Below are 57671 nucleotides of genomic sequence, written 5' to 3'. Positions count from 1 at the left end.
GGTGCAGGAGAAATGAGTGGCATGGGTGGATTCTAAGTAGAATGAAACCGTGGAGCAATTGCTCCACGGTAGTTCCAAAAAATCTCACATTTTACTATTCGTTAAAGGTAATACGTTTGGTGCAGAAATGCACTACTGTTTGCATCCGTTTCACTCCTTTATATTGTGGTTGTCTAATAACAAAAAGGCAGCATAAGAAAACTATAACCCCTAGTATATTTATACTATAGCTGACCCAAGCAACACGTCATACCGCGATTCATTCCACAACTGTACGAACATTACAATATGGCACATAGTAAACGATGTCATGAAAGTAGCTGACACTGGGATGACACCCTTTTGGATGGAAACCAGTGTCACGCACTGGCATGACACCCATTTGTTCCTATAGTTGTCTTTTCTCGTCTACCTTATTTTGCCACTCTGCTGAACAGACAATGGCGTCAACTTAAGAACTTTCATTAGCAAACTCTCCTAAAGACATGATGGCGTTTGGGCTTATCTACCTTATCGCGGCTATACAATCGTCCCGGTCGGATTTTAACTCTTACTATTACCCACAAATAAAAACATAGTATTGTATTTACTCAAATAATTTAATTTTATTAACCTGAAAGCTTATTAGATTAAAATTATTAAACTAAGAGTTATAATTTTAGCAACTAAAAGCTGTAAATTGCACCATATAAACAGTTATTTCAAGCAAAAGTTATGCCATTAAGAGCTATGCAACAAACATTTATATTTGTGGGTAATAGTAAGATTTTAACTTTAGCGCGTATACTTGCTCTATCAAAAAGGGCTTGAAAGTTTTTTGGCGCAATAAGTACCTGATAGAGTTTCTGCCTCATTACACCAAATAAAACCGAAAAATTTAAACGATACTCAGCAATTTGATCTGGATTCCAAGGCCCTTGTGCATCACACATATGAAGCGACAATATATTACACATGACTAAGTTTGCCCAAAATTCTTGTAATACAGCCTCTAAATTTACGCCAGAAAAATTCTCTAACTCTGCACCTATTTTGAGTCGTTTATAGCACTCCTCTATATGCCACCTTAATACATAAGCTTTGCTGATATCTTCCAAAGTAAATTTTTCTCGATCAAAAAGTGAAGTAACCAATACCTCTGTTTCTCCGTTGGCTAATGTCAGCACTATTACTCTTACTTTTTGGCTTTTCGTTTTATTTTCTAGCACAAAATCAAAATCTAATTCACCAGATGAAATTCGTTCCCATAGCTTGCTATAATTTCTTTTTTGCAAGCGAAAAATAAAGTCTACTTTCAATTCATAATGCTGCTGAATGAATTTTAATGAAGACGGTCGTAGATAAATAATAATCTATCTTGATTTAATGAACGCATTTGAGTAACGACTTCAGGTAATTGTTCTTCTGCTAACGTTTGCTCACCCACATTCCAAGCTTACTTTATGCTGCTGAATGAATTTTAATGAAGACGGTCGTAGATAAATAATAATCTATCTTGATTTAATGAACGCATTTGAGTAACGACTTCAGGTAATTGTTCTTCTGCTAACGTTTGCTCACCCACATTCCAAGCTTACTTTTACCCACAAATGTAAAAAGTGAGTAAGCTAAATAATTTAGGATCAAAATGATAGAAACAAGTACAAGCGTGCAATATACAGATGGCTTAGGGGATAAATGGCATAAGTGTTGAAAGTATCAAAAATAACGTGATATGAGATGATCAACGGCATGTAAATTACCTCCCGACAGTAAAACAATCGAACGTCATTTAGATCCAATGTGAATTGCAGTAATGCTATTTTGAACCCATGTAGATTATTTTTGATTTTATAAACAAGAAATAACAAAGCCGTAATAATAATCATGTAAATATACACCTTCATGCCATTCATAGTATGGCTTAAAAAGTGCTTATATCCAAGATTTTGCTTTATAAATTTAAAGAACATTTCTATATCCCATCTGCGCCTATATAGCTCTGTTACTTCATAAGCTGGCATTTCAAACAAGTTTGTCAAAAACCATATTTCATCTCCAATTTTATTTCTGATTTTTATTAGCCGTAGATCATGCTTTTCTGCCACTTTACCTCGTGCACGATAAAGATTAACTATTATATCTTCTAAAATCTCTGATCCATCCGATTTTTGTTCTCTTATAACTTTGTTCCTGCTTATAACATCATGTTTTCTTCCTACTTTAACTCTTGTGATAAATTTGTACTCCTCTTCATCAAATTCGGCAAAAGTTCCAACTTTTCTGATTCCTCTATCAAATAATAAAATATCCTCTTTTTCAACTTTAGCTTCATTAATTGCTCTCACTAATGCTATATCTTCACTACTTTCTTCTTGTCCTTTACAAAATCTTATACTTGTCGGCAATTGATCCTTTAATCCTACACTCACTTTAACTTGACTGTCGTTACTTTTACCGCCTATTTTTAGCCCATCTTTTATGAGATATCCCGATAAATTTATGATCGTCGAATCAAACTTATGTAAGTTATTTGATGTTTTTTGGGGTAATAGCTTTTTAATCTTGCTCATCAAATCAATATATACTCCCTTAAAATATTCTGGATTTATAACTTTTAACCTTTTTGACAAACCACTGTATGTTACTGTACTTTTATCGCTATTCTTATCCATTATACACCTGTTTATTACCATTTCTAGCGCTCTTAGGCTTGTTTTTTGCCCCATTAATATTAACTTCATTAGACCTTTAAATATAATCTTGCCCAACAATTTAGTATTACATTTATCTACTTCACTTAATTTTCCTAGCCTTTCTAAATCCTCATCTTTTATTAAATTTAGTACTCTTTCTATTTGATCCATTATTGCCTCCATTTTCTTGCAATAATAGTTCTTTATGTCTTTTTTGTGTTACTTTCAACACTTATGGGATAAATGGCTGGAAAGAGAGTTAAAACACATTAATTTGGGAGATAAAAGGCTTAATAAAAGGCTTATAAAAACAAGTTATTGCATAGAGGGTAAGGCATCTGGTTCAATTAATCAAAGCTGTAGTGGGTGGAAAGAAGCTAAGGGTGCATATAGATTATTTAGCAATGAAAAGCTTGAAGATAAGGAAATTTATTCTTCCCATTATAAAGAAACTAAGGAAAGAATAAAAGGAAACCAGTTGGTCTTTTCAGTTCAAGATACAAGTTATTTGGATTTTGACTCTCATATAAAGACCAAGAGACTAGGCAGTATTTCTAAAGCTTATACAAAGCATAAAATGGGTTTACTGTTGCATAGTGCCTTAATAGTCAGCAGAGACGGATTACCTTTAGGTCTATCTTCCCAACAATGTTGGGCGCGTTCTATTAGGGAAGAAGAAACGGCACAAGAAAAAGCAAACAGAAAATACCGTACCTCCATAGAAGAAAAAGAAAGTTATAAGTGGATAACAGCTCTTAAAGAAACTATAAACAACCTTCCTCCAAATGTACAACTTGTTACCCTTGGTGATAGGGAAGCAGACATCTTCAAATTTTTATGGGTGGCTGAGACGTTAGGTAGTTTTTATGTAATCCGCAATCGAGCTAATAGAAGATTTATCTGTACTGAAGTCGGAAAAACAGATTTGCAAACACGCATCACTCAACTGCCAGTAAAAAAGAAAATTTCTCTAGAAGTTACTAAAGGTGGAAACCAGAGATCAAGGAAAGCTAATATTGAAGTTAAGTATATGAAAGGCTATATACCTATCAGATCTTCTTCCATTTATGGGTCAAAAGATACAATACATAAAATAAGTGATAAAATCCCTGTATATGTGGTAAGTGCAAAAGAAACAAATCCTCCTGATGGATTGGAAGCTATCGACTGGACTCTACTAACTAATGTACCGATTAATAATACTTTAGATGCCATAGAAAAGATAAATTGGTATAAGCTAAGGTGGAAAATTGAAGAGTATTTTAGGATTTTAAAATCAGGATGTAAGATAGAAAGCTCCCGCTTAGCTACAAAAGAAAGATTACAGAAGTTAATTGCTATAAAAAGTATAATCGCGTTTAAAATTTTATATTTGACAAAAGTGGCTTTATCAAATCCCATGGAAATTTGTACTAAAATTTTAAGCAACGAAGAGTGGAAGGTCCTTTACATGCGTGAGTATCGGGTAGCAACATTACCCGAAGAACCTCCAAACATAAAACAAGCTATTATTTGGTTAGGAAAATTGGGTGATTTATGAATAGAAAAAGTGATAATTTACCAGGGTCTATGACTCTATGGCCTTACTATTACCCACAAATATAAATGTTTGTTGCATAGCTCTTAATGGCATAACTTTTGCTTGAAATAACTGTTTATATGGTGCAATTTACAGCTTTTAGTTGCTAAAATTATAACTCTTAGTTTAATAATTTTAATCTAATAAGCTTTCAGGTTAATAAAATTAAATTATTTGAGTAAATACAATACTATGTTTTTATTTGTGGGTAATAGTAAGCTCTATGGCGGGGCTATGAAAACCTTAAGGAGAGCATTGTTATGCTTCACATCATAACCTCTCAAAATTGTGGGTAAAAGTAAGGTCTTTATATGAGAGTCAAAATCCAAATAACTTGTATCTTGAACTGAAAAGACCAACTGGTTTCCTTTTATTCTTTCCTTAGTTTCTTTATAATGGGAAGAATAAATTTCCTTATCTTCAAGCTTTTCATTGCTAAATAATCTATATGCACCCTTAGCTTCTTTCCACCCACTACAGCTTTGATTAATTGAACCAGATGCCTTACCCTCTATGCAATAACTTGTTTTTATAAGCCTTTTATTAAGCCTTTTATCTCCCAAATTAATGTGTTTTAACTCTCTTTCCAGCCATTTATCCCATAAGCCATCTGTATATTGCACGCTTGTACTTGTTTCTATCATTTTGATCCTAAATTATTTAGCTTACTCACTTTTTACATTTGTGGGTAAAAGTAAGGGTTTGACCTTTAAAAAGACAACAAACTTCTTTTTCTGTTACCTTTGTTACAATTTGAGGAGCACCAAAAAACACAGCAACAAACATACCCAGTGCGAAAAGTGCAGGCCAAGGCATTCTGCCAAATATTGCAAGTAAGCTTGAACCAATTATTACCACTGTAATCATTGGTCTACCTATTCCATGAACGTAACCTATTACATTACACATTACATCTGTTGCTCCATCAGCGTGTGCATCAAATGCATAGAAAACTATAAATAGAATTACAAGAAAATTTCTCATTGTTCTTTCAATAATCATGCCTGATTGTTTCTTATTTTAATAAAATTTCAGTAAATAGCTTTTTTCAAAAATTATGCTTAACCCAATCAATATTTATTTATTACTGCCTTTTTAATACTATAATTAACTCAGTTGATTTTTATCAAAATGCGAAACCATGGAACAATTCGAGAACTTTTACATCACCACGCCAGTATATTACGTAAACGATAAGCCGCATATTGGTCATGCATACACTTCTCTCTTGTGTGACGTGGTGGCAAGGTTCATGAAACTAGCTGGGAAAAATGTCAAATTTACCACCGGTACAGATGAACATGGACAAAAAATAGAAAAAGCAGCTAAAGCAAAGGAAATGCAGCCAAAAGAATTTACAGATGATGTGAGCGTTTCATTTAAAGAATTGGCTAAGTTCATGAATTTTGAGTATGACGATTTTATTCGCACTACGGAGGAACGTCACAAAAAAGCAGTTATAGCTTTATGGAATAGACTTGAAGAGAGAGGGCAAATATATTTGGATTCCTATTCGGGTTGGTATTCAGTTCGTGATGAAGCATTTTATCAGGAATCAGAGCTGATAGATGGCAAAGCACCAACAGGCGCAGAAGTTCAGTGGATAAAAGAAGAGAGCTACTTTTTTCGCTTGTCAAACTGGCAAGACAAATTACTGGAACTCTATAAAAATCAGCCAAGTTTTATCTTTCCTGAGAGCAGAAGAAATGAAGTGATATCGTTTGTAAGATCAGGGCTCATTGACCTCTCAATCTCTCGCACTAGTTTTAACTGGGGAATAAAAGTACCAGGTAATGACAAACACGTAATCTATGTCTGGATAGATGCATTAACCAATTATCTTACATCAATAGGTTTCCCTAGTACTGAAGGTGAGGAATATAAGAGGTTTTGGGCAGAACCAGAAACACAGATTCCAGTGTCAAGCACTGGAATGACACCAAACCAAGGGAAAACGCAGATTCCAGTGTCAAGCGCTGCAAACCTAGCTGACAACTCTTTCAACGTTCATGTAATCGGTAAAGACATATTGCGCTTTCATGCTGTATATTGGCCAGCGATTCTCCTTGCAGCAGACCTGCCACTGCCAAAACAAATTGCAGTTCATGGTTGGTGGTTGAACGAGGGAGAGAAAATATCCAAGTCCCTTGGTAATGTCATAGATCCAATTGGCCTCGCTCAAGAGTTTGGTGTTGATCAGCTACGCTATTTTCTCCTCAGGGAAGCAAGCTTCGGCCAAGATGGCAACTTTAGTAAGAAAAATATGATCAGCCGGATAAATTCAGAACTGGCAAACAACATAGGCAATTTAGTGCAAAGAACAATTTCATTTTTACACAAGCAATGTTCTGGAATTGTACCAACAATCGATCAAAGCCTACTTAAAGGTGAAGAAAGTCTTCCAGGTTGCAAAGCTATACTCGATCAAGTGATGAATCACCTATCAAAGTATGAATTTAACCATATCATACTTCTAATCATCAACATCTCTTCTGAAGCAAATGCCTACATAGACAAAAGTGCACCCTGGACACTAAGCAAAACTGACAGAGAGCGCATGAATTTAGTAATTTACAAGTTACTGGAATATATCAGGATAATAGGCATTTTATTGCAGCCAATCGTTCCCAAGTCAGCAGAGATGATACTAAATCAACTGCAAATTCCGAAAGAACAACGAGATTTAAAATCTCTGTGCAACGCATGCGTAAGCTTAGGCATTACGCTGCCTAAACCTACGCCGGTTTTTTTGAGGGTTGATGCTAAAGAGGAGAAATAGTGTAAAAACTATTTCTCCTGGATGGGATTATCTTTAGTTAACGACGGTGCACACCGCTGTCTACATATTCAAGTTAGGTGGCAAGTGCCTTAGTTACTTTAGCACAATATGGTTTAGTAACATCAGCACCTATCACTACTACTTCAGTCATTGCCGACTTAACCTTTCCTAGGCTCCATGCAAACCAGCCTTGACCATTTTCTTCTTTAGTTGGCTGACTTTCTGGGCTAGAAATCTCAGTACCTTGTTCATCACCAGATTCTGCATCATAAAATACATCCTGATCCTCAGAAAGACTCATTAAATAACTTTTAGCAGCATCAACATTTAAATGATCAGGTTGCTTAGGAACGTTATCAATATTTAAATAATCCAAACTATTAGCTCGTTGCTTTTGCTCACTGGAAAGAACCTCAAGATTTAAATAATCCAAACGAGTTAGTTCTTGCATGCTAGGTTTAGATCCATCTTCACGCTTAAACTGCTCTTCCGGACTAGAAACCTTAGTACCATAAATCCTACTGTACAAGCTGCTTCCAACGCTGTTAAGTGCTCCTTTTGTATACTCAACTAATGTACCATAAACATTTTTTAATTTATTTCCAGCACTATTAAATTTCCCTTTTACATACTCAACTGATGTGCCATAAGCATTTTTCGCACTACCTACGACATTTGTTAAGTCATTTGCAACATCACTACGGCGCTGCTTAATAGTACTATGAACGCGCCCACTACTGTAGGCTTCTGCTACATATGCAAATGCTTCTTGAGATGCTTCTTTGATATTCTTTATTGCTTGCGGAACAAAAGTTTTCTTGTGTTTAAATTTTTCTATTTCTTCTTTTGGATTATTAATCTCCTCATTTTTTTTATTAATTTCAATTTTCTGCTTAGAAATTTCTTCCTCTTTAGCTTTTACTTCCACTTCTTTTTTAGTCAGCTGGTCATTTTGCCCAGAAATTGTTTGTTCTTGAGCTTGTATCTTAGCTTCTAACTCAGAAATGGTTTGCTTTTGATCCTGTACTACCAATGGCGTCAACTTAAGGAAAAATATCAGCGATAGTGTATAAAATTTCTCTCTAAAACTTTTACCATTAAATTATCCAGAAGCCGCAGGAAACAGCACTTTTGTTTCTATTTTATTTCAACAAAGAAGTTTAAAATGTGTCCTTTTTAGGTGAAACATGCGTGCGCCAAGCAAAGTGCGTAAAGTCCAGTTGGTGAAAATCCAACCCAGGCAAAGCCTAGCCAGCAGGCTGGAACAAACCACTATGCTGCGTAAGGTAACGAGCGTAGTAAAGCTAGTGGAATGGACAACACAGGGTACAACGAAAGTGAAGGTATTGAGTCCCGAAATTCTCGATGTCATAGAGGTCGACACGTTGCATATAGTGGAAGACAGCAAGAAGGGTAACAATAGGGCAAGTTATCACTCACTCTATCGGGATCTGAGGCCGTATCACGTGTTGAGATGGAGTTTACGTAAACTTGGGAGATCCTTTGTATTCCTATTAAGGTACGTTGGAACAAGTCAACAAAGGCGAGTACTGACGGAAGATATAAAGGAAGTCGGACTGATTGATAGTACTCAGAGTGTGGGAAAGCCACATACAAGGGGAAGCGGTCAGCAATATAGTGACTGGTTTAGGAATTGCTATGCCAATACAACGGAGGTTGGAATAACGTGCAAAGAAAACTAAATCAGATAGCAGTAAGAGCCAGGCAAGATAAACGATTGAAATTTAATCGTTAATTCATCTGATAAACGCAGAGAATCTTGCTGAATGTTATAAAGAGCTAAAGCATAACAAAGCATGCGGTATAGACCAGGTGACAGTAGAAGCTTATGGAGAAAATCTTGAAGAGAAGCTCAACACTCTGGTGGATAGTATGAAAAGAAAGCGATATCAACCGCAACCAGTGAAAAGAGTATATATACCAAAAGCTGGAAGCAAAGAGAAACGCGGGCTTGGAGTACCGTCTACAGAAGATAAGTTAGTCCAGATAATGCTGAAGAAGATATTAGAAAATATTTATGAAGCTAACTTTCTGGATAACTCATATGGTTTTCGTCCTGGTAGAAGCTGTCATCAAGCGGTAAATGCACTAAATAAAGCAGTTATGTACAGACCAACTAACTATGTAGTAGAAGTTGATATCAAGAAATTCTTTGATAATGTCCAGCACAAATGGCTAATGAGATGCTTGAGAGAACGGATAACAGACCCAAACATACTGTGGTTAGTAAAACGATTTCTTAAGGCAGGAGTAGTCGAAGCAGGACATTATGAAGCAACTGAACTAGGCACACCTCAGGGGGGAATAGTAAGTCCTATACTAGCTAATATATAGTTGCATTATGTGCTGGATTTGTGGTTTGAAAAGAAATTCAAGCTAAGATCTAAAGGTTATATGGAGCTAGTTAGGTATGCAGACGATCACCTGATTTGCTGCGAAAGAGAAAAAGATGCTAGAGAACTCTTAGAGTCACTGAAACAAAGGCTAGGAAAATTTGGACTGGAAATATCTGAAGACAAAACAAGAATAGTAAAGTTTGGCAAAAAGGAGTGGCAACAAGGAATAAGGGAGAAACGAAAAACGGAAAGTTTCAACTTTCTAGGATTCACCCATTATGGTACAAGGAGTCGTAAAGGTAGAGTAATGGTAGGTCATAAAACCTCGAAAGAAAATCTATCTAGAAAACTTAAAGAAATCAAAGAATGGGTGAAAAAGATTCGAAATAAAGTTCACCTTAAAGATTGGTGGTCAATACTTAAAGCAAAACTAACAGGACACTATAACTACTTCGGAGTTAGCGGAAATTACCGGTGGTTGAATAAATTCTTCTGGCGGGTAATCAAGCTAGCGTATAAATGGATAAACCGACGTAGTCAGAAGAAGAGTATGAATTCAAAGCAATTTATACACTATCTACAAGTTAATCCATTACCAAAACCAAGAATATGCTACTCATTATATACAAAATAGGAAATGCTGTGAATACTACATTGTGGAGCCGTGTGCGGGAAAGCTGCAAGCACGGTTCTGGTGGGGGAGTCATAGCGATAAAACTTAATCAGGAGGATTTAAAACTATGACTTCTACCAAACAAAAAGGAAAAAATTTTATTCTACAAATTAAAAATATAATATACTCGAAAGCTTTTCAGAGAATCCATTGTGTTGAGTTTTACACGAACAAGAAAACTTCCTTTTTCGACAGTATTTTCTATGATTTTAAAGTTAGTTAAAAAAAGTTTGGGAATAGAATGTGAACTTATGGAGCCATTGACATGTACCCTCAAAGCAAGCTTTTTCTAAAGCAAGATATAAGATTTGTCATACAGGTTTTAAAGAATTTAAGCATCCAAACAGCCTATCAAGATGAGCCTGAGTTGGAGAGGCTATAGGCTTATTGCAGCAGATGGTTCTGGTATTCGATTACCGAGCTCTGAAGAAATTGTATCCGAGTTTGGCCGTTTTAAACCAAATGGAACAACAGGTATAATGCCACCATTGGCAATTTGTTTGTTGATTTGTGTACTTCGCTGATTTGTAGTGCTCGTCTTGCGGCTTGGAATATAGGTGAACAAACGTTGGCGGAAGAGCAATTACCCGAAGTTATCACTCAAATGCGTTCATTAAATCAAAAGAAATTATTATTTATCTATGATCGTCTTCAGTAAAATTCATTCAGCAGCATTATGATTTGGAAGTAGATTTTATTTTTCGCTTGCAAAAAAGAAATTATAGCAAGCTATGGGAACGAATTGCATCTGGAGAATTAGATTTCGATTTTATATTAGAAAATGAAAAGCTAAAAAATAAAATGAAAGGACAGAAAGTAAGAGTAATAGTGCTGACATTAGCCAACGGAGAAACAGAGGTATTGGTTACTTCACTTTTTGATCGAGAAAAATTTACTTTGGAAGATATCAGCAAAGCTTATGTATTAAGGTGGCATATAGAGGAGTGCTATAAACGACTCAAAATAGGTGCAGAGTTAGAGAATTTTTCTGGCGTAAATTTAGAGGCTGTATTACAAGAATTTTGGGCAAACTTAGTCATGTGTAATATATTGTCGCTTCATATGTGTGATGCACAAGGGCCTTGGAATCCAGATCAAATTGCTGAGTATCGTTTAAATTTTTCGGTTTTATTTGGTGTAATGAGGCAGAAACTCTATCAGGTACTTATTGCGCCAAAAAACTTTCAAGCCCTTTTTGATAGAGCAAGTATACGCGCTAAAGTTAAAATCCGACCGGGACGATTGTATAGCCGCGATAAGGTAGATAAGCCCAAACGCCATCATGTCTTTAGGAGAGTTTGCTAATGAAAGTTCTTAAGTTGACGCCATTGCCTGAACTTATTGGAGTATATATTGGTCATGGTGCACATGCTGTACGCGAGCTTTTTAAAATAGCAAAAAAATATTCTCCTTGTATAGTCTTTATAGATGAAATAGATGCAGTTGCTCAAAAAAGAAGTACCGCTAATAACTCAGCTTACCATTGTCGAGAGAGTTTAACACAGTTGTTAACTGAAATAGATGGATTTAAGAGCAGAAAAGATATAATAGTAATTGGTGCAACTAACCTTATCGGTGGTATAGATCCAGCACTTATTAGACCTGGACGTTTAGGTCAGAGGGTTTATATCCCTAATCCAAGCGTAGAAGCGAGACAAAAAATATTAGAACTTTATATGCGAGGTACAGAAGCCGATAATGAGTTAAACCTTAAAAACATTGCGGAAAGGACTAAAGGCTATTCTGGGGCTGAGTTAGAGCAATTAGTGAATGAAGCAAAAATTAGCGCTGGTGCGCAAAGACGGCTTATAGTGAGTGAGGAAGATTTCAGTTACGCGCTTCACAGGTTAAGTCCAGAACAAGAAAGAGATAGAATAAGGTTAGTTTCAAACGTGGAGACACAGACAGAAGTATCTTATTCTATTTAGAGTATAAAACTATCATAAATTTTTCTGTTATTTCCAAATAAATTGCTATTAATTTAACAACATACATTACTAAAAGCTTAAATAATCCAGCCATTTCCAGCAACCAAAACCAGCAAGCGTGAGAAGATTTTTTTTTGGAATGAGTTGGTCATGATGTTTGTAAAACTTAATTTGTACACTTTACTTATCCCCAGTAATTCTGATATAGTTACTTTAGTTAAAGTCTATAAAAGTTTATAAATGGCAACCTTAAGTGTAAGAGAAGCTTTATGCACAGCAATTAGAGAAGAAATGCAAAACGACTCTGATGTGCTTATCATGGGTGAAGAAGTTGCAGAGTATGATGGTGCTTATAAAGTAACGAAAGGATTACTGAAAGAGTTTGGAGAAAACAGAGTAGTTGATACGCCTATTACCGAACATGGATTTGCTGGCCTTGCTGTTGGAGCGGCATTTGCTGGATTAAAGCCAATAGTCGAGTTTATGACTTTTAATTTTTCTATGCAAGCTATTGACCAAATTGTGAATTCCGCAGCAAAAACAAATTATATGTCAGGCGGACAACTTGGATGCCCTATAGTATTTCGTGGACCAAATGGCGCTGCAGCAAGAGTTGCTGCACAACATTCTCAATGCTTTGCAGCTTGGTATTCGCATATACCGGGGTTAAAAGTAATAGCACCCTATTTTGCCTCCGATTGCAGAGGTCTGCTTAAAGCTGCAATTCGTGACCCTAATCCGGTAATATTTCTAGAAAACGAAATAGCTTATGGACATGAGCATGAAGTTTCTGACTCTGAGCTATCAAACAAAGATTATCTACTTGAGATAGGCAAAGCTGCTGTTATACGGGAAGGAAAGGATGTAACTATCACTGCTTTTTCATTAAAATTAATGGATGCCTTAAATGCAGCAGATTTACTTTCGAGTGAAGGTATAGAAGCTGAAGTTATTGACCTCAGAACCTTAAGACCACTTGACACTCAAACTGTTATTAACTCTATTCAGAAGACTAATAGGTTAGTTAGTGTAGAAGAAGGATGGCCATTTGCAGGAATAGGAGCAGAGCTGTCAGCCGTTGTTATGGAACAAGGATTTGACTACCTTGATGCTCCAGTTGTACGTGTAACTGGCAAGGACATCCCCTTACCTTACGCTGCAAATCTAGAAAAAAAAGCATTACCGCAAGTGGAAGATATAGTTGAAGCCGTGCATCAGGTCTGTTTTAGAAAAAAATAGTTCTTTTTTGTGTCTCCTGTTCCGCATTGGTCCATCAAAGAAGTATTTCCAGTGCCGCCTATACCACCCATTACTTTTATGACGATAGTTTTAGCACCGAAAAATACAGCACAAAATATACCGAGTGCAAAAAGAGCTGGCCATGGCATTCTACCAAATATCGCAAGCAAAGCTGCACCTATTATCACTACGGTCATAAGTGGTCCGCCTATTCCCCAAATGTAGCCAATAATGTTACATATTACTTGAGCAGTTGTATCAGTATTAGTGTCAGCGGCAGCACTCCCAACATGAGAAAAAGAAATAAATAATACTATAAAAAGAATATTAAAAACTTTCCTAGGGTTCATCTCTATACCTTAAATTTAGATATTGCAATTATACCTAAAATACTATAATTTTTAGTAAAACTAGCATAAAGATTGAATAACAAACGGTGCCACAAAAGTAGTTGATACACAACTGCACAAATATTGTAATATAGACATAGTAAACGATATTATTCCAGTGCTTGACGCTGGAATCCAGACTTTAATTGTTATATTTGTAAATAAGTCTGGTAAGAATAAACGTTCATCTCAAATGCAGTATTTTTGTTGAAATAGCTCAACTGGATCCCAGTGGGCTTTGTTGCATCGCTACTTATGAAAGGCTAACTATAGTTAGGATTATAAGCAACCTATTGAAAATCTTGTTTTTTTGCAATCAATCTGATCAAATTTAAGAATAGTAATTTATTATTTATATTAATAAATTTAATTCTATTGAAAATAGCTAAAGCATTGAAATTCTTGAATTTTAGCCGGATTAGTGAGTGGTAGTGAAATTTCTTTTACTCAAATTTAGGTATTCACTGACCGTTCTTGTTATAAATACCAGAATAATAAGCTACTGATATTCTCTACCTTTTTTATCTTTATCCATCATAGCTAGCGATGCAACAAAGCCATCCCAGTGTCAAGCACTGGGATGACAGCAGTCCTACGTCATACCGCCGCGGTATCTCAGCCGCTAACAAGTAGCGGGATGACGGTTGTCGTTTAGCCATAAACATTAAGAAATTTACCAAATGAAAAAAAGGCAAAAGAAGCCCCGTGGTGGTTGGCTATTTACTATGTACTAAAATATCGGCGTTTTTTTATTCTAAAACGCTTGATTAAGAGCGATTTAGCTGCTTTTAACTTGCAACTAACCTACACCGCAAGTGTTTAAGAAATTTACTAAGCAGGAAAAAAGGCAAAGAAACCCCGTAGTAGCTAGCATTCAAATTCTCCCTTGTCAATTTGACGTTTTTTGCTGTCTTAAACGCTTTGTAAGCGCGTTTCGGCTTATATAGGTAAAAACCTAAAAATTTTTAAAGACATGCGATGCACGTAGTGCGAAAAATTAAACATAAGACGCCAAATACCCTAAGTTTTTTGTCATCAACCTGCACAGATTGCGAAGATAAATAAATAGCTTCAGTTTCATGATAAGGGGGTTGGCGGAGTTTGTCAAGTAAGTTTTTTCGTTTCTAACGGTTGTTGCCAAAAACTATACAAGAAGTCTTTTAAGATCAATCACTTATCTTCAAGGCTTGAATAAAAGCATTCTGTGGAATATTTACGTTCCCTATAGAATGTAACCTTTTTTTACCCTTCTTTTGCTTTTCAAGTAGTTTCATTCTTCGCGTTACATCTCCACCATAGAGTTTAGCTGTTACATCTTTTCTGTATGGGTTAATCGTTTCTCTGGCAATAATTTTCCCGCCCACTGCTGCTTGAATCGCGATTTTGTATTGCTGACGTGGTATTAGATCCTTCAAGCGTGCACATATTTCACGCCCTCTTTTTTCTGCCCTACTTTTGTGAACGATACAAGCCAGTGCATCTACGGGCTCTCCATTAATTAAAAAGCTTAATTTATCTATTTGGCTTACCAGATAGCTGGAAATTTCCCAATCCAAACTTGCATATCCTTTGGAAATTGATTTTAATCGATCATAAAAGTCAAAAACAACTTCAGACAGTGGTAATTTATATCTTAACAATGCTGTTGTTGTGTTACCAATGTAAGATAAATCCTCCTGTTCTCCCCTCCTTTCTTCACATAGAGATAGAATCTCTCCCAAGTATTGATCAGGAACCATTATGGTTGCGGTAATCCATGGTTCTTCCACAATTTCAATTTTCGTTGGATCTGGCATATCACTTGGGTTATGAATATTCAAAATTTCACCACTTCGTGTTGTAACCCTATATATAACACTCGGTGCAGTTGCTGTTAGGTCTAAATCAAATTCTCTCTCGAGCCTTTCTTGAATAACTTCAAGATGCAACATTCCCAAAAAACCACAACGAAATCCATAGCCTAGTGCATTTGAAGTTTCAGCTTCGAAGGTAAAACTTGCATCATTTAAATGTAACTTCTCTAGAGCTTCCCTTAGATATTTAAAATCATCCGTTTTGTGAGGGAAAATGCTACAAAATACCACAGGATGCACTTCTTTAAATCCAGGAAGTGCTTCACTACAAGGTCTCTTTTCCTCAGTGATAGTGTCCCCTACCTTGCAGTCTGCTACTTCCTTCATTGAAGCAGTTATAAAACCAACTTCACCCGCTGAAAGCTCACTCGTCATAACTTTTTTAGGGGTGAAAATACCGATATTATCTATCTGATATGTAGCATTATTAGACATCATAACAATTTTCATGCCTTTTTTTAGCACTCCATTTTTAACTCGCACTAAAATTACTACTCCTAAGTAAGTGTCATACCAACTATCAACCAAAATTGCTTGCAATGGAGCATTGACATCACCTTGAGGAGCTGGAAGTTTTGCTACTATTGCTTCCAGTACATCTTTTATTCCAAGTCCAGTTTTTGCTGATATTAAAACTGACTCACTTGCGTCAATACCAATTATTTCCTCAACCTGGAGTTTTACTCCTTCTGGATCTGCAGCAGGAAGATCAACTTTATTGAGCACAACTATTATTTCATGGTTGTTGTCAATAGCTTTATATACATTTGCAAGGGTTTGTGCTTCAACGCCTTGACTGCTATCTACTATTAAAAGTGAACCTTCGCACGCTGCTAAGCTTCGACTTACCTCGTAAGAAAAGTCAACGTGACCTGGGGTGTCCATGAGATTTAGGCAATATTGATTACCGTCGTTTGCCGTATAATTGAGTTTTACGGTCTGTGCTTTAATTGTAATGCCACGTTCACGCTCTATATCCATTGAATCGAGTATTTGATTGGTCATTTCTCTTGCTTCAAGGCCGTTACATTCCTCTATTAAACGGTCAGCAAGCGTTGACTTACCGTGGTCTATATGCGCTATTATTGCAAAATTTCTTATGTTGTTCATTTATGGCTATTTTACTTAAGTAGAACCATTTTACATTTTAAGTGTTGTGAGGGCAATCCTTTATTAAGAGACTATTTACTCCTTCAACATAGACGACACTTTTTTCGAGCAGGAAATCACTTTATTAACCATATAGTTTTCATGATTATTATCTATTTTAGGCAACTCATACAGATAATTTACCATCATTCCAGCCGACTGACTAATACCTTTTTCAGAAGTATCCGCCATCCAGTTTAATTGTTTTATTGATGCGCCATTGCTTAAATGAAAATGCGCCACCGGGTCATAAGCATTTCCATTGCTATTATTCACTTTTAGTAAATAATATGCACATAGTTTAAGCATGCATTGTTTAGTTTCATTTATACATTCAACATTAGTTTTTAATTGCTCTGCACTTTCTAAAATTTCTGCACTAGATTGTTTTATATTTAGTTTGCCCAATAAAGTGACATCTTGGTTTAGATTGTTTTTTAGCCATTTCGTAAAGCCAGGTATTGGAGAAAGAGTTGCGTATGTTTTTATACTTTTAAACTCCTGTGATAGCTTTTCTACAACCCTTTTGATCAAAAAATTACCAAGGCTGATTCCAGATAACCCTGCTTGAGTGTTTGATATTGAATAGAATATAGCAGTGCTTGCATTACTCGGATCATTTGAAGGTACTGACTCATCTAAAAGGTGTTGAATGCTATCTGCAATCTTATCCACCAATGCAACCTCTACAAAAATTAGAGGTTCGTTTGGTATCTTGTAATGAAAAAAAGCAAAACAGAGACCCAGCCTGTTTTTTAAGTCATCCCAAGAGGAAATTTTATGCACAGCCTCATATTTTATAAGTTTTTCTAACAATGATGCAGGTGAATCCCAAGTGATTTGACGAAGATCGAGTAGATCAACATCAACCCAAGTATAGAGTATATTTTTTAATTCGTTCTCTAGTGGATTCAAGCTTCTATATTGGTTCTTTAGCTTAAGCACGTCAGAACGCATATCAACAATAAACTTAAGGCCTTCTGGTAAAGAAATAAATTGCTTCAATATTTTAGAACGCGGTGATTCAAGAATTTTTATTAAATCCTGTTCAAATTTATAGTTTAACTCGGGATCTTGGTTTTTCTTATACTCTCTAATTTTCTCATCTATTTCCGCTTTATTCGGATTAAATTTTTCTGCCAGGGTTTGTAGAAATTTTATTTTACCTTTCTCTGATAAGCTTAAGTACAAGTTACCAAGAGATACAGCGTTTTTACGTGCTGAAACCTCCCCTCCCTTTGGATTTAAGCACTCGTTCATCTTCAAGACTAAACCATCGATATCGCGACTGTTGCTTAAATCAGGACTGATGTTACCAATCCACGATCTTACAGCATCTGCCACTCCACCTAGTATTTTAAAAAAGCTTCTTACCGCCTTTTTGTCTTCAACTTTCACTATATCAGTTTTTACCAATGATTCTTTTGTCATAGATTCCCTTTATTATACATAGCTAATGCAAGTCAGGGTCATACCGCCGCGATATCTCTAGATCCCGCTAACAAGCAGCGGGATGACGGTTGTCGGTAAACCCAAGTTATTTTAGCTACATATAGCTTAAGTTAAAGGAAAATTTTAGCTACATAGCAGGCACTATTACTGAATTATTAATAATTCAGTAATACAATAGACTTCTTGCACTACCTCCCAAGCCACAACTGTCATTCAGTAGAAACAAAAACTTCCTTGACAAACTCCGCCAGTCCCCCTATCATGAAACTGAAGCTATTGTATTTGCTTTCGCCAATCTGCAGATTAAAAGGTAAGGATTACTTAATGTATCGGCGTCTTATGTTCAATTTTTTGCAGTATATAGATACTGTATGTCTTTACAAAACTTCATCTACATCTAGATTTTTATCTAAATAAGCTGAACGCGCTTATAAAGCGTTACAAGACATCAAAAAATGCCAATACTCGACAGAGATAGTAAAAGACTAGCTAACTCGGGGATTCTTTGTCTTTTTTTCTGCTTAGTAAATTTCTTAAACATTTGCAGCGTAGGTTAGTTGCAATTAAAAGCGGCTGAATCTCGCTTGTCAAGCGTTTAAAACATAAAAAACGCCAATATTTTAAAGCGGATAATAACCTCAGGGCTTCTTTTGCCTTTTTTTTCATTTAGTAAATTTCTTAACGTTTGTAGCTAAAAGAGCCCAAGAGAGGTCAGTGCTCCTTTTTTTGTCATCCAAGTAGCTGACACTGGGATGGCTTTGTTGCATCACACTTTATGAGATGGTGATTTATGGTAAATTCATGTAACTATCTCAAATTTAGCCATACCAATATCAGTGAATTTATTAAGCAAATAGCATTTGATTAGCAGTTCTTTTTCTCGATTTATCTCAGATTTATTCCTAAAACTAAATCCGAATATTTGCTTTAATCTTGAGAAAAACCCTTCAATATAAGATCTTTTCCCATAATTTACTTCTTTTTTCCATTCTTTCATGCCATCTTCACCGTATAATTTTATTAACCTAATAGCAGCATTCCTGTCAGACATATAATCTATTTCTGGATGTTCTGCCGCATTGTTTATTGGTGGAATTTTTGTCTTTATATCGTATTTGTTACACAACTTATAAAACTTGTGCCTATCACATGCTCTATCTGCATATAGTGCTTTTATGGCATGCTGAAAATCAACTTCTTTTAGCAAATCACAAGCTCCATAGTGATCAGAGTAGACACCGTTACTGTATTTTACAGCTATGGCTTTTTTGTTGTTTATATTCAACATTACGTGCAATTTTCTCGTTTGCTCATAGCCACGATATTTTCTGTCAGTGCTATTTTCCTTGCTGTGACCAGGAGTGTTGTTGTATATACTAATTCCTGTACTGTCTATAGCAATTTCGATATCTTCCATATTATTTTTATCAATTCTGCAATCATTTATCTTAATATTAAGTTTCTTAAACCTTCTTGATGCTTGTGAATAGCTGATAACTGCCAAATCTCTTCCTATTTGTTGCAAATACCCTTTTATAAACCCGACTGTTTGTCTTAAACCAATTCTAAAGAAACTGACGATTATATGCACCAAAATCACAACTTTATCACTATAAATATAGTTGCCGCCCTGCATTTTTGGACAATTCTCGTACCAATTTTCTATGGCGTCATTGATATAACAAAAAATGCTTCCTCTTTCTTGGAGAAATTTGTTATATTCATGGCAGTTACTGACTCTCATTTTTTGTGGCATATTTTTTCTTTCAAGGTTAAATGGCTATTTTATAATGAATTTTGTCAGTAGCCACCAGATTTTTTCAGTTGCTATGCAACAAAGCCCACTGGGATCCAGCCTTTCACGCAATCCCATCAAGAACGTTGTATTTTACATAACACTTTTATGCTTACCAACTTAATAAAATTCCTGGATCCCAGTGTCTGGGCACTGGGATGACAGGCTAGCCTGACAACCGTCATCCCTGTAAAGATCAAGTATCCCACTACGTGTTAGCAGCTAAGAGATACCGCGAATGAATCGCGGTATGACGGTTAAGCAATTCGTCATCCCGCTGCTTGTTAGCGGCTAAGAGATACCGCGGCGGTATGACGTAGGACTGCTGTCATTCAAGTAGCTGAAACTGGAATGACACGTCATAAAGGAACCAGTGTCAGCTACTTGGATGATACCTTTTTTCTACTTAGTTTGGGTTATGCAAGAAGTCTATTTACTTCTTAACTTGACGCACATGATGTCTTGCAGCATCATCTACTGTCTCTAAATAAATCATTGCTAGACATATACCACTGTGTACTTCTACGGATACCTTATTGCCTAAACTTCGATTAAAGCAAGAATTTTTTCCCGGAAAAGCAAGATTACTAAGGTGCAGTTCCCATTTTAATCCTTTAGTTGATATTTGAGCTCTCGGTATACCAAGTAAAGATATTTTAGTATTTTTTGGCAAAGAAAAAAAATGGGTAATACCTTTTTGTAAAGTGTAACCTACCATGGGAGGTGAAGGTGTGTAAAAGATACTGCCCGTACTTAGAAAAATGTTAATATTCTGTAGTATGTGATCAATTGCTCCTCCAGTAATACCCGTTACTATTGATGGCAATAACTTGTATCTTGAAAAAAGCATCTAATGCTTTAAGCTTAAGTATTAGATGGAGAAGGGAAAAACTCTGGGCAATACCTTAGATATAAAATCTGTGGGAAAGAAAAGAATTCCCTTCTCAAAAGTAGAGGCTGGACGGTATCGTAGAAAAACCTAAATGGTTCTAATTCTGTATTCACAAGGTAAGCCTTACTTTTCATTTTTAATAGTAGTATATGGAGTTATATATGATCAACAACTTTTTAGGTATAGATGTTTCAAAAGAACGTTTTGATGTTTCTCTCTCATTCATAAGTAAAAAAGGAAAGCGTGAAACTAGGAAAAGGAAATTTAAAAATGATGATACTGGGTTTCAAGGTCTGCTGAACTTTCTACAAAAACATAACATAGAAGAAGTAAAAGCTTGCATGGAATCCACTGGTTGTTATAGCGAAGCTTTGGCTGAGTTCCTCCACAACGCTGGATATTTCGTTAGTGTTGTAAACCCAGCTTGCATAAGGTTTTATGCAAAAAGTAAGCTTACACGACAAAAGAATGACCAGACTGATGCAGAGATTATTGCAGATTATTGTCAAAGACAGAAACCTTCTCGTTGGACACTACCTTCTCTTGAAAAGAAAAAATTAAAACATCTTTATCGTTGCTCAAATGCGTTAAAGGATGAGTTAACATTAGCAAATAATCATTTAGAAAAAAAAGAGAGGCTGCCTAAAGAAGTTGCAAATGCTTGGGAAGACCTTGCAATGAACATAGAGCAAAAAATAGAAACAATAAAAAACTCCATACGCGAACTATTAAAACAACACAAAGAATTGTTGGAAGATTTTCAACTCCTATTAACTATTCCAGGAATAGGAGAGGAAACAGCAATAGCTATTTTAGCTGAAATTCCTGGTATAAAAGCCTTTATAAATGCTAGGCAATTGGCAGCATATGCTGGAATTATACCACAAAATATAACATCAGGCTCATCCGTACATGCCAAGCCCAGATTAAGTAAAACCGGTTCACGAACATTACGTAAGGCAATGTACTTTCCTGCTATAGCAGCTAAAAAGCACAATCCTATCATTATGGCTTCTTGCGAAAGATTAAAAGAGAAAGGCAAGCATGCTATGGCCATAGTTGGTGCTGCAATGCGTAAGTTACTTCATATAGTTTTTGGTGTTTTAAGTTCAAAAAAGGCCTTTGATCCAGATCATATCAAGAACTATAGGGCTAAAAGGTTAACTGAAGGTTTAGTACTTTAAAATCAAAAAATGCTTCTAATTCATCTTATGTAAAATGGCATCTTACACAAATTTATTGAATGTTGTTGGTTAGTGGATATGTTGATAAGTAAATTTCTGCTGTTTTATATGTAACTAATTTACTTATCAACATATCCACTAACTATAATCTGTGTACCGCTACACAGGATATGAATAAGAAGTATTTTTTGATTTTATGATGTAACTTGAGCAATTTTTATAATTTTTTTGTTGACTGGTGAGACGGTATCTTGTTTTATCAGTGCTTCTGCACATTTTTCCCCTTCAACTAGAATAACTTTGTCAGATTTTAAAATGCCTGGAATATTGTACAAAGGTCTGATTTCTGGTGCAGTAAAAGTAGATTTTTTCACATCAAAAGGAAGATATCGCTTTCCGCTATCATCATCATAACGATAGACTCTAACAATAGCTTGGCCGTTTTCATCATAATAATCCCAATATGCAGTTGGATTACCTGAAGTTTTGAGCTTTTTAAAATGACCAAGCCACTCAGCTATAGAAGCCATTACTTCAGGAAACTCTATTCTCGTACTTTTTCTATGTACTGCTGCCCAAAGATCGATGATATCACCACCTTCTTTTGTTGCAAAATCGTGCCATAGGCCAGCTTCACTGCCACTTAATTCTACTACTAGACTCTTTCCTTTATCACCTTGTACATTGCCTATATAAAACTTATCACCACGAAAAGTTCCCCTTGGGAATAAATAAGAAAGGCATGATCTTATGTTTAATAATAGTTGTCTTTTTATTTCTTCTACATCAAATTGCTCTAATGGTTCTACAGTATTGTTAAAATCATAATATTCATCATTTAAAGTATTTTTTTGTTTGACATCAGTTAAAAAATCTTGTACCATAAATTGAAACTCCTTTTAAGATTAAGCGTTTGAAAGGTTTTTGAGTAAGGCTGTTTTGATTGGGGTCTTACTCTCTTCTTATGAAGTAAAAGCTGCAATAGGAGGTTCTCTTGGCAAGGCTATATTAAGAAATAAAGGAAGTCAGTTTAGGTTTATAGTGAAAAGTGAAATTTAAGGCTTTAGTATCTTCTTTCTTTTAAGAAAAAGTACTCTACTACATTTTACTCACTATGTCAACCTCTTAGTTTTTATTTTGTTGATATATTGCATACTACTAATATGTAAGGAATTTTGATTAAACCTTCCCATATACGCAGGCATAGTTTAATTTAAGGTGGAATTATAAGCGAATAGAAAACCCTCTACTATATATATACCCTTACTATTACCCACAAATAAAAACATAGTATTGTATTTACTCAAATAATTTAATTTTATTAACCTGAAAGCTTATTAGATTAAAATTATTAAACTAAGAGTTATAATTTTAGCAACTAAAAGCTGTAAATTGCACCATATAAACAGTTATTTCAAGCAAAAGTTATGCCATTAAGAGCTATGCAACAAACATTTATATTTGTGGGTAATAGTAAGTATATATACCGGGTTTCTTATGACTTTTTCTGAAAAAATTAAAAACTTTTTTCTTTGGGGGAGTTTGGCCTACCTATTAATGATAATCTTTTCAAGCCATCTGTAAAAATGAAAAGTTTCTGAAAACGGCAATTACTTTTTGGTTCATGAATAGAATTATTGTATCCGTTCAGGCAATGGCGTCAACTTAAGGAAAAATATCAGCGATAGTGTATAAAATTTCTCTCTAAAACTTTTACCATTAAATTATCCAGAAGCCGCAGGAAACAGCACTTTTGTTTCTATTTTATTTCAACAAAGAAGTTTAAAATGTGTCCTTTTTAGGTGAAACATGCAAAAAGGAAAAAATTTTATTCTACAAATTAAAAATATAATATACTCGAAAGCTTTTCAGAGAATCCATTGTGTTGAGTTTTACACGAACAAGAAAACTTCCTTTTTCGGCAGTATTTTCTATGATTTTAAAGTTAGTTAAAAAAAGTTTGGGAATAGAATGTGAACTTATGGAGCCATTGACATGTACCCTCAAAGCAAGCTTTTTCTAAAGCAAGATATAAGATTTGTCATACAGGTTTTAAAGAATTATTAGGGCTAAGCATCCAAACAGCCTATCAAGATGAGCCTGAGTTGGAGAGGCTATAGGCTTATTGCAGCAGATGGTTCTGGTATTCGATTACCGAGCTCTGAAGAAATTGTATCCGAGTTTGGCCGTTTTAAACCAAATGGAACAACAGGTATAATGCCACCATTAGCAAGGGTTTCTTTGTTTGTTGATTTATGTACTTCGCTGATTTGCAGTGCTCGCCTTGCGGCTTGGAATGCTTACTTTTACCCACAATTTTGAGAGGTTATGATGTGAAGCATAACAATGCTCTCCTTAAGGTTTTCATAGCCCCGCCATAGAGTCATAGACCCTGGTAAATTATCACTTTTTCTATTCATAAATCACCCAATTTTCCTAACCAAATAATAGCTTGTTTTATGTTTGGAGGTTCTTCGGGTAATGTTGCTACCCGATACTCACGCATGTAAAGGACCTTCCACTCTTCGTTGCTTAAAATTTTAGTACAAATTTCCATGGGATTTGATAAAGCCACTTTTGTCAAATATAAAATTTTAAACGCGATTATACTTTTTATAGCAATTAACTTCTGTAATCTTTCTTTTGTAGCTAAGCGGGAGCTTTCTATCTTACATCCTGATTTTAAAATCCTAAAATACTCTTCAATTTTCCACCTTAGCTTATACCAATTTATCTTTTCTATGGCATCTAAAGTATTATTAATCGGTACATTAGTTAGTAGAGTCCAGTCGATAGCTTCCAATCCATCAGGAGGATTTGTTTCTTTTGCACTTACCACATATACAGGGATTTTATCACTTATTTTATGTATTGTATCTTTTGACCCATAAATGGAAGAAGATCTGATAGGTATATAGCCTTTCATATACTTAACTTCAATATTAGCTTTCCTTGATCTCTGGTTTCCACCTTTAGTAACTTCTAGAGAAATTTTCTTTTTTACTGGCAGTTGAGTGATGCGTGTTTGCAAATCTGTTTTTCCGACTTCAGTACAGATAAATCTTCTATTAGCTCGATTGCGGATTACATAAAAACTACCTAACGTCTCAGCCACCCATAAAAATTTGAAGATGTCTGCTTCCCTATCACCAAGGGTAACAAGTTGTACATTTGGAGGAAGGTTGTTTATAGTTTCTTTAAGAGCTGTTATCCACTTATAACTTTCTTTTTCTTCTATGGAGGTACGGTATTTTCTGTTTGCTTTTTCTTGTGCCGTTTCTTCTTCCCTAATAGAACGCGCCCAACATTGTTGGGAAGATAGACCTAAAGGTAATCCGTCTCTGCTGACTATTAAGGCACTATGCAACAGTAAACCCATTTTATGCTTTGTATAAGCTTTAGAAATACTGCCTAGTCTCTTGGTCTTTATACTTACTTTTACCCACAAATATAAATGTTTGTTGCATAGCTCTTAATGGCATAACTTTTGCTTGAAATAACTGTTTATATGGTGCAATTTACAGCTTTTAGTTGCTAAAATTATAACTCTTAGTTTAATAATTTTAATCTAATAAGCTTTCAGGTTAATAAAATTAAATTATTTGAGTAAATACAATACTATGTTTTTATTTGTGGGTAAAAGTAAGTATAAAGACCAAGAGACTAGGCAGTATTTCTAAAGCTTATACAAAGCATAAAATGGGTTTACTGTTGCATAGTGCCTTAATAGTCAGCAGAGACGGATTACCTTTAGGTCTATCTTCCCAACAATGTTGGGCGCGTTCTATTAGGGAAGAAGAAACGGCACAAGAAAAAGCAAACAGAAAATACCGTACCTCCATAGAAGAAAAAGAAAGTTATAAGTGGATAACAGCTCTTAAAGAAACTATAAACAACCTTCCTCCAAATGTACAACTTGTTACCCTTGGTGATAGGGAAGCAGACATCTTCAAATTTTTATGGGTGGCTGAGACGTTAGGTAGTTTTTATGTAATCCGCAATCGAGCTAATAGAAGATTTATCTGTACTGAAGTCGGAAAAACAGATTTGCAAACACGCATCACTCAACTGCCAGTAAAAAAGAAAATTTCTCTAGAAGTTACTAAAGGTGGAAACCAGAGATCAAGGAAAGCTAATATTGAAGTTAAGTATATGAAAGGCTATATACCTATCAGATCTTCTTCCATTTATGGGTCAAAAGATACAATACATAAAATAAGTGATAAAATCCCTGTATATGTGGTAAGTGCAAAAGAAACAAATCCTCCTGATGGATTGGAAGCTATCGACTGGACTCTACTAACTAATGTACCGATTAATTGTATTAAACAAGACTTGATCTGACACTTTAAAAAAGTAAGTTATAAAATAATAAAAGAAAGGAGTGTTAGAAATGAGTACAATACAAACAAAAATACTAAAACCAAAGCTAGGGTTATTAGAACTAGCAAAACAACTAGGAAATGTATCTCAAGCATGCAAAGTGATGGGATACTCAAGAGATACATTTTATCGATTCAAAGAGTTGTACGAAAATGGAGGAGAAGAAGCATTACATGAGATAAGTAAGAAAAAACCTCTATTAGCGAATAGAGTTTCCGACGATATAGAAAGAGCAGCGATTGGTATAGCAACAGAATTTCCAGCATATGGGCAAGAAAGAGCTGCAAATGAACTGAGAAAAAGAGGTATAATAATTTCTCAGGGAGGAGTGAGATCTATATGGCTGAGAAATGATCTTGAAACTTTCAAGAAAAGACTTAAAGCACTGGAAGCAAAAGTAGCTCAAGATGGAATTATATTAACCGAAGAGCAACTTGCAGCTTTAGAAAAAGTTAAAGAACAAAGAGAAGCACATGGTGAAATTGACACCGAACATTCAGGTTATTTGGGTTCTCAAGATACCTATTATGTAGGTAATATAAAAGGTATAGGAAGAATCTACCAGCAGACCTTCATTGATACTTATTCTCGAGTAGCATTTGCCAAGCTTTATACAGACAAAACGGCTATTACTGCTGCTGACTTGCTGAATGATAGAGTGATACCATTTTTTGATGAGCAAAATGTGCCATTATTGCGTATCCTTACAGACCGAGGAACAGAGTATTGTGGTAAGCCTGAAAATCACGCTTATCAGCTTTATTTGGGAATCGAAAATATCGATCATTCTAGGACCAAAGCCAATTCTCCACAGACTAATGGCATATGTGAAAGGTTTCATAGAACTATGCAAGATGAGTGTTACAATATTATCTTCAGAAAGAAAATCTACAATTCTTTGGAAGGTCTACAGATTGATGTTGATTATTGGTTGCGTTCTTACAATGAAACAAGACCGCATTCAGGTAAATATTGCTATGGTAAGACGCCTATGCAGACTTTTCTTGATAGCAAACATGTTGCTTTTCAGAAAAATATTAGTAGCATTACACAAGAGACTGATATTAGTTTTGACTACCTCAATTCTTCTGTCAGTTAATTCTTGTCTGTCAGATTAAGTCTTGTCTTTTACACCTCTCAAAATTCTTACTATTACCCACAAATAAAAACATAGTATTGTATTTACTCAAATAATTTAATTTTATTAACCTGAAAGCTTATTAGATTAAAATTATTAAACTAAGAGTTATAATTTTAGCAACTAAAAGCTGTAAATTGCACCATATAAACAGTTATTTCAAGCAAAAGTTATGCCATTAAGAGCTATGCAACAAACATTTATATTTGTGGGTAATAGTAAGACCTTAATATAGGGGAATTAGATTTAAATAAACTTGTTTCTGACCATAACTACTGCTTTGATGTGCTTACAAAAGCATTAGAGATTGAGGACAGATGCGAAAAGGAAGAGGTTATAGATTGGTTGCTAAAAAATGGTGCTAACATTAATGTTAATAAAGGTGATCAAGCCCTACTGAGTGTTGCAGCTGAAAAAGGTGATGTTGAAAATGCTGTGCTATTGCTTGAAAGGGGAGCACATGAAGGAGTAAATTCTCAAGATGCTGAAGGAAGAACGTTATTACTAAATGCAATTATTCAAGATAAGTTGGGCCATGCAAAATATCTCATAAAACAAAGAGTTAACGTTAATATACCAGATAATAATGGAAATAGCTCACTACACTACGCTGTTGTCAATTTTATTAAGCAGCGCTTAATTGAATGTGATGAAACCTATACAGCTAACGCTACTTTTTATGATTTTCTTAAGAATGGTGCAGATCTCTATATCAAAAATCATGATAACCTTACAGCATTTGAATATGCTTTTCACGCAAGAATAGCTCCTAGGGAAGCTGTTTATTTATTCAAGCTATATATAGAAAGAGGTGATCAGAGTGAAAACATGCAGTTAGTAAAAAATTTCAAATTGCCTTCTGGTGAAACACTTAGGGAAGCTGTTTATTTATTCAAGTTATATATAGAAAGAGGTGATCAGAGTGAAAACATGCAGTTAGTAAAAAATTTCAAATTGCCTTCTGGTGAAACACTATTGGAGTATTTTTTCAACAATAAATTATTTGATAGTGCTCAATCTTGTATAGATCTAGGAGCAAATGTTTCGCATAATGGGTCATCTTTACTGATACAAGCTCTTCAGAATCGAGATATAGAAGGTATCGGGTTTCTTTTACGAAACAGAGCAGACATTCCAAATAACGCAAACATTTCAAATAATAAGAAAAACTGTAAGTTGTATTTCCAAGTAGCGGTTGGATGTGTAGCGATGTTTTCGCTTGGTATGGGAGCTGCAGCCACGTTTACTCTAATTAAAATGTCTCCGCTAGTGTTAGTAATAGTAGCTGTGACCTTCTTTTTGACTGCAATAGCATCTATGTCTCTGTTTGTATTATATAAAAAAGTAAAAGGGGAACGCAAACACGAGGTAATTGTTAATAATGCTGTATTTAACATAAGTCTAGAAGAAGCAGCTAATGATTTGTTTAGCGGGTTATCAACTATAGCAGAAAGAGGAGCAGAAGCAGGTGCACTATACCTGGAAGTAAAGGAAAAGACTGAAAGTGTAGCTAAAAAAATGACATCCAAAAAGGAATTAATTGAAGCAAGATTTCAAAATATACAAGAAAATTTCATTAATAAGTTAAGTAATTTTGAAGAACTTCAAGGTGCTAGAGATTCTAGTACTTTAAAGAAATTCTATGCTGCTGTTAAAGATGTTCTAAAGATACGCTCCAGCATTCCTATTTCCAATTTACATCTATTATCGCTTGTTTACCATTTATCATTGGAAGTATCATATGCTATTTTTCAGGCAATAACTGATCCAACTCTTGGAAGTACAATTTTAACTGCCATAAGTGAAAGAAAATTGCCTGAAGATAAGCAGTGGGCTAAGGTATTAAAAAATACAGTACCAAACTTAATAAGAAATCAAGAAGTTGTGCGGAATGTTATAGTACCAACTCTTACTGATATTTTAAAGAGCCTATCAGAATCAAGAGAAGAAAGAAAATTTATAATCTATACTCTGGTCTGCCTGAAAGAAGTGATTGATGAAGTTTATACGACATCGGTACAAGAGTCATTGTATAGGATATTAGGAGTAGAACTTGCAAATAGTCTAAATGGTATGGTACAGGCAATAAGTAACCTATTAGGCTGCTATGGACACGAAGAAGTAGAACGTGCAAGAACCGCAAATGAGTTAGATTACAGAGTAGGTAAACTTACACCTGAAGAAACGCAGCAATTCGTTATAAACTTAGGAGAGAGAGTAGGATCTCTCAGGGAGTTTGAGGGTCGAGTTACAAATAAACAGTCAATTAGTAAATTGATAGATTATTGTTTGGACCCAAAACTGAATGATAGGGAAGCAGCCGCAACACTATTAAATTATATACTCACATGTACTGAAGATGGTCGTTATTTGGCCGCTGAAGCTGGTACTAATAATAATTTATCTAGCAACTCTAATGTTGTACTTATTACGCACGTGGCAGCAAATCGATCTGCACAGTTAGACTAGAGGCGGCTATATGGAAAAAAGTGAAGATAGTTTCAGAGATAAGCAAGCAAATGACAATTGATAGACTTAAACTATGTTCTCAATTTCTCAAAAAAATCCTTTAACAAAAAAGAGCATTCTGTTTCTAATATCCCACCATAAACTTCAGGTATATGGCTGCAAAATTGAAATATCTTAGCACCATTTTCAATTCCTCCACCTTTTGGATTATAAGCTCCAAAGTACAATCGTTTAATTCTGGCAAAGGAAATGGCTTGAGCACACATCGGACATGGTTCTAATGTTACGTACATATCAGCATCACAAAGCGTGGGAGTTGAAAATGCTTGTCTGATCGCTAACATCTCTGCATGTGCAGTTGGATCGCTGGATATATTGTGTGCAGAAGAAATGATATTGTCTCCACTCACTATTACAGCACCTATGGGCACCTCATCATTTTTTTGAGCGAGTTTGGCTTGCTCTATGGCAAGCTCCATATATTGATACTTAAACACTAGGCACTTATTTCTTATCAATTGCTGCTTTAACGAACGACACGAAAAGAGGATGAGGAGAAAACGGCTTTGATTGAAATTCTGGATGAAACTGCACACCAATAAACCACGGATGACTCTCTAACTCCACTGCCTCTATGCACGTTCCATCTTCTGATATGCCACTGCATAGCAGCCCATTTTTTTCCAAATCATCTTTATAATCTGAATTGATTATGTATCTATGCCTGTGTCTTTCTGAAATAGTAGTGTTACTATATGCATCCATCATTTTAGAGTTTGCATTTATATTACATTTGTATGCCCCAAGTCTCATGGTTCCACCAAGATCGTCATCTTGATCGCCAGCTAACTTAACGATTGGATGTTTACAGTTACGAAATTCTTCAGAGTGTACATCTTCAAGCTTAACAACATTACGAGCAAATTCAATAATTGCAAGCTGCATACCAAGGCAAATTCCGAAAAATGGGATATTATTTGTACGGGCATAATTTATTGCTAATATTTTACCCTCTACTCCGTCATCACCAAACCCCCCTGGAACAAGGATTGCATGAGAATTCTGTAATTTCTCTCCTATAAGTTTTTCATTTATAGGTTTTTCTTCCTTCTCTCTTGAGTTAACCCAATTTATCCTTACTTTGACTTTATTACTAATCGCACCATGATTTAATGCTTCAACTAGTGATTTATACGCATCAGGGAATTCGGTGTATTTTCCCACTATAGATACAGTAACTTCCTGTGTTGGGTGCCTTATGGAATGCACTATTTGATCCCATTCAGTCAAGCTTGGTTTTGGCTTACTTAAATGAAAGTGCTCCAAAATTTGCGTATCAAGCCCACATTGGCTATACAACACCGGTAACTCATATATATGACTCACATCAGGGGCAGGTATCACATTGGATAAAGAAACATTGCAAAGCTTAGCTATTTTCTCTCTTTGATTATCGAAAATTTCTTTCTCACTGCGGCATAATATAATATCTGGCTGTAACCCCGCGGAATTTAACTCTCGAACTGAATGCTGCGTTGGTTTTGTCTTTAATTCTTGCGCTGCGGTAAGATATGGTATTAAAGTTAAGTGAATAAGGATAACTCTTTGTTTTCCTAATGTGTAGTTAACTTGGCGTATAGCCTCCAAAAATGGTTGGCTTTCAATGTCACCTACAGTTCCGCCTATTTCACATATTACAAAATCTAAACCTTCCGTACCATTAAAAATGAACGATTTGATCAAATCTGTTACATGAGGAATGACTTGCACAGTTTTGCCCAGATAATCACCACGCCTCTCTTTCTTCAATAACTCATGATATATCTTACCAGTTGTTATATTATCATCTTTTGTTGCTTTAATTCCAGTAAAACGCTCATAATGCCCAAGATCCAAATCAGTTTCAGCACCATCCTCGGTCACAAATACCTCTCCGTGCTGAGTTGGGTTCATTGTCCCAGGATCAATGTTGAGATACGGGTCAAGTTTTCTGATACGGATCTTAAAACCGTGAGCTTGAAGAAGCGCACCAACACTCGAAGCAACTAAGCCTTTACCAAGCGATGACACAACTCCACCTGTGACAAAGATAAATTTAGCTTCCTTCATTAATTTTCAAATGGAACAGAAGTAGATTCACTTTCTTGCTTTTTTTCTAATATAATTTTTTCTGCGATCGATTTTTTATGTACGTCTTTTGAACATAATCCTGACAATAGCAATGTGTTTATAATAAACAATCCAGCAACAATAGCCGTTATTCTGCTGAGCGGGTTTTCAGAAGATTTCACCGGAATCATCGAATTGACCCCCTGTTGTGTATTACTAAAACCACTTAACGAACTACTTCCAGGCGGCTGCAAGAGCACTAAAATTACTAACACAACAACCAATATTATTTGAAATATACTTAATACCGCTACTGACATTATAGATAGGGCTGAAAATAAAAATCTTAGCAGTACAAAGCACGTAAGTCAAGAACATCTGTCACCCAAGTAGTTTGAAATCTAAGTATGTATTTACTGCTTACCTTATTTTGATTAACATATGCATAAGACTTTGGGCTTAATATGTATCACATTTTAAAATACAAAGATTATGAACCAAAAATAGACGAAAGTGCTTTCATCGCAGGTGGTTCGCATATCATAGGCAAGGTTGAAATAGGAAGAAATGCGAGCATCTGGTTTAATTGTGTGGTCAGAGGGGACGTTGGATCAATAAAAATAGGTGATGGAACAAATATTCAAGATGGAACGGTAATTCATGTGGATAGAAACCCAGGTGGTGACACAATTATTGGCAGCATGGTAACAGTGGGACATTTTTGTATGTTGCATGCATGCACGGTGCATGATAAAGCGTTTATTGGTATGGGCTCTACCGTGATGGACCATGCAGTTGTGGAGTCTGAAGCTATGGTAGCTGCTGGCTCGCTAGTGACACATGGAAAAGTAATAAAAAGTGGGGAAATATGGGCTGGCAGGCCAGCAAAGTTCTTCAAAAAGATGTCGAATGAAGAAATTAAACATATTACACAATCAGCACAAAATTATATTATGCTAATGAAGGAATATAAAAACTGAAGTTCGCGTCAAGTGTTTTACTTGACACGTACATTTCGGCTTAACCCTTGTTACTTCTTTTTCCCATCTCATTTACTTCTTGTGCTTTTGCCCCATCTACTTGAGTACTAGGTAATACTGTATATGTAATACCACCGGCTACGAGTGCAGATGCTACTGCTATACCAATCATTACTAACATCTCTAACTTAACTGTACGTTCAAGTGCAGTAAATGCTATCAGTCCAGCAGCAAGACCCATACCAACAGTAGCGGTGTACCGTGCTCCATTGCCTTGTTTTGGTTGCTCAGTTGTTTTGTTTTTAGCTTCTAGTTCTTTATTTTCCTTCTCTAACTGATGAACTCGATCATTTTTATCTTTTAAGTCTTTCTTTAGGCTTTCAACTTCAGCATTTGGTTGGTTTATTTTAGCTTCTAATTCTTTTATCTTATCCTCTTTATCCTTTAACTGAGCAGCATCTGGTCGGTCAATGGCGTCAACTTAAGAACTTTCATTAGCAAACTCTCCTAAAGACATGATGGCGTTTGGGCTTATCTACCTTATCGCGGCTATACAATCGTCCCGGTCGGATTTTAACTTTAGCGCGTATACTTGCTCTATCAAAAAGGGCTTGAAAGTTTTTTGGCGCAATAAGTACCTGATAGAGTTTCTGCCTCATTACACCAAATAAAACCGAAAAATTTAAACGATACTCAGCAATTTGATCTGGATTCCAAGGCCCTTGTGCATTACACATATGAAGCGACAATATATTACACATGACTAAGTTTGCCCAAAATTCTTGTAATACAGCCTCTAAATTTACGCCAGAAAAATTCTCTAATTCTGCACCTATTTTGAGTCGTTTATAGCACTCCTCTATATGCCACCTTAACACATAAGCTTTGCTGATATCTTCCAAAGTAAATTTTACTCGGTCAAAAAGTGAAGTAATCAATACCTCTGTTTCTCCGTTGGCTAATGTCAGCACTATTACTCTTACTTTCTGTCCTTTCATTTTATTTTTTAGCTTTTCATTTTCTAATATAAAATCGAAATCTAATTCTCCAGATGCAATTCGTTCCCATAGCTTGCTATAATTTCTTTTTTGCAAGCGAAAAATAAAATCTACTTCCAAATCATAATGCTGCTGAATGAATTTTACTGAAGACGATCATAGATAAATAATAATTTCTTTTGATTTAATGAACGCATTTGAGTGATAACTTCGGGTAATTGCTCTTCCGCCAACGTTTGTTCACCTATATTCCAAGCCGCAAGACGAGCACTACAAATCAGCGAAGTACACAAATCAACAAACAAATTGCCAATGGTGGCATTATACCTGTTGTTCCATTTGGTTTAAAACGGCCAAACTCGGATACAATTTCTTCAGAGCTCGGTAATCGAATACCAGAACCATCTGCTGCAATAAGCCTATAGCCTCTCCAACTCAGGCTCATCTTGATAGGCTGTTTGGATGCTTAAATTCTTTAAAACCTGTATGACAAATCTTATATCTTGCTTTAGAAAAAGCTTGCTTTGAGGGTACATGTCAATGGCTCCATAAGTTCACATTCTATTCCCAAACTTTTTTTAACTAACTTTAAAATCATAGAAAATACTGTCGAAAAAGGAAGTTTTCTTGTTCGTGTAAAACTCAACACAATGGATTCTCTGAAAAGCTTTCGAGTATATTATATTTTTAATTTGTAGAATAAGATTTTTTCCTTTTTGTTTGGTAGAAGTCATAGTTTTAAATCCTCCTGATTAAGTTTTATCGCTATGACTCCCCCACCAGAACCGTGCTTGCAGCTTTCCCGCACACGGCTCCACAATGTAGTATTCACAGCATTTCCTATTTTGTATATAATGAGTAGCATATTCTTGGTTTTGGTAATGGATTAACTTGTAGATAGTGTATAAATTGCTTTGAATTCATACTCTTCTTCTGACTACGTCGGTTTATCCATTTATACGCTAGCTTGATTACCCGCCAGAAGAATTTATTCAACCACCGGTAATTTCCGCTAACTCCGAAGTAGTTATAGTGTCCTGTTAGTTTTGCTTTAAGTATTGACCACCAATCTTTAAGGTGAACTTTATTTCGGATCTTTTTCACCCATTCTTTGATTTCTTTAAGTTTTCTAGATAGATTTTCTTTCGAGGTTTTATGACCTACCATTACTCTACCTTTACGACTCCTTGTACCATAATGGGTGAATCCTAGAAAGTTGAAACTTTCCGTTTTTCGTTTCTCCCTTATTCCTTGTTGCCACTCCTTTTTGCCAAACTTTACTATTCTTGTTTTGTCTTCAGATATTTCCAGTCCAAATTTTCCTAGCCTTTGTTTCAGTGACTCTAAGAGTTCTCTAGCATCTTTTTCTCTTTCGCAGCAAATCAGGTGATCGTCTGCATACCTAACTAGCTCCATATAACCTTTAGATCTTAGCTTGAATTTCTTTTCAAACCACAAATCCAGCACATAATGCAACTATATATTAGCTAGTATAGGACTTACTATTCCCCCCTGAGGTGTGCCTAGTTCAGTTGCTTCATAATGTCCTGCTTCGACTACTCCTGCCTTAAGAAATCGTTTTACTAACCACAGTATGTTTGGGTCTGTTATCCGTTCTCTCAAGCATCTCATTAGCCATTTGTGCTGGACATTATCAAAGAATTTCTTGATATCAACTTCTACTACATAGTTAGTTGGTCTGTACATAACTGCTTTATTTAGTGCATTTACCGCTTGATGACAGCTTCTACCAGGACGAAAACCATATGAGTTATCCAGAAAGTTAGCTTCATAAATATTTTCTAATATCTTCTTCAGCATTATCTGGACTAACTTATCTTCTGTAGACGGTACTCCAAGCCCGCGTTTCTCTTTGCTTCCAGCTTTTGGTATATATACTCTTTTCACTGGTTGCGGTTGATATCGCTTTCTTTTCATACTATCCACCAGAGTGTTGAGCTTCTCTTCAAGATTTTCTCCATAAGCTTCTACTGTCACCTGGTCTATACCGCATGCTTTGTTATGCTTTAGCTCTTTATAACATTCAGCAAGATTCTCTGCGTTTATCAGATGAATTAACGATTAAATTTCAATCGTTTATCTTGCCTGGCTCTTACTGCTATCTGATTTAGTTTTCTTTGCACGTTATTCCAACCTCCGTTGTATTGGCATAGCAATTCCTAAACCAGTCACTATATTGCTGACCGCTTCCCCTTGTATGTGGCTTTCCCACACTCTGAGTACTATCAATCAGTCCGACTTCCTTTATATCTTCCGTCAGTACTCGCCTTTGTTGACTTGTTCCAACGTACCTTAATAGGAATACAAAGGATCTCCCAAGTTTACGTAAACTCCATCTCAACACGTGATACGGCCTCAGATCCCGATAGAGTGAGTGATAACTTGCCCTATTGTTACCCTTCTTGCTGTCTTCCACTATATGCAACGTGTCGACCTCTATGACATCGAGAATTTCGGGACTCAATACCTTCACTTTCGTTGTACCCTGTGTTGTCCATTCCACTAGCTTTACTACGCTCGTTACCTTACGCAGCATAGTGGTTTGTTCCAGCCTGCTGGCTAGGCTTTGCCTGGGTTGGATTTTCACCAACTGGACTTTACGCACTTTGCTTGGCGCACGCATGTTTCACCTAAAAAGGACACATTTTAGACTTCTTTATTGAAATAAAACAGAAACAAAAGTGCTGTTTATTGCACTCTTTGGATAATTTAATGATAAAAAATTTAGAGAGAAATTTTATACACTATCGCTGATATTTTTCCTTAAGTTGACGCCATTGGCTGAACAGATACATAACATTTGCTATACAGAAACTCTGCGATACCAAAATAAATAAAGAGGTACGCCACTTGCAGTGAATAAGCTTGCGATCAGCAAGGTATTCACAGAAGTTTCAAATATTACCCAGCAGCAAAAGGTTGTTGCTATACTGCCAATTAAAAATTTGTAACAACTCTTTTCTTGCACAATAACTTTGAGAAAAGCAAGACTGCATGCAAGGTAAACAAATAAAAATGAAACTACAGAAAAGTCGATAATTGATGTGATCTGCTTAGCAAAATTGTTGCTTGAAGTGAGGATTAGTAAAGTTGCAGTTCCAACTGAGCTAGTTGTTATGCCCCAGAAAGGAGAACCGTGCTTGTTTCTTTGAGCAAAAAACTGTGGCATCAGTTTATCTTTTGCAAGGCCAAGGGCCACTTGTCCACTAGCTAGTACCCAAGCGTTTAAAGTACCAACACAAAAAATGAACGCAGTTATAGAAATAATCAAGTGCCAATTGCCAGAGGCCATAATTTTTATTGCGTCAACATATGGTGCTCTTGAACTTGCTAAATCATTGCCATTTATTAATCCCATAATTGCAAGATTGTTGATAAAATACACAACAGCAACAGAGATTGTTCCAAGTACCACAGCTCTTGGTATTGTTCTAGCTGGATTATCAACTGACCCTGCAGGTGCTGTTGCCAATTCAACTCCAATAAAACCCCATAGAGTAATAAGTGTAGAACGGGCAAGAATCTGCGATGTTGTAAGATTTGATATTTCTTCACTTATGATGAAGTTATTTCTATCAAAAAAAAACAATGCTGCTATAGGTATTACAAGCAATACAGAAATTTTTATCACCGTCAATAAAAACTCAACACATCCAGCAGTAGCTACTCCTCTAAAATTTATTAGTGTAATAATTGTAAGTAATAACATCTCTAAAAACAGATGTACGTTTTGAATATCTTCATGGAAAAATGGTGTAAGATAACCAACACCCACAACTATTACGGCTGTTGTGCTAACCCATGAGATCACCCAATACGTCCAACCAACAAAAAAAGCTGCAGCAGGGCCAAAAGCATGCTTTACATAGACGTGAGGGCCACCCGTTTCCGGAAATTTTGCGCAGAGTGAGGCAAAAACTAAAGCAAGAGATATAGCACCAAGCCCTGATATTATCCAGCTTATAAGGCTATACATGCCATATGGAGCAAGGCTAATTGGAAGCATAAAAATTCCAGAGCCAATTTGGCTGCTAATCACTAAGGCAAAAATAGCCCAAAAACCTATTTTATTTGACACAATAATTCTTATCTAAATAGATTAACAATATACCCTAAACTCAGAAATTTCAATTGATCTTTTAACATAAAAACTTGCATTTTTTTCAATTTATTCCTAAAATAGATTATATTAACAGATTATTAAGAGGGGGTTATGAATCCGAGATTAAAAGCATTTTTGATTGCACTTTTGTTTCTCGTGTATTATTTAAATCTTCTTGTTAACTATATCCTTGACCCGATTCTAGTTCGTCCCTTTGAAAGATTATACAAAAACTTAATTGTTGATGGTCTTTATGCCTATTTATCTACAAGCACTTCTAGCCCTGCACTAGCATTTTTGGCTACAGGTTTTATTGTTATTGCTGCGTTTATTTGCCTGAATAAAATGCTTCTTCCCTTGCAAGAGAAGATCATAAACAACTATACCTCCTTTAAAAACAACAATATTGATAGCAATAGCATGTTGTTTGAGGTTTATAAAGATCCAACAATAAAATTAAAGGACAAAATCTTATTCTTCAGTATATACTTGATATATTACCTACAGCTTCCATTTTTGTATATTGCATCAAAGGTATCAGCTCTACGTGGGTTTCTTATATTTAATTTTGGTTTATTATTGTTAAATTATGCACTGCTAATTCCAGTAGCACTTCTTGAGTTAATAAAATATCCATCAGTAAAACTCTTTTCACCTTTGGGTTTGAATGTAAAGCAGCTAAGCTTTTTGTTTAATGTAAGTGATGTGGGTACTAGTAGTCAGAGCGTTCATACTAGAAGTTTTCAGCAAAGCGTTATTGAATGTGCCAAAAAATTAAAGGAAGAACATGGTACGCCGTTAAATGAGTTGGATGAAGAGTTTAAAAGTTGTATAAGCGGTTTAACAAATCAGCAAAAACGAATGATAGAACCTTATCTAAGATTGGATGGTTATGAAACTGGGGAGTGGGTAAATTGGGTAGATTCACAAACCGGATTGACATTGACACAGGCTATAAATTTAGTTTTAATTGCGGCAAGAGAGCAAAATGCAGACGTAGAACTATTGAAATCTATATTACTGGTTCGCTTTGAAGAAAGTAACCGCCAATGTGGTCCTGGAATGCTTCTCCGTATTATTTATGCATTAAGTGGCCTTGAAGCAGAAAACAACTTTGCAGCTCAACTGGAGCCTCAGCTAATGGGGAAGTTGGCTGGTAATGCTACTAAAAGATTTCTTGAGAAATATGTGGATAAGCACTACCATAAAATAAAAGTTTTGAAAGAAAATTTTGATAATTTGTATTCACCAAGTTCTGGGGTGGATTTGAGCAACGTGAGTGATGAAGTAAAGGACGGCATTTCTTATACAAGAGATGCTATAAAAGAATTCGTGTTTAAGGAATTATATGTAAAGTTTTATAACGACTATGGGGAGCATATTCAGAGAGGGCAGATAAAACAAAGGTTAAGGGAGTTAATAACGGATGAAGTCGTAGACGCGGCAATATATTCTAAAATAGATGAAATAGAAATCCCTGCAGAACCACCTACTTATCTTGAAAGAGTAAAAGCATTTTTTGGAGGTCATGCAAGGTCTTCTGCTGCTTAGTGGTTTAGTTCGTGCTATATAGCTAAACTAACTTAGATTTACTGACAATTTTAAAACAACAAATTCGTCATTCCGCTACTAGTTAGCGGAATCTATACCGCGAATGAATCCATAGCTGTACGAACATTGTGATTTGAGAGCAATTTCCACAAGGGAGGGTGTCATTCCAGTGTCAAGCACTGGAATCCAGCCTTTATTATGCAGCCACTTGGTTGAAATTAAGTCTTCTGGATCCCAGTGTCTAGGCACTGGGATGACACCATTTGCTGTGCAATTTACCTTCAAAAATGAATGTTCGTACAGCTATGGAATGAATCGTGGTATGACGCGTTAGCTATAGCTTTGTCTTCCCTTTTCTGAATGGCTTGCAAGCTGCTATCTCTACAAAAACTATATTTTTCTTCAGAAGAGAGTTATATTGTAACTATGGACAAAATAATCATAAAAAAATTTGGTGGGACTTCGCTAACTGATTTAAACCGAGTTGCAAATTTGATAAAAAACGATATTGAGAAAGGTTGTAATGTAATCGTTGTTGTATCTGCTGTTGCAGGATTTACTGACCAAATGGTTTTTCAGGCTAGGCAAATCTCAAATTTAAGTTATAGACAAGAGTTATCAGAGTATGACGTTATGCTTTCAGCAGGAGAACAAATCTCTTGCGGTCTATTAGCTATCACTCTCCAATCGATCGGAGTTAATGCTAAATCGTGGCTTGCCTGGCAGTTACCAATTGTAACTGATGATTTTTATTCTGAGTCTAAAATAAAAACAATAAAGATTGAACGTGTGAAAAGATCTTTTGCTGAGGGTTATACTGCTGCGATCATTGCTGGTTTTCAGGGTATAAATGATGATAGAATCACTACTTTTGGAAGAGGAGGCTCTGATATATCAGCAGTTGCCTTCGCGGTAGCCTTTGGTGTTAGAACTTGCGAAATTTTTACTGATATTGATGGAATATATACAGCAGACCCGAGAATTGTTCCAAAGGCACGCAAGCTCAAATTTATCTCTTACGATGAAATGTTGGAAATGTCGTCATCTGGTGCTAAAATACTGCATAATCGTTCAGTACAACTTGCAATGAAACATAACATTAAAGTGCAAGTGCTATCCACTTTTAAGGAAGTAGAAGGCACCACAGTGCTACACAAAAGGGATGTACTAGAGAGATACTTAATTACTGGAATAACTTATAGCACTAATGAAGCTCTTGTAACTTTCACTAACCTTGCAAATAACTTGCGTACTTTAAGAGATATAGCAGGAGCAAACGTTAAAATTGATATGATACATGGGTCAAGTTTTGTTATCTCCAAATTTGATATTGATTTAATGGAAAAGTTACTGAATAAGAATGAAAATTATGCTATAAACGATAATGTAGCTAAAATTTCAATAATTGGTATTGGTGTTATGTCTAACACTGAAGTGATGCACCGCACACTCAAGGTTTTAAGCGAAAAAAAGATAGAAATACTTGCTATCACAACATCTGAAATCAAAATCAGTATAATTGTTCAAAAAGAATACGTTGTAGCTTTGGTCAAAGATTTACATACTGAGTATGAGCTTGATATGCAGCACTAGGATAGGCTTGACGTCCAGTTGTCTAAGAGTATGTCTTGAAAAGGAATGAGGAAAAAAATATGATAGTGTAAGTAAAAAATAGGAGGGAAAATTGTATCCAAGTGATATAAGTGATAAGGAATGGGAAATTTTGGAGCCACATGTTACACAAGGAAAGATAGGGAGGCCAAGAAAGCACAATATCAGAACAATTATTAATGCAATAAGGTATATAATGAGAGATGGTTGTCAATGGAGAATGCTGCCGAAAGATTTTCCTCCATGGAAGACGGTGTATGACTATTTTCTCAGGTGACGTAGTAATGGCAAATTGGAAAAAATACATAATATGCTAGTAAAAGAGGTAAGAAAAATGTTTGGTAAAAATGAAACACCTTCAGTAGGAATAATTGACAGTCAATCAGTAAAAACCACTCAAAAAGGGGATCCAGAGGATATGATGCTGAAAAAAAAATAAAGGGTAGAAAACGTCATATTGTTGTAGATACAGTGGGCTTAATTATTGCGGCTGATGTTCATAGTGCAAGTGTTCAAGATCGTGATGGTGCTCTAAATCTTTTCACTCAAGCTAAATACAAGGCTCCAACTTTACGTAAGTTTTTTGCTGATCAAGGATACATAGCAAAACCGCTGTTTATTGGAGACAGGATACGATTACCAAGAAAGCTGTTGATGTTACAGGATTTTTCGACAATCTGGACCACAATTTAGCACTGCAGGCTATCAAGAAGCACACAGACTGCAAATGGGTCATACTGTATGTTGAAAGGTGGATGAAATTCCCTATTCAGCAAGCAGATGGCAGTAAGGTAGTTAGGGAAAAAAGGAGTTCCGCAAGGAGGTTCAATAAGCCCAATCATTTCAAACATATTTATGCACCATGCATTTGATATATGGATGAAACAAAATCACCCAACAGTACCATTTGAAAGATATGTGGATGATGCGATAGTGCACTGCAGAACTAAAAGACAGGCAGAATTTATGCGAGCAGCAATCGAAGAAAGATTGGCACAATGTAAGCTAAAATTGCAACCTGATACCAATGCCATTCCAAAACTCCATCATTATACTGCCTTAGTATAACCTTCTCACTTCTACCGTCTATTTGTTTGTTATGTAATAGAAATTGGTATGAGATTGAAGAATTAAGTGTGAACGGACAATGGCGTCAACTTAAGAACTTTCATTAGCAAACTCTCCTAAAGACATGATGGCGTTTGGGCTTATCTACCTTATCGCGGCTATACAATCGTCCCGGTCGGATTTTAACTTTAGCGCGTATACTTGCTCTATCAAAAAGGGCTTGAAAGTTTTTTGGCGCAATAAGTACCTGATAGAGTTTCTGCCTCATTACACCAAATAAAACCGAAAAATTTAAACGATACTCAGCAATTTGATCTGGATTCCAAGGCCCTTGTGCATTACACATATGAAGCGACAATATATTACACATGACTAAGTTTGCCCAAAATTCTTGTAATACAGCCTCTAAATTTACGCCAGAAAAATTCTCTAATTCTGCACCTATTTTGAGTCGTTTATAGCACTCCTCTATATGCCACCTTAACACATAAGCTTTGCTGATATCTTCCAAAGTAAATTTTACTCGGTCAAAAAGTGAAGTAATCAATACCTCTGTTTCTCCGTTGGCTAATGTCAGCACTATTACTCTTACTTTCTGTCCTTTCATTTTATTTTTTAGCTTTTCATTTTCTAATATAAAATCGAAATCTAATTCTCCAGATGCAATTCGTTCCCATAGCTTGCTATAATTTCTTTTTTGCAAGCGAAAAATAAAATCTACTTCCAAATCATAATGCTGCTGAATGAATTTTACTGAAGACGATCATAGATAAATAATAATTTCTTTTGATTTAATGAACGCATTTGAGTGATAACTTCGGGTAATTGCTCTTCCGCCAACGTTTGTTCACCTATATTCCAAGCCGCAAGACGAGCACTACAAATCAGCGAAGTACACAAATCAACAAACAAATTGCCAATGGTGGCATTATACCTGTTGTTCCATTTGGTTTAAAACGGCCAAACTCGGATACAATTTCTTCAGAGCTCGGTAATCGAATACCAGAACCATCTGCTGCAATAAGCCTATAGCCTCTCCAACTCAGGCTCATCTTGATAGGCTGTTTGGATGCTTAAATTCTTTAAAACCTGTATGACAAATCTTATATCTTGCTTTAGAAAAAGCTTGCTTTGAGGGTACATGTCAATGGCTCCATAAGTTCACATTCTATTCCCAAACTTTTTTTAACTAACTTTAAAATCATAGAAAATACTGTCGAAAAAGGAAGTTTTCTTGTTCGTGTAAAACTCAACACAATGGATTCTCTGAAAAGCTTTCGAGTATATTATATTTTTAATTTGTAGAATAAGATTTTTTCCTTTTTGTTTGGTAGAAGTCATAGTTTTAAATCCTCCTGATTAAGTTTTATCGCTATGACTCCCCCACCAGAACCGTGCTTGCAGCTTTCCCGCACACGGCTCCACAATGTAGTATTCACAGCATTTCCTATTTTGTATATAATGAGTAGCATATTCTTGGTTTTGGTAATGGATTAACTTGTAGATAGTGTATAAATTGCTTTGAATTCATACTCTTCTTCTGACTACGTCGGTTTATCCATTTATACGCTAGCTTGATTACCCGCCAGAAGAATTTATTCAACCACCGGTAATTTCCGCTAACTCCGAAGTAGTTATAGTGTCCTGTTAGTTTTGCTTTAAGTATTGACCACCAATCTTTAAGGTGAACTTTATTTCGAATCTTTTTCACCCATTCTTTGATTTCTTTAAGTTTTCTAGATAGATTTTCTTTCGAGGTTTTATGACCTACCATTACTCTACCTTTACGACTCCTTGTACCATAATGGGTGAATCCTAGAAAGTTGAAACTTTCCGTTTTTCGTTTCTCCCTTATTCCTTGTTGCCACTCCTTTTTGCCAAACTTTACTATTCTTGTTTTGTCTTCAGATATTTCCAGTCCAAATTTTCCTAGCCTTTGTTTCAGTGACTCTAAGAGTTCTCTAGCATCTTTTTCTCTTTCGCAGCAAATCAGGTGATCGTCTGCATACCTAACTAGCTCCATATAACCTTTAGATCTTAGCTTGAATTTCTTTTCAAACCACAAATCCAGCACATAATGCAACTATATATTAGCTAGTATAGGACTTACTATTCCCCCCTGAGGTGTGCCTAGTTCAGTTGCTTCATAATGTCCTGCTTCGACTACTCCTGCCTTAAGAAATCGTTTTACTAACCACAGTATGTTTGGGTCTGTTATCCGTTCTCTCAAGCATCTCATTAGCCATTTGTGCTGGACATTATCAAAGAATTTCTTGATATCAACTTCTACTACATAGTTAGTTGGTCTGTACATAACTGCTTTATTTAGTGCATTTACCGCTTGATGACAGCTTCTACCAGGACGAAAACCATATGAGTTATCCAGAAAGTTAGCTTCATAAATATTTTCTAATATCTTCTTCAGCATTATCTGGACTAACTTATCTTCTGTAGACGGTACTCCAAGCCCGCGTTTCTCTTTGCTTCCAGCTTTTGGTATATATACTCTTTTCACTGGTTGCGGTTGATATCGCTTTCTTTTCATACTATCCACCAGAGTGTTGAGCTTCTCTTCAAGATTTTCTCCATAAGCTTCTACTGTCACCTGGTCTATACCGCATGCTTTGTTATGCTTTAGCTCTTTATAACATTCAGCAAGATTCTCTGCGTTTATCAGATGAATTAACGATTAAATTTCAATCGTTTATCTTGCCTGGCTCTTACTGCTATCTGATTTAGTTTTCTTTGCACGTTATTCCAACCTCCGTTGTATTGGCATAGCAATTCCTAAACCAGTCACTATATTGCTGACCGCTTCCCCTTGTATGTGGCTTTCCCACACTCTGAGTACTATCAATCAGTCCGACTTCCTTTATATCTTCCGTCAGTACTCGCCTTTGTTGACTTGTTCCAACGTACCTTAATAGGAATACAAAGGATCTCCCAAGTTTACGTAAACTCCATCTCAACACGTGATACGGCCTCAGATCCCGATAGAGTGAGTGATAACTTGCCCTATTGTTACCCTTCTTGCTGTCTTCCACTATATGCAACGTGTCGACCTCTATGACATCGAGAATTTCGGGACTCAATACCTTCACTTTCGTTGTACCCTGTGTTGTCCATTCCACTAGCTTTACTACGCTCGTTACCTTACGCAGCATAGTGGTTTGTTCCAGCCTGCTGGCTAGGCTTTGCCTGGGTTGGATTTTCACCAACTGGACTTTACGCACTTTGCTTGGCGCACGCATATTTCACCTAAAAAGGACACATTTTAGACTTCTTTGTTGAAATAAAACAGAAACAAAAGTGCTGTCCCTTGCACTCTTTGGATAATTTAATGATAAAAAATTTGGAGAGAAATTTTATACACTATCGCTGATATTTTTCCTTAAGTTGACGCCATTGCCTGAACTTCTGCTTGTTGGGTGGATAAGTGGAGTTTGGAATGGCTTATATGTACGCCTTCATTTCTATTTCTTCAGCTTTATAATAATTTAAAATGGAGCTGGAGCTTTGTAGTACAATGTTTTCAAACGTTTAATATAATATTGACTTTACCACGATAGTCACTTTAAATTAGTAACTATTGTTGCAGTTAAAGTATCGATGCCTTTTTTCTTTTATTTTTTTGCAATTCTCAGCATTTTATCTGCTGTATGCGTAATTAGTGTAAGAAATCCTGTGCATGCAGTATTATTTTTAATTTTCACCTTCGTTAACTCTGCAGTTCTTTTCATTCTCCTTGGAGCTGAGTTCATTGCTATGATGGTGATGATAGTATACATCGGTGCGGTTGCGGTGTTGTTCCTCTTTGTAGTTATGATGCTCGATATTGACTACATAAGGTTGCGCCAGGGTTTTGCAAAGCATTGCACTCTTGGTGCTATGTTGTGTGTTGTGTTTTTTCTAGTCATCAGCTTTGTAATCCGCAGCTCAGCACCGAATATAAGCAATGTTATAAACTATAATACCAATAATGTGAAAGCTATTGGTAATTTGCTGTATACCGACTACATGTACGCTTTTCATCTTTCTGGTATTCTGCTGCTTGTTGCAATTGTCGGTGCAATTGCTCTTACTTTGCAGGACAAGAAAAAAGGAGTTAAAAAACAGAATGTATTAAAGCAATTGACACAATCTTCATCTGTAAAATTGATTAAGGCTAAATTTGGAAAAGGAGTAGAATGGAAATAGGATTAAATCACTTTTTGATAGTTGCTGCTGTTTTGTTCACTATTGGAGTGTGCGGTATTTTCATCAACCGTAAGAGCATAATCAATATATTGTTATCAATAGAAATATTATTGCTGGCAATTAATATCAACTTAGTTGCTTTTTCTGCCTTTATGAATGATATAGTTGGGCAAATTTTTGTGATGTTTGTGTTGACTGTTGCGGCAGCAGAGTCAGGAGTTGGGCTTGCAATATTGGTTGTATATTATAGAAGCCGTGGCAATATAGATGTTGAACAAGCAAATTTAATGAAAGAATGAAAGTATGATGGATATACTGAAATTAATAGTATTTTTGCCACTTTTTGGTTCGCTATTTGCAGCACTTTTTAGAAAAAGTCAGTTAGTTACAACGGCAGGGATTGGAATATCTGCAGTTTTATCTTGGTATGTTTTTCTCACATTCTCTGAAAATTATCACTTGAGTTTATTTCCTTTGTTTTCATTGAGCATCTTAAAAGTAAATTGGGCAATTAGTGTGGATGCTCTCTCATCCTTAATGCTTATTGTTATTACCACCGTTTCACTGGTAGTACATCTCTACTCTATCGGTTATATGGAGCATGATAAGGGGAAGTCGAGGTTTTTTTCTTACCTATCGCTATTTACGTTTTGCATGATTGTGCTGGTTGTAAGCGATAATTTCGTGCAGCTTTTTTTTGGCTGGGAAGGGGTTGGCCTATGTTCTTATTTACTCATAGGATTTTGGTTCCAAAAATATTCTGCAAATAATGCAGCAATTAAAGCATTTGTTGTGAATAGGGTAGGAGACTTTGCACTATTGATTGGAATCTTTCTTATTTATTATACATTTCACTCTTTGAATTTTACTGAAGTTTTTGACACAACTGATCTTCTTGGCACGCAGAACATTAGGGCATTCTGCTGTGAATTCAAAGTAACTCATATAATATGCATATTACTTTTTATTGGCTGTATGGGTAAATCTGCACAGCTTGGTTTACATGTTTGGTTGCCAGATGCAATGGAAGGGCCAACTCCTGTTTCTGCACTTATTCACGCAGCAACGATGGTAACAGCAGGTATATTTTTAGTAGCAAAGTGTTCTCCATTGTTTGAGTTATCAAATGTGGCACGAGAATTAATAGTTATCGTTGGAGCACTCACTGCTTTTTTTGCAGCCACCGTTGCAATTACTCAGAACGATATAAAGAAAATAATTGCTTATTCAACCTGCAGTCAACTTGGTTATATGTTCATGGCATGTGGGCTTTCTGCTTACAATGTTGCTATTTTTCATTTAATGACACACGCTTTTTTTAAAGCTCTACTATTTCTTGGTGCTGGCAATGTGATTCATGCAATGCATCATGAGCAAAACATTCAGAAAATGGGAAATTGCTGGAAGAAAATCCCTTGCACTTACGCTCTCATGTGGATTGGATCTCTTGCGCTTTCTGGGATATTCCCATTTGCAGGTTTTTATTCAAAGGATTTGATAATTGAACATGCTTATAGCACGGATAGCTTTGCTTTTGTAATAAGCTTAGTTGTTGCATTCTTCACAGCGTTTTACTCTTGGAGGTTATTGCTTCTTGTGTTCCACAGCCAAAAACAAAGTAAAATTAATATACATGAGGCACCAAAGATTATGCTTATACCATTACTGATACTCGCTTTTGGATCAGTATTTTCTGGAATATGGGGAGCAAATATTTTGAACATAACTAGTAATGCGTTTTGGAAATCAAGTTTAGTGATGATTGATGAGCATGGAGTTCATAATTTCTTTATAAAACTACTGCCAACCTTAGCAAGCCTAAGTGGAATAGCACTTGCGTACCTAATTTACCAATATCAAGTAATTAGGCAAATTAAGAGTAAATTTTTACTTAAGTTTTTGCAGAATAAATGGTACTTTGATGAGGTGTATGAGTTTGTTATAATTGCACCGATAAGGTTTATATCTAGGCTTCTATGGAAGTTTGATGTTAAGGCTATTGATTCATTTGGACCAAATGGTGTTGTAAGGTTGGTTAATGAATGTTCAAAAAGTTCTATAAAGTTACAAACTGGTTATATATTTGATTATGCATTTATTATGTTTGTTACTTTAATAATCGGTGCTTTATATATTATTGGAATTAAATAGAAGGTGTTGTTACTTAGTATATTTTTGCTTCCACTGATAGGAGCGTTGATTTTATCCTTAATCAGGATTAATCATCAATCTATACACTTAAGATTCCTTGCTCTATTTTTTGCTGTACTTCCATTTTTGCTTAGCATTGTAGCTTGTATAGAATTTGATTATAACGATGCGGACTTTCAGTTTGTCAGCTACCCAATTAGAAATGTTGGAATAGGGATAGATGGTATATCGTTGCTTTTCCTTCTGCTTACAACTTTCTTGTTTGTAATTTGTATACTCTACAACTGCAAAATGAGTTATACAACCCTTAGGCCATATATGGCATTATTTCTACTGCTTGAGAGTTTTGTAGTCGGTTTTTTCGTTTCACTGAATGCTATAAGCTTTTATGTGTTTTTTGAAGCTGTTTTAATACCAATGTTCTTTATTATTGGCATTTGGGGAGGAAAACACAGGGTATATGCAACGTTTAAGTTGTTTCTTTATACATTAACTGGCTCATTATTATTTCTACTTGGATTGGTGTACATCTATAGCACTTTTGGGACGTTTAATATACAAAAATTAGCTACATTAGTGCCAAGCCTTGATCTTGAAGTGCAGTCATTGCTGTGGATTGCATTTTTTATTTCTTTTGCAATAAAAGTACCGATGTTTCCATTTCACACTTGGCTTCCTGATGCGCATGTACAATCACCAACTTCTGGATCTGTGATTTTAGCTGGCTTGCTTATTAAAATGGGAGGATATGGATTTTTAAGGTTTTCTATTCCAATGCTTCCTCAGGCAAGTTTGTATTTTTCAAATTTCGTTGTTGTGCTGAGCATTATTGCGGTGATATATGCTTCGCTAGTTGCGTTTGCTCAAGATGATATAAAGAAGTTAATAGCTTATTCTTCAATAGCACATATGGGGATCGTTACTGCTGGCCTCTTTTCATTTTGTGAGGAAGGAGTACTGGGTAGCATATTTCAAATGATTAGTCATGGCCTTATTTCTGCTGCTTTATTTTTGTGTGTTGGAATGCTATATACTCGAACTGGAACTTTGGAGATTGCAAAATATTTTGGCATAGTAAACACAATGCCAAAATTTGGTTTTATGTTCATTTTATTTTCAATGGCTTCAATAGGGCTACCTGGAACATCTGGATTCATAGGTGAGTTTTTGGCTATGGTTGGAATGTTTAAGAGCATAGGGTTTTTTACAGGATTTATCGCACTTGGCACTATTTTAAGCGCAGTTTATATGCTGAATTTATGTAAGCAAATAATATGGGGGGTTAGCTATTCTAAATTATTAAATAACCGTTTGGATAGCATAGAATTTTCTGTCTTAATTCTGCTTGCAGTGTTTGTTATTTTGCTTGGATTTTACCCAACCCTTGCACTGAATTATTTGAAGCCATGTATGGCAAATTTGTTAGTCAAATATAATGCGCTATGAATTATATACAGATATTGCCGGAAACGTTCTCTATTATCTCCTCGTTCGTATTGCTGCTGCTTGGGATTATATTTAACCGCCGAACTATCAACTTATTAGCACTTGGCTGCACAGTGGTAACTTTGATTATTTTAATTCTTTCGGCAGAAAACAATGAAATTTTTCTCTTTAATTCGTTATTAAAACTCAATTTATACATCAGGTTAGCCCAAGGGTTAATTCTCAGCACAGGAATTTTAATACTTTTGATACTGAATTTATCAAAATATGACTATAAATATGAATTTTCAATACTGATTCTTTTTGCGCTATTTGGCATGATAACTTTGGTTTCAGCAAATAGTCTGATTTCTTTTTACTTAGCTTTTGAGTTGATGAGTATATCTTTGTATGTTCTTGCAAGCTTTAATAAAGGTTCGATTTATTCATGTGAAGCGGGAGTGAAATATTTTACACTCAGTGCACTATCTTCCTGCATTATGCTATATGGAATGTCGCTGCTTTATGGATATACAGGACAAGTCAATTTCTCTGAGCTCGGTTCATTCTTGCAAAGCCATCAGATAACTTATGGAATAGTTTTTGGGTTAGTTTTTATCCTTATTGGTTTGTGTTTCAAGCTTGCTATTGCTCCTTTTCATATGTGGGCTCCAGATGTCTATCAAGGTGCACCTACCATAGTAACTGCGTTTTTTTCTACGGCCCCAAAAGCTGCACTTGTAACATTTTTAATTCGATTGATGAATGAAGAGTTAGTAAATGTAAAAAGTTATGTTCAGCCTATTTTCTTATACGTTTCAGCATTGTCTGTGCTTATCTCAGCTTTTGGGGCCTTGCATCAGCAAAACTTAAAAAGGCTGCTTGCTTACAGTTCAATTGGTCACATTGGTTTTATATTTGCTTCACTTTCTATTTTTACACAAGCAGGAACAGATAGTGCCTTAATGTATCTGGTGATATATATCATCACAAGCATAGGGCTATTCTCATATCTCGTACAAATTGACGATGACGATTGTGATATTGCTAATTTATCTGGTATAGGGAAGAAACGCCCAATTGTAGCATTTCATCTTTCTGTACTGTTACTCTCGATGTCGGGAATACCTCCACTTGCAGGTTTTGTCGCTAAATTTTTTATATTCAAAAGTTTAATAAATTCTGGCTTTATCAGCCTGTCCTTGATCCTTGTAATAGCGAGCGTGATATCATGCTACTATTATTTAAATATCATGAAAGTTATGTATTTTGATAAAGCTAGTGGTAATAAGGTTGCTTATTCTAAGGGTCTATTCATTATTACTTCAGTGGCTTCACTGATCAACCTCGTTCTTTTCTTGTACGTTTTACTCACTCATTGAACTAAAGGACTGACAAGGTGATCCCTGAGGGCTTTCATATTCATCATTACAAAGAAGTTTCAAGCACTAATAAAGAAGCGTTGGATTTAATTGATAAAGGAATATCAAATGAAACTATTGTTGTTGCTGATAAACAAACAGAAGGCAGGGGGCGCACCGGAAAAAACTGGATTTCTCCAGAGGGTAATTTCTATGCGAGTTTAGTGGTAGGTCAAGTTACAGACATCAGCAAATTAACAGAATTGACTTTTGTTACGGCTCTTACTGTTGGAAATACTATACTGTCATTCATAAATGATCTCAATCTTCAATACAAATGGCCAAATGACATTCTAATCGATGGCAAGAAAATAAGCGGAATATTGCTTGAAAAAAGATCTAATTCGAATTGGCTCATTATAGGAATTGGAATTAATATCAATCATGCACCACTTCCAGGAACAACGTGCATTAGCAATTACGGTGAGTCTGTGTCTAACATAGATCTATTAAGGAAATTAATAATAAATTTTAATAAGCTAAGAAAGCAATGGCTATTTGATGGGTTTTATGCTATAAGAGAAATGTGGTTAAAAAAAGCATTCAAAATGAATGAGCAAATCAGTGTAAAGTTAGCTGACAAATTGTATGAAGGAATTTTTGCTGATATAGATAAAAGTGGTAAATTGGTGTTGCAGCAAAAGGATGGAAGCTTAATTTATTTTGATGCAGGTGAGTTATTTATTGGCAGTGCATTATGAATACATATGTAATTTTTGCTTACCTTATTAGTCTTACATTGATTACCGGAGAACTGATTCTTACCATTTCTTGCTATATTAAAAGTAAAAAAATTCTAGAAAGCCTGAAAGATAATAATGAAGAAGAAACATAAGCGATTACTTATAACTTCAGGAATTTTCTGCTTTTTAAGTTGTGCAGTTTTTTTTATTTTAACAACGCTCAAAGAAAATATCTCATTTTTCTATACAGTAAGTGAGGCAATAGTTTTACCAAATAATCACAAGCCAATCCGTGTTGGTGGAATGGTTGTTGAAAATAGCGTGATACGGAGCGAAAGCGAAGTAGTTTTTCAAATGACAGATTTTAATAAGAGCGTCACGGTAAAATATCAAGGAATACTTCCACCAATGTTCTCAGAAAAAAGTGGTGTTGTTGTGCAAGGTAAAATGTTTGATAATAGTACTTTTCTTGCAGATACAGTGTTTGCAAAACATGATGAGAACTATATGCCGAAAGTTTTCAAACAGATTCCCTAACCCCAACTGTACCTAAATAGTATGTGAAAAAAGTAATAGCCCAGTGGGCTATTACTTTTTCTTATTTTTGCTAATTATTAGCTATTTTCTATCCTAGTGGATTTAACTCTTACTTTTACCCACAAATGTAAAAAGTGAGTAAGCTAAATAATTTAGGATCAAAATGATAGAAACAAGTACAAGCGTGCAATATACAGATGGCTTAGGGGATAAATGGCATAAGTGTTGAAAGTATCAAAAATAACGTGATATGAGATGATCAACGGCATGTAAATTACCTCCCGACAGTAAAACAATCGAACGTATAAAAGAGTCATTTAGATCCAATGTGAATTGCAGTAATGCTATTTTGAACCCATGTAGATTATTTTTGATTTTATAAACAAGAAATAACAAAGCCGTAATAATAATCATGTAAATATACACCTTCATGCCATTCATAGTATGGCTTAAAAAGTGCTTATATCCAAGATTTTGCTTTATAAATTTAAAGAACACTTCTATATCCCATCTGCGCCTATATAGCTCTGTTACTTCATAAGCTGGCATTTCAAACAAGTTTGTCAAAAACCATATTTCATCTCCAATTTTATTTCTGATTTTTATTAGCCGTAGATCATGCTTTTCTGCCACTTTACCTCGTGCACGATAAAGATTAACTATTATATCTTCTAAAATCTCTGATCCATCCGATTTTTGTTCTCTTATAACTTTGTTCCTGCTTATAACATCATGTTTTCTTCCTACTTTAACTCTTGTGATAAATTTGTACTCCTTTTCATCAAATTCGGCAAAAGTTCCAACTTTTCTGATTCCTCTATCAAATAATAAAATATCCTCTTTTTCAACTTTAGCTTCATTAATTGCTCTCACTAATGCTATATCTTCACTACTTTCTTCTTGTCCTTTACAAAATCTTATACTTGTCGGCAATTGATCCTTTAATCCTACACTCACTTTAACTTGACTGTCGTTACTTTTACCGCCTATTTTTAGCCCATCTTTTATGAGATATCCCGATAAATTTATGATCGTCGAATCAAACTTATGTAAGTTATTTAATGTTTTTTGGGGTAATAGCTTTTTAATCTTGCTCATCAAATCAATATATACTCCCTTAAAATATTCTGGATTTATAACTTTTAACCTTTTTGACAAACCACTGTATGTTACTGTACTTTTATCGCTATTCTTATCCATTATACACCTGTTTATTACCATTTCTAGCGCTCTTAGGCTTGTTTTTTGCCCCATTAATATTAACTTCATTAGACCTTTAAATATAATCTTGCCCAACAATTTAGTATTACATTTATCTACTTCACTTAATTTTCCTAGCCTTTCTAAATCCTCATCTTTTATTAAATTTAGTACTCTTTCTATTTGATCCATTATTGCCTCCATTTTCTTGCAATAATAGTTCTTTATGTCTTTTTTGTGTTACTTTCAACACTTATGGGATAAATGGCTGGAAAGAGAGTTAAAACACATTAATTTGGGAGATAAAAGGCTTAATAAAAGGCTTATAAAAACAAGTTATTGCATAGAGGGTAAGGCATCTGGTTCAATTAATCAAAGCTGTAGTGGGTGGAAAGAAGCTAAGGGTGCATATAGATTATTTAGCAATGAAAAGCTTGAAGATAAGGAAATTTATTCTTCCCATTATAAAGAAACTAAGGAAAGAATAAAAGGAAACCAGTTGGTCTTTTCAGTTCAAGATACAAGTTATTTGGATTTTGACTCTCATATAAAGACTTTACTATTACCCACAAATATAAATGTTTGTTGCATAGCTCTTAATGGCATAACTTTTGCTTGAAATAACTGTTTATATGGTGCAATTTACAGCTTTTAGTTGCTAAAATTATAACTCTTAGTTTAATAATTTTAATCTAATAAGCTTTCAGGTTAATAAAATTAAATTATTTGAGTAAATACAATACTATGTTTTTATTTGTGGGTAAAAGTAAGTATAAAGACCAAGAGACTAGGCAGTATTTCTAAAGCTTATACAAAGCATAAAATGGGTTTACTGTTGCATAGTGCCTTAATAGTCAGCAGAGACGGATTACCTTTAGGTCTATCTTCCCAACAATGTTGGGCGCGTTCTATTAGGGAAGAAGAAACGGCACAAGAAAAAGCAAACAGAAAATACCGTACCTCCATAGAAGAAAAAGAAAGTTATAAGTGGATAACAGCTCTTAAAGAAACTATAAACAACCTTCCTCCAAATGTACAACTTGTTACCCTTGGTGATAGGGAAGCAGACATCTTCAAATTTTTATGGGTGGCTGAGACGTTAGGTAGTTTTTATGTAATCCGCAATCGAGCTAATAGAAGATTTATCTGTACTGAAGTCGGAAAAACAGATTTGCAAACACGCATCACTCAACTGCCAGTAAAAAAGAAAATTTCTCTAGAAGTTACTAAAGGTGGAAACCAGAGATCAAGGAAAGCTAATATTGAAGTTAAGTATATGAAAGGCTATATACCTATCAGATCTTCTTGTAAAAGACAAGACTTAATCTGACAGACAAGAATTAACTGACAGAAGAATTGAGGTAGTCAAAACTAATATCAGTCTCTTGTGTAATGCTACTAATATTTTTCTGAAAAGCAACATGTTTGCTATCAAGAAAAGTCTGCATAGGCGTCTTACCATAGCAATATTTACCTGAATGCGGTCTTGTTTCATTGTAAGAACGCAACCAATAATCAACATCAATCTGTAGACCTTCCAAAGAATTGTAGATTTTCTTTCTGAAGATAATATTGTAACACTCATCTTGCATAGTTCTATGAAACCTTTCACATATGCCATTAGTCTGTGGAGAATTGGCTTTGGTCCTAGAATGATCGATATTTTCGATTCCCAAATAAAGCTGATAAGCGTGATTTTCAGGCTTACCACAATACTCTGTTCCTCGGTCTGTAAGGATACGCAATAATGGCACATTTTGCTCATCAAAAAATGGTATCACTCTATCATTCAGCAAGTCAGCAGCAGTAATAGCCGTTTTGTCTGTATAAAGCTTGGCAAATGCTACTCGAGAATAAGTATCAATGAAGGTCTGCTGGTAGATTCTTCCTATACCTTTTATATTACCTACATAATAGGTATCTTGAGAACCCAAATAACCTGAATGTTCGGTGTCAATTTCACCATGTGCTTCTCTTTGTTCTTTAACTTTTTCTAAAGCTGCAAGTTGCTCTTCGGTTAATATAATTCCATCTTGAGCTACTTTTGCTTCCAGTGCTTTAAGTCTTTTCTTGAAAGTTTCAAGATCATTTCTCAGCCATATAGATCTCACTCCTCCCTGAGAAATTATTATACCTCTTTTTCTCAGTTCATTTGCAGCTCTTTCTTGCCCATATGCTGGAAATTCTGTTGCTATACCAATCGCTGCTCTTTCTATATCGTCGGAAACTCTATTCGCTAATAGAGGTTTTTTCTTACTTATCTCATGTAATGCTTCTTCTCCTCCATTTTCGTACAACTCTTTGAATCGATAAAATGTATCTCTTGAGTATCCCATCACTTTGCATGCTTGAGATACATTTCCTAGTTGTTTTGCTAGTTCTAATAACCCTAGCTTTGGTTTTAGTATTTTTGTTTGTATTGTACTCATTTCTAACACTCCTTTCTTTTATTATTTTATAACTTACTTTTTTAAAGTGTCAGATCAAGTCTTGTTTAATACAGCTCAAAGTAGAAAGCAAGTAATCTATGCTTCTGTTTCTTTTTTGTTATCTGTGGCATTTGCTGTTGGTGCAAGTTTAACAATGTTTCATTTAGCAATGTGTATTTCACTTGCTGTAGCTGCATTAACTTTTCTTGCAGTAGGATGTTACTGTTCGTATGAAGCAAATACAGCGCTTAGCAATGTTGAAATTGATCAAACAAACGGTATCGATCTTGCAGATGCTAAAAAATAGTTTTTAAGGTTTTAAATTATACTCGTCCCACCACTTGTACCGTTTGAACTTTCTTGTATAATAGTTTGACTATATCGCAAAACCAGCTATATTAGCCTACTTTTGCCACATTTAGGTACGAACTAATTTGCCCAACTTCGTTGCAACAATTTTACGCTTTTATTTTCACAACGCCGCTTTTATTTAAATTATTCTCACAAATATACTTACTTTTTTGCGTTTTTGGGGAAAGTCAATAATTAAAAATTTTGTGATGCTGAAGAAAGGCATGTTTCTATTGAATTGCACAAATATGCTCCTTCTACCGATCAAGCAGAGCAACTAAAACAATCGCTCGTAATTTTCAGGAAGACATATAAAATTCTTGACTTTTGTATCAGGCATATAATGATTAAAGCGGTTTTAAACTAAGGTAAAATTATGAATTTAAGTGAGTTGCAAGAGATATTAAGAGCAATAATACAAGATGGTGTAGATGAGAGTAATGTTATTGATAGAATAGAAAATCAGCTAAAAGAACAAGATTTTGACATAATATTTTCCGATATGGATGTAAAGACTACTTTACTGCATGTAGCTGCTTCCATGGATCGCTTAAGAATAGTTGAATATCTTGTAGGTAAAAAAAATGTTGCTATTGATTTACAAGACAAGGATGATCATACTCCCCTACACAGTGCTGTTCGCAAGAATAATTTCAGTATAGTTGAATATCTTATAAAAAATCATGCTGATCCTAATGCAAAGAACAATCACGGCTTTACTCCTTTGTACTTTGCTGCCATTAAGGGTTACTTAGACATAGTTAAATATCTTGTAAAAAACGGAGCTACTCTTGATCTACAAGACAAGGATGGTGATACTCCTTTATATGCTGCTGCTTCAAAGGGTTACTTAGATATAGTTGAATGTCTTATAAAAAAAGGAGCTAATCCGAATATGAAGAA

The 57671-nt window shown here is 35.4% G+C and carries 45 protein-coding genes and 10 pseudogenes (2 of these 55 cut by a window edge); 32 read left to right on the top strand and 23 right to left on the bottom strand.

Features of this window, described 5'->3' with window-relative positions; genetic code table 11:
* Nucleotides 1-36 carry the 3' portion of a chaperonin GroEL gene (gene groL / locus NL281_RS03255; protein WP_253303616.1) on the top strand. It extends 1614 nt beyond the left edge of the window, so 36 of the gene's 1650 nt are visible here — the last part of the coding sequence; its start codon lies beyond the left edge, outside the window; the stop codon is at nt 34-36.
* Between the two features lie 728 nt (nt 37-764).
* Here the strand turns inward: groL and NL281_RS03250 are convergent.
* A pseudogene (locus NL281_RS03250) lies at nt 765-1435 on the bottom strand (transposase); the annotation flags it as partial.
* Between the two features lie 187 nt (nt 1436-1622).
* Nucleotides 1623-2858 (bottom strand): IS4 family transposase, encoded by a 1236-nt coding sequence (locus NL281_RS03245; RefSeq protein ID WP_253303615.1) that lies wholly within the window; start codon nt 2856-2858, stop codon nt 1623-1625.
* Between the two features lie 22 nt (nt 2859-2880).
* Here NL281_RS03245 and NL281_RS03240 point away from each other — a divergent pair, with 22 nt between their 5' ends.
* On the top strand, nt 2881-4215 hold the full coding sequence (locus NL281_RS03240; RefSeq protein ID WP_253303447.1) for an IS4 family transposase: 1335 nt from the start codon (nt 2881-2883) through the stop codon (nt 4213-4215).
* 260 nt (nt 4216-4475) lie between these two features.
* Here NL281_RS03240 and NL281_RS03235 read toward each other — a convergent pair whose 3' ends face one another.
* Nucleotides 4476-4898, bottom strand: coding sequence for an IS4/Tn5 family transposase DNA-binding protein (locus tag NL281_RS03235; RefSeq protein ID WP_253303424.1), 423 nt, complete (start codon nt 4896-4898; stop codon nt 4476-4478).
* A 25-nt stretch (nt 4899-4923) separates the two neighbouring features.
* Nucleotides 4924-5238, bottom strand: coding sequence for a TrbC/VirB2 family protein (locus NL281_RS03230; protein ID WP_253303715.1), 315 nt, complete (start codon nt 5236-5238; stop codon nt 4924-4926).
* A gap of 157 nt (nt 5239-5395) precedes the next feature.
* Between NL281_RS03230 and metG the strand changes: the two genes are divergently transcribed.
* Nucleotides 5396-7033 carry a methionine--tRNA ligase gene (gene metG, locus NL281_RS03225; RefSeq protein WP_253303614.1) on the top strand — a complete coding sequence of 546 codons (1638 nt, stop codon included), beginning with the start codon at nt 5396-5398 and terminating at the stop codon, nt 7031-7033.
* Between the two features lie 73 nt (nt 7034-7106).
* Here the strand turns inward: metG and NL281_RS03220 are convergent, their stop codons facing one another.
* The gene (locus NL281_RS03220; protein WP_253303613.1) at nt 7107-8075 is read right to left on the bottom strand and encodes a hypothetical protein; all 969 of its coding nucleotides are present in this window, start codon (nt 8073-8075) and stop codon (nt 7107-7109) included.
* Between the two features lie 851 nt (nt 8076-8926).
* Between NL281_RS03220 and ltrA (NL281_RS09160) the strand changes: the two are divergent.
* From ltrA (NL281_RS09160) to NL281_RS03195, 4 genes and pseudogenes are all read left to right on the top strand, one after another.
* Nucleotides 8927-10024, top strand: a pseudogene (gene ltrA / locus NL281_RS09160) (group II intron reverse transcriptase/maturase).
* 106 nt (nt 10025-10130) lie between these two features.
* Nucleotides 10131-11368 (top strand): annotated as a pseudogene (locus NL281_RS03205) (IS4 family transposase).
* Complete coding sequence (locus tag NL281_RS03200) at nt 11368-11991, top strand: AAA family ATPase (RefSeq protein WP_253303612.1); 624 nt, start codon at nt 11368-11370, stop codon at nt 11989-11991. Before NL281_RS03205 ends, NL281_RS03200 begins: the two are co-directional and overlap by 1 nt.
* A 240-nt stretch (nt 11992-12231) precedes the next feature.
* Nucleotides 12232-13230, top strand: coding sequence for a pyruvate dehydrogenase complex E1 component subunit beta (locus tag NL281_RS03195; RefSeq protein ID WP_012673123.1), 999 nt, complete (start codon nt 12232-12234; stop codon nt 13228-13230).
* On the opposite strand, the gene NL281_RS03190 is transcribed toward NL281_RS03195, so the two are convergent.
* The 5 genes from NL281_RS03190 to NL281_RS03170 form a co-directional block, all read right to left on the bottom strand.
* Complete coding sequence (locus tag NL281_RS03190; RefSeq protein ID WP_253303611.1) at nt 13206-13580, bottom strand: TrbC/VirB2 family protein; 375 nt, start codon at nt 13578-13580, stop codon at nt 13206-13208. The two genes, NL281_RS03195 and NL281_RS03190, sit on opposite strands and share 25 nt — an antisense overlap.
* Before the next feature lie 1205 nt (nt 13581-14785).
* Nucleotides 14786-16582, bottom strand: coding sequence for a translation elongation factor 4 (lepA, locus tag NL281_RS03185; RefSeq protein WP_253303610.1), 1797 nt, complete (start codon nt 16580-16582; stop codon nt 14786-14788).
* 75 nt (nt 16583-16657) lie between these two features.
* Nucleotides 16658-18052, bottom strand: coding sequence for a malonyl-CoA decarboxylase (locus tag NL281_RS03180; protein WP_253303609.1), 1395 nt, complete (start codon nt 18050-18052; stop codon nt 16658-16660).
* Nucleotides 18053-18872: 820 nt separating this feature from the next.
* The gene (locus NL281_RS03175; RefSeq protein WP_253303014.1) at nt 18873-19829 is read right to left on the bottom strand and encodes an IS5 family transposase; all 957 of its coding nucleotides are present in this window, start codon (nt 19827-19829) and stop codon (nt 18873-18875) included.
* A gap of 472 nt (nt 19830-20301) precedes the next feature.
* The gene (locus tag NL281_RS03170; protein WP_253303608.1) at nt 20302-20694 is read right to left on the bottom strand and encodes a thiamine diphosphokinase; all 393 of its coding nucleotides are present in this window, start codon (nt 20692-20694) and stop codon (nt 20302-20304) included.
* A gap of 227 nt (nt 20695-20921) precedes the next feature.
* On the opposite strand from NL281_RS03170, the gene NL281_RS03165 reads away from it, so the two are divergent.
* Nucleotides 20922-21944 carry an IS110-like element ISWen2 family transposase gene (locus NL281_RS03165; RefSeq protein ID WP_253303218.1) on the top strand — a complete coding sequence of 341 codons (1023 nt, stop codon included), beginning with the start codon at nt 20922-20924 and terminating at the stop codon, nt 21942-21944.
* A gap of 251 nt (nt 21945-22195) precedes the next feature.
* Here NL281_RS03165 and NL281_RS03160 read toward each other — a convergent pair.
* A pseudogene (locus NL281_RS03160) lies at nt 22196-22828 on the bottom strand (AAA family ATPase); the annotation flags it as partial.
* Nucleotides 22829-23753: 925 nt separating this feature from the next.
* Here NL281_RS03160 and NL281_RS03155 point away from each other — a divergent pair.
* Nucleotides 23754-24242, top strand: a pseudogene (locus NL281_RS03155) (transposase); the annotation flags it as partial.
* A 118-nt stretch (nt 24243-24360) separates the two neighbouring features.
* Here the strand turns inward: NL281_RS03155 and NL281_RS03150 are convergent.
* Nucleotides 24361-25392, bottom strand: coding sequence for an IS4 family transposase (locus tag NL281_RS03150; RefSeq protein WP_253303376.1), 1032 nt, complete (start codon nt 25390-25392; stop codon nt 24361-24363).
* A gap of 182 nt (nt 25393-25574) precedes the next feature.
* Here NL281_RS03150 and NL281_RS03145 point away from each other — a divergent pair, with 182 nt between their 5' ends.
* The 3 genes from NL281_RS03145 to NL281_RS03135 all read left to right on the top strand — a co-directional run bounded on the left by NL281_RS03145 (nt 25575) and on the right by NL281_RS03135 (nt 29934).
* A complete protein-coding gene (locus NL281_RS03145) occupies nt 25575-26288 on the top strand; it encodes a hypothetical protein (protein ID WP_253303607.1) in 714 nt (237 codons plus the stop codon).
* A gap of 49 nt (nt 26289-26337) precedes the next feature.
* Entirely contained in the window at nt 26338-27426 is a 1089-nt protein-coding gene (locus tag NL281_RS03140; protein WP_253303703.1) for an IS481 family transposase, read from the top strand.
* 324 nt (nt 27427-27750) lie between these two features.
* Nucleotides 27751-29934, top strand: a complete 2184-nt coding sequence (locus NL281_RS03135) for an ankyrin repeat domain-containing protein (RefSeq protein ID WP_253303606.1) — start codon at nt 27751-27753, stop codon at nt 29932-29934.
* A gap of 71 nt (nt 29935-30005) precedes the next feature.
* Here NL281_RS03135 and NL281_RS03130 read toward each other — a convergent pair whose 3' ends face one another.
* Genes NL281_RS03130 through secG form a run of 3 tightly spaced genes read right to left on the bottom strand, consistent with a single transcriptional unit; the run spans nt 30006 to nt 32363 of the window.
* On the bottom strand, nt 30006-30413 hold the full coding sequence (locus NL281_RS03130; protein WP_209472967.1) for a nucleoside deaminase: 408 nt from the start codon (nt 30411-30413) through the stop codon (nt 30006-30008).
* 25 nt (nt 30414-30438) lie between these two features.
* On the bottom strand, nt 30439-32043 hold the full coding sequence (locus NL281_RS03125) for a CTP synthase (RefSeq protein WP_155968501.1): 1605 nt from the start codon (nt 32041-32043) through the stop codon (nt 30439-30441).
* A complete protein-coding gene (gene secG, locus NL281_RS03120) occupies nt 32043-32363 on the bottom strand; it encodes a preprotein translocase subunit SecG (RefSeq protein WP_007548880.1) in 321 nt (106 codons plus the stop codon). The genes NL281_RS03125 and secG overlap by 1 nt, the downstream gene beginning before the upstream one ends.
* A 144-nt stretch (nt 32364-32507) precedes the next feature.
* On the opposite strand from secG, the gene NL281_RS03115 reads away from it, so the two are divergent.
* Nucleotides 32508-33023: a gamma carbonic anhydrase family protein gene (locus NL281_RS03115; RefSeq protein ID WP_182320224.1), complete on the top strand. Its 516-nt coding sequence runs from the start codon at nt 32508-32510 to the stop codon at nt 33021-33023.
* Between the two features lie 40 nt (nt 33024-33063).
* Here the strand turns inward: NL281_RS03115 and NL281_RS03110 are convergent, their stop codons facing one another.
* From NL281_RS03110 to NL281_RS03095, 4 genes and pseudogenes are all read right to left on the bottom strand, one after another.
* On the bottom strand, nt 33064-33264 hold the full coding sequence (locus NL281_RS03110; RefSeq protein WP_253303605.1) for a hypothetical protein: 201 nt from the start codon (nt 33262-33264) through the stop codon (nt 33064-33066).
* Nucleotides 33265-33517: 253 nt separating this feature from the next.
* Nucleotides 33518-34755, bottom strand: a pseudogene (locus NL281_RS03105) (IS4 family transposase).
* Nucleotides 34756-34861: 106 nt separating this feature from the next.
* A pseudogene (gene ltrA, locus NL281_RS09155) lies at nt 34862-35959 on the bottom strand (group II intron reverse transcriptase/maturase).
* 886 nt (nt 35960-36845) lie between these two features.
* Entirely contained in the window at nt 36846-38120 is a 1275-nt protein-coding gene (locus NL281_RS03095) for an APC family permease (protein WP_253303604.1), read from the bottom strand.
* Nucleotides 38121-38255: 135 nt separating this feature from the next.
* Between NL281_RS03095 and NL281_RS03090 the strand changes: the two genes are divergently transcribed.
* The 7 genes from NL281_RS03090 to NL281_RS03060 all read left to right on the top strand — a co-directional run bounded on the left by NL281_RS03090 (nt 38256) and on the right by NL281_RS03060 (nt 42374).
* Nucleotides 38256-39695: a hypothetical protein gene (locus NL281_RS03090; RefSeq protein ID WP_253303603.1), complete on the top strand. Its 1440-nt coding sequence runs from the start codon at nt 38256-38258 to the stop codon at nt 39693-39695.
* A 208-nt stretch (nt 39696-39903) separates the two neighbouring features.
* Nucleotides 39904-40029, top strand: coding sequence for a hypothetical protein (locus tag NL281_RS08445; RefSeq protein WP_256469399.1), 126 nt, complete (start codon nt 39904-39906; stop codon nt 40027-40029).
* 92 nt (nt 40030-40121) lie between these two features.
* Nucleotides 40122-41288, top strand: a complete 1167-nt coding sequence (locus NL281_RS03080; protein ID WP_253303602.1) for an aspartate kinase — start codon at nt 40122-40124, stop codon at nt 41286-41288.
* 91 nt (nt 41289-41379) lie between these two features.
* Nucleotides 41380-41583, top strand: coding sequence for a transposase (locus NL281_RS03075; protein WP_253303601.1), 204 nt, complete (start codon nt 41380-41382; stop codon nt 41581-41583).
* 15 nt (nt 41584-41598) lie between these two features.
* A complete protein-coding gene (locus tag NL281_RS03070) occupies nt 41599-41745 on the top strand; it encodes an IS5 family transposase (protein ID WP_007549942.1) in 147 nt (48 codons plus the stop codon).
* Nucleotides 41688-41999: a transposase gene (locus NL281_RS03065; protein ID WP_081420825.1), complete on the top strand. Its 312-nt coding sequence runs from the start codon at nt 41688-41690 to the stop codon at nt 41997-41999. The genes NL281_RS03070 and NL281_RS03065 overlap by 58 nt, the downstream gene beginning before the upstream one ends.
* A 162-nt stretch (nt 42000-42161) precedes the next feature.
* Nucleotides 42162-42374, top strand: a complete 213-nt coding sequence (locus tag NL281_RS03060; protein ID WP_065094389.1) for a hypothetical protein — start codon at nt 42162-42164, stop codon at nt 42372-42374.
* A gap of 103 nt (nt 42375-42477) precedes the next feature.
* Here the strand turns inward: NL281_RS03060 and NL281_RS03055 are convergent.
* Both NL281_RS03055 and ltrA (NL281_RS09150) read right to left on the bottom strand, forming a co-directional pair.
* Nucleotides 42478-43715, bottom strand: a pseudogene (locus NL281_RS03055) (IS4 family transposase).
* A 106-nt stretch (nt 43716-43821) separates the two neighbouring features.
* Nucleotides 43822-44919, bottom strand: a pseudogene (ltrA, locus tag NL281_RS09150) (group II intron reverse transcriptase/maturase).
* A 1064-nt stretch (nt 44920-45983) separates the two neighbouring features.
* Between ltrA (NL281_RS09150) and NL281_RS03045 the strand changes: the two are divergent.
* The 8 genes from NL281_RS03045 to ccmE are packed head-to-tail and all read left to right on the top strand — an operon-like array spanning nt 45984 to nt 52788.
* On the top strand, nt 45984-46571 hold the full coding sequence (locus NL281_RS03045) for an NADH-quinone oxidoreductase subunit J (RefSeq protein ID WP_006279581.1): 588 nt from the start codon (nt 45984-45986) through the stop codon (nt 46569-46571).
* Nucleotides 46562-46870 (top strand): NADH-quinone oxidoreductase subunit NuoK, encoded by a 309-nt coding sequence (gene nuoK, locus NL281_RS03040; RefSeq protein WP_006012916.1) that lies wholly within the window; start codon nt 46562-46564, stop codon nt 46868-46870. Before NL281_RS03045 ends, nuoK begins: the two co-directional genes overlap by 10 nt.
* A gap of 4 nt (nt 46871-46874) precedes the next feature.
* Nucleotides 46875-48722 (top strand): NADH-quinone oxidoreductase subunit L, encoded by a 1848-nt coding sequence (gene nuoL / locus NL281_RS03035; protein ID WP_022626390.1) that lies wholly within the window; start codon nt 46875-46877, stop codon nt 48720-48722.
* Nucleotides 48723-48725: 3 nt separating this feature from the next.
* A complete protein-coding gene (locus NL281_RS03030; protein WP_253303600.1) occupies nt 48726-50168 on the top strand; it encodes a complex I subunit 4 family protein in 1443 nt (480 codons plus the stop codon).
* A complete protein-coding gene (locus NL281_RS03025) occupies nt 50165-51529 on the top strand; it encodes an NADH-quinone oxidoreductase subunit N (RefSeq protein WP_253303599.1) in 1365 nt (454 codons plus the stop codon). Before NL281_RS03030 ends, NL281_RS03025 begins: the two co-directional genes overlap by 4 nt.
* A gap of 17 nt (nt 51530-51546) precedes the next feature.
* Nucleotides 51547-52269 carry a biotin--[acetyl-CoA-carboxylase] ligase gene (locus tag NL281_RS03020; RefSeq protein WP_253303598.1) on the top strand — a complete coding sequence of 241 codons (723 nt, stop codon included), beginning with the start codon at nt 51547-51549 and terminating at the stop codon, nt 52267-52269.
* The gene (locus NL281_RS09145) at nt 52266-52403 is read left to right on the top strand and encodes a CcmD-like small membrane protein (protein ID WP_006012903.1); all 138 of its coding nucleotides are present in this window, start codon (nt 52266-52268) and stop codon (nt 52401-52403) included. The genes NL281_RS03020 and NL281_RS09145 overlap by 4 nt, the downstream gene beginning before the upstream one ends.
* Complete coding sequence (ccmE, locus tag NL281_RS03015) at nt 52387-52788, top strand: cytochrome c maturation protein CcmE (protein ID WP_253303597.1); 402 nt, start codon at nt 52387-52389, stop codon at nt 52786-52788. Before NL281_RS09145 ends, ccmE begins: the two co-directional genes overlap by 17 nt.
* 234 nt (nt 52789-53022) lie before the next feature.
* Here the strand turns inward: ccmE and NL281_RS03010 are convergent, their stop codons facing one another.
* Complete coding sequence (locus tag NL281_RS03010) at nt 53023-54192, bottom strand: IS4 family transposase (RefSeq protein ID WP_253302993.1); 1170 nt, start codon at nt 54190-54192, stop codon at nt 53023-53025.
* A 22-nt stretch (nt 54193-54214) separates the two neighbouring features.
* Here NL281_RS03010 and NL281_RS03005 point away from each other — a divergent pair, with 22 nt between their 5' ends.
* Together NL281_RS03005 and NL281_RS03000 are read left to right on the top strand one after the other, a co-directional pair.
* Nucleotides 54215-54607 (top strand): IS4/Tn5 family transposase DNA-binding protein, encoded by a 393-nt coding sequence (locus NL281_RS03005; RefSeq protein WP_253303482.1) that lies wholly within the window; start codon nt 54215-54217, stop codon nt 54605-54607.
* A gap of 135 nt (nt 54608-54742) precedes the next feature.
* On the top strand, nt 54743-55318 hold the full coding sequence (locus tag NL281_RS03000) for a hypothetical protein (RefSeq protein ID WP_253303596.1): 576 nt from the start codon (nt 54743-54745) through the stop codon (nt 55316-55318).
* Between the two features lie 10 nt (nt 55319-55328).
* Here the strand turns inward: NL281_RS03000 and NL281_RS02995 are convergent, their stop codons facing one another.
* Nucleotides 55329-56417 (bottom strand): IS481 family transposase, encoded by a 1089-nt coding sequence (locus NL281_RS02995; RefSeq protein ID WP_253303703.1) that lies wholly within the window; start codon nt 56415-56417, stop codon nt 55329-55331.
* A 73-nt stretch (nt 56418-56490) separates the two neighbouring features.
* Between NL281_RS02995 and NL281_RS02990 the strand changes: the two are divergent.
* Together NL281_RS02990 and NL281_RS02985 are read left to right on the top strand one after the other, a co-directional pair.
* Nucleotides 56491-56724, top strand: a pseudogene (locus tag NL281_RS02990) (TomO hydrophobic C-terminal domain-containing protein); the annotation flags it as partial.
* Nucleotides 56725-57144: 420 nt separating this feature from the next.
* Nucleotides 57145-57671: the 5' portion of an ankyrin repeat domain-containing protein gene (locus NL281_RS02985; protein ID WP_253303595.1), read on the top strand. 511 nt of this gene lie beyond the right edge of the window; only the first 527 of its 1038 coding nucleotides appear in the window; it begins with the start codon at nt 57145-57147; the stop codon falls past the right edge of the window.

It is taken from the genome of Wolbachia endosymbiont of Phyllotreta cruciferae (genome assembly GCF_918697765.1).
Taxonomy (GTDB): Bacteria; Pseudomonadota; Alphaproteobacteria; order Rickettsiales; family Anaplasmataceae; genus Wolbachia; species Wolbachia pipientis.
Note: the sequence above shows the minus strand (reverse complement) of the source record. Positions and strands in the feature narration are given on the sequence as shown.

Bases quoted from the DNA above. Each gene is read 5' to 3' on its own strand.
- NL281_RS03245 (WP_253303615.1), bottom strand. From the start codon at position 2,858: ATGGAGGCAATAATGGATCAAATAGAAAGAGTACTAAATTTAATAAAA.
- NL281_RS03240 (WP_253303447.1), top strand. From the start codon at position 2,881: ATGTCTTTTTTGTGTTACTTTCAACACTTATGGGATAAATGGCTGGAA.
- NL281_RS03235 (WP_253303424.1), bottom strand. From the start codon at position 4,898: ATGATAGAAACAAGTACAAGCGTGCAATATACAGATGGCTTATGGGAT.
- NL281_RS03230 (WP_253303715.1), bottom strand. From the start codon at position 5,238: ATGAGAAATTTTCTTGTAATTCTATTTATAGTTTTCTATGCATTTGAT.
- metG (WP_253303614.1), top strand. From the start codon at position 5,396: ATGGAACAATTCGAGAACTTTTACATCACCACGCCAGTATATTACGTA.
- NL281_RS03200 (WP_253303612.1), top strand. From the start codon at position 11,368: ATGAAAGTTCTTAAGTTGACGCCATTGCCTGAACTTATTGGAGTATAT.
- NL281_RS03195 (WP_012673123.1), top strand. From the start codon at position 12,232: ATGGCAACCTTAAGTGTAAGAGAAGCTTTATGCACAGCAATTAGAGAA.
- NL281_RS03190 (WP_253303611.1), bottom strand. From the start codon at position 13,580: ATGAACCCTAGGAAAGTTTTTAATATTCTTTTTATAGTATTATTTATT.
- lepA (WP_253303610.1), bottom strand. From the start codon at position 16,582: ATGAACAACATAAGAAATTTTGCAATAATAGCGCATATAGACCACGGT.
- NL281_RS03180 (WP_253303609.1), bottom strand. From the start codon at position 18,052: ATGACAAAAGAATCATTGGTAAAAACTGATATAGTGAAAGTTGAAGAC.
- NL281_RS03175 (WP_253303014.1), bottom strand. From the start codon at position 19,829: ATGCCACAAAAAATGAGAGTCAGTAACTGCCATGAATATAACAAATTT.
- NL281_RS03165 (WP_253303218.1), top strand. From the start codon at position 20,922: ATGATCAACAACTTTTTAGGTATAGATGTTTCAAAAGAACGTTTTGAT.
- NL281_RS03140 (WP_253303703.1), top strand. From the start codon at position 26,338: ATGAGTACAATACAAACAAAAATACTAAAACCAAAGCTAGGGTTATTA.
- NL281_RS03130 (WP_209472967.1), bottom strand. From the start codon at position 30,413: ATGGAGCTTGCCATAGAGCAAGCCAAACTCGCTCAAAAAAATGATGAG.
- NL281_RS03125 (WP_155968501.1), bottom strand. From the start codon at position 32,043: ATGAAGGAAGCTAAATTTATCTTTGTCACAGGTGGAGTTGTGTCATCG.
- secG (WP_007548880.1), bottom strand. From the start codon at position 32,363: ATGTCAGTAGCGGTATTAAGTATATTTCAAATAATATTGGTTGTTGTG.
- NL281_RS03115 (WP_182320224.1), top strand. From the start codon at position 32,508: ATGTATCACATTTTAAAATACAAAGATTATGAACCAAAAATAGACGAA.
- NL281_RS03110 (WP_253303605.1), bottom strand. From the start codon at position 33,264: ATGGGTCTTGCTGCTGGACTGATAGCATTTACTGCACTTGAACGTACA.
- NL281_RS03090 (WP_253303603.1), top strand. From the start codon at position 38,256: ATGAATCCGAGATTAAAAGCATTTTTGATTGCACTTTTGTTTCTCGTG.
- NL281_RS03080 (WP_253303602.1), top strand. From the start codon at position 40,122: ATGGACAAAATAATCATAAAAAAATTTGGTGGGACTTCGCTAACTGAT.
- NL281_RS03060 (WP_065094389.1), top strand. From the start codon at position 42,162: ATGCACCATGCATTTGATATATGGATGAAACAAAATCACCCAACAGTA.
- NL281_RS03045 (WP_006279581.1), top strand. From the start codon at position 45,984: ATGCCTTTTTTCTTTTATTTTTTTGCAATTCTCAGCATTTTATCTGCT.
- nuoK (WP_006012916.1), top strand. From the start codon at position 46,562: ATGGAAATAGGATTAAATCACTTTTTGATAGTTGCTGCTGTTTTGTTC.
- nuoL (WP_022626390.1), top strand. From the start codon at position 46,875: ATGATGGATATACTGAAATTAATAGTATTTTTGCCACTTTTTGGTTCG.
- NL281_RS03025 (WP_253303599.1), top strand. From the start codon at position 50,165: ATGAATTATATACAGATATTGCCGGAAACGTTCTCTATTATCTCCTCG.
- NL281_RS09145 (WP_006012903.1), top strand. From the start codon at position 52,266: ATGAATACATATGTAATTTTTGCTTACCTTATTAGTCTTACATTGATT.
- ccmE (WP_253303597.1), top strand. From the start codon at position 52,387: ATGAAGAAGAAACATAAGCGATTACTTATAACTTCAGGAATTTTCTGC.
- NL281_RS03010 (WP_253302993.1), bottom strand. From the start codon at position 54,192: ATGGAGGCAATAATGGATCAAATAGAAAGAGTACTAAATTTAATAAAA.
- NL281_RS03005 (WP_253303482.1), top strand. From the start codon at position 54,215: ATGTCTTTTTTGTGTTACTTTCAACACTTATGGGATAAATGGCTGGAA.
- NL281_RS02995 (WP_253303703.1), bottom strand. From the start codon at position 56,417: ATGAGTACAATACAAACAAAAATACTAAAACCAAAGCTAGGGTTATTA.